Annotated in this window: 52 protein-coding genes and 1 pseudogene (2 of these 53 only partly in view); 31 read left to right on the forward strand and 22 right to left on the reverse strand. The window is 70.3% G+C overall.

All coding sequences use genetic code 11. The features are described 5' to 3' along the window. Positions 1–31: the 3' end of a type II 3-dehydroquinate dehydratase gene (gene aroQ, locus ACFYZ8_RS27895; protein WP_359029600.1), read on the forward strand. The gene continues 443 nt to the left of window position 1, outside the view; the window shows 31 of its 474 coding nt (coding positions 444–474); the start codon falls outside the window, past its left edge; the stop codon is at positions 29–31. Positions 32–135: 104 nt separating this feature from the next. On the opposite strand, the gene ACFYZ8_RS27900 is transcribed toward aroQ, so the two are convergent. From ACFYZ8_RS27900 to ACFYZ8_RS27920, 5 genes are all read right to left on the reverse strand, one after another. After that, entirely contained in the window at positions 136–894 is a 759-nt protein-coding gene (locus ACFYZ8_RS27900) for an amino acid ABC transporter ATP-binding protein (RefSeq protein ID WP_388537825.1), read from the reverse strand. Further along, positions 891–1781 carry an amino acid ABC transporter permease gene (locus tag ACFYZ8_RS27905; protein ID WP_388537827.1) on the reverse strand — a complete coding sequence of 297 codons (891 nt, stop codon included), beginning with the start codon at positions 1779–1781 and terminating at the stop codon, positions 891–893. The genes ACFYZ8_RS27900 and ACFYZ8_RS27905 overlap by 4 nt, the downstream gene beginning before the upstream one ends. Next, entirely contained in the window at positions 1778–2662 is an 885-nt protein-coding gene (locus ACFYZ8_RS27910; protein ID WP_388537829.1) for an ABC transporter substrate-binding protein, read from the reverse strand. Before ACFYZ8_RS27910 ends, ACFYZ8_RS27905 begins: the two co-directional genes overlap by 4 nt. Before the next feature lie 376 nt (positions 2663–3038). Further along, entirely contained in the window at positions 3039–3689 is a 651-nt protein-coding gene (locus ACFYZ8_RS27915) for an MBL fold metallo-hydrolase (RefSeq protein WP_359029604.1), read from the reverse strand. Between the two features lie 9 nt (positions 3690–3698). Next, entirely contained in the window at positions 3699–4385 is a 687-nt protein-coding gene (locus ACFYZ8_RS27920) for a maleylpyruvate isomerase family mycothiol-dependent enzyme (protein ID WP_388537831.1), read from the reverse strand. 223 nt (positions 4386–4608) lie between these two features. Between ACFYZ8_RS27920 and uvrA the strand changes: the two genes are divergently transcribed. Further along, complete coding sequence (gene uvrA / locus ACFYZ8_RS27925) at positions 4609–7647, forward strand: excinuclease ABC subunit UvrA (RefSeq protein WP_388537832.1); 3039 nt, start codon at positions 4609–4611, stop codon at positions 7645–7647. A gap of 68 nt (positions 7648–7715) precedes the next feature. Here uvrA and ACFYZ8_RS27930 read toward each other — a convergent pair whose 3' ends face one another. The 4 genes from ACFYZ8_RS27930 to ACFYZ8_RS27945 form a co-directional block, all read right to left on the reverse strand. Continuing rightward, positions 7716–8627, reverse strand: coding sequence for a carbohydrate kinase (locus ACFYZ8_RS27930; RefSeq protein ID WP_359029607.1), 912 nt, complete (start codon positions 8625–8627; stop codon positions 7716–7718). A gap of 92 nt (positions 8628–8719) precedes the next feature. Continuing rightward, on the reverse strand, positions 8720–9907 hold the full coding sequence (locus ACFYZ8_RS27935; protein ID WP_388537833.1) for a LacI family DNA-binding transcriptional regulator: 1188 nt from the start codon (positions 9905–9907) through the stop codon (positions 8720–8722). A 134-nt stretch (positions 9908–10041) separates the two neighbouring features. Beyond that, positions 10042–10998, reverse strand: a complete 957-nt coding sequence (locus ACFYZ8_RS27940; protein WP_359029609.1) for a hypothetical protein — start codon at positions 10996–10998, stop codon at positions 10042–10044. 212 nt (positions 10999–11210) lie between these two features. Beyond that, the gene (locus tag ACFYZ8_RS27945) at positions 11211–11510 is read right to left on the reverse strand and encodes a hypothetical protein (RefSeq protein ID WP_388537835.1); all 300 of its coding nucleotides are present in this window, start codon (positions 11508–11510) and stop codon (positions 11211–11213) included. 64 nt (positions 11511–11574) lie between these two features. Here ACFYZ8_RS27945 and ACFYZ8_RS27950 point away from each other — a divergent pair, with 64 nt between their 5' ends. Beyond that, positions 11575–11946, forward strand: coding sequence for a sensor histidine kinase (locus ACFYZ8_RS27950; RefSeq protein WP_388537836.1), 372 nt, complete (start codon positions 11575–11577; stop codon positions 11944–11946). Between the two features lie 109 nt (positions 11947–12055). Here the strand turns inward: ACFYZ8_RS27950 and ACFYZ8_RS27955 are convergent, their stop codons facing one another. After that, entirely contained in the window at positions 12056–12217 is a 162-nt protein-coding gene (locus ACFYZ8_RS27955) for a hypothetical protein (RefSeq protein WP_388537837.1), read from the reverse strand. A gap of 248 nt (positions 12218–12465) precedes the next feature. Here ACFYZ8_RS27955 and ACFYZ8_RS27960 point away from each other — a divergent pair. The 12 genes and pseudogenes from ACFYZ8_RS27960 to pgi form a co-directional block, all read left to right on the forward strand. Continuing rightward, positions 12466–13135, forward strand: a pseudogene (locus ACFYZ8_RS27960) (response regulator); the annotation flags it as partial. Positions 13136–13249: 114 nt separating this feature from the next. After that, positions 13250–15283, forward strand: coding sequence for an excinuclease ABC subunit UvrC (uvrC, locus tag ACFYZ8_RS27965; RefSeq protein WP_359029611.1), 2034 nt, complete (start codon positions 13250–13252; stop codon positions 15281–15283). Then, a complete protein-coding gene (rapZ, locus tag ACFYZ8_RS27970) occupies positions 15280–16239 on the forward strand; it encodes an RNase adapter RapZ (protein ID WP_359029612.1) in 960 nt (319 codons plus the stop codon). Before uvrC ends, rapZ begins: the two co-directional genes overlap by 4 nt. After that, positions 16236–17303, forward strand: coding sequence for a uridine diphosphate-N-acetylglucosamine-binding protein YvcK (gene yvcK, locus ACFYZ8_RS27975; RefSeq protein ID WP_359029613.1), 1068 nt, complete (start codon positions 16236–16238; stop codon positions 17301–17303). Before rapZ ends, yvcK begins: the two co-directional genes overlap by 4 nt. Beyond that, complete coding sequence (whiA, locus tag ACFYZ8_RS27980; RefSeq protein WP_359029614.1) at positions 17294–18283, forward strand: DNA-binding protein WhiA; 990 nt, start codon at positions 17294–17296, stop codon at positions 18281–18283. Before yvcK ends, whiA begins: the two co-directional genes overlap by 10 nt. A gap of 146 nt (positions 18284–18429) precedes the next feature. Continuing rightward, positions 18430–21381 carry a M14 family zinc carboxypeptidase gene (locus ACFYZ8_RS27985; protein ID WP_388537840.1) on the forward strand — a complete coding sequence of 984 codons (2952 nt, stop codon included), beginning with the start codon at positions 18430–18432 and terminating at the stop codon, positions 21379–21381. A 213-nt stretch (positions 21382–21594) separates the two neighbouring features. Continuing rightward, positions 21595–22605, forward strand: coding sequence for a type I glyceraldehyde-3-phosphate dehydrogenase (gene gap, locus ACFYZ8_RS27990; RefSeq protein ID WP_020120076.1), 1011 nt, complete (start codon positions 21595–21597; stop codon positions 22603–22605). Positions 22606–22730: 125 nt separating this feature from the next. Continuing rightward, positions 22731–23942: a phosphoglycerate kinase gene (locus ACFYZ8_RS27995; protein ID WP_388537841.1), complete on the forward strand. Its 1212-nt coding sequence runs from the start codon at positions 22731–22733 to the stop codon at positions 23940–23942. A 6-nt stretch (positions 23943–23948) separates the two neighbouring features. Continuing rightward, a complete protein-coding gene (gene tpiA / locus ACFYZ8_RS28000) occupies positions 23949–24725 on the forward strand; it encodes a triose-phosphate isomerase (protein WP_388537843.1) in 777 nt (258 codons plus the stop codon). 103 nt (positions 24726–24828) lie between these two features. After that, a complete protein-coding gene (secG, locus tag ACFYZ8_RS28005) occupies positions 24829–25059 on the forward strand; it encodes a preprotein translocase subunit SecG (protein WP_359029618.1) in 231 nt (76 codons plus the stop codon). A gap of 214 nt (positions 25060–25273) precedes the next feature. Next, the gene (locus ACFYZ8_RS28010; protein WP_003957010.1) at positions 25274–25609 is read left to right on the forward strand and encodes an RNA polymerase-binding protein RbpA; all 336 of its coding nucleotides are present in this window, start codon (positions 25274–25276) and stop codon (positions 25607–25609) included. A gap of 750 nt (positions 25610–26359) precedes the next feature. Beyond that, the gene (pgi, locus tag ACFYZ8_RS28015) at positions 26360–28015 is read left to right on the forward strand and encodes a glucose-6-phosphate isomerase (RefSeq protein WP_388537845.1); all 1656 of its coding nucleotides are present in this window, start codon (positions 26360–26362) and stop codon (positions 28013–28015) included. A gap of 288 nt (positions 28016–28303) precedes the next feature. Here pgi and pgl read toward each other — a convergent pair whose 3' ends face one another. Genes pgl through tkt form a run of 5 tightly spaced genes read right to left on the reverse strand, consistent with a single transcriptional unit; the run spans position 28304 to position 34995 of the window. Continuing rightward, positions 28304–29086 (reverse strand): 6-phosphogluconolactonase, encoded by a 783-nt coding sequence (gene pgl / locus ACFYZ8_RS28020; protein WP_388537847.1) that lies wholly within the window; start codon positions 29084–29086, stop codon positions 28304–28306. Further along, positions 29083–30231: a glucose-6-phosphate dehydrogenase assembly protein OpcA gene (opcA, locus tag ACFYZ8_RS28025; protein WP_359029621.1), complete on the reverse strand. Its 1149-nt coding sequence runs from the start codon at positions 30229–30231 to the stop codon at positions 29083–29085. Before opcA ends, pgl begins: the two co-directional genes overlap by 4 nt. Further along, on the reverse strand, positions 30228–31754 hold the full coding sequence (gene zwf, locus ACFYZ8_RS28030) for a glucose-6-phosphate dehydrogenase (RefSeq protein WP_388538088.1): 1527 nt from the start codon (positions 31752–31754) through the stop codon (positions 30228–30230). The genes opcA and zwf overlap by 4 nt, the downstream gene beginning before the upstream one ends. A gap of 1 nt (position 31755) precedes the next feature. Continuing rightward, on the reverse strand, positions 31756–32874 hold the full coding sequence (tal, locus tag ACFYZ8_RS28035; protein WP_388537849.1) for a transaldolase: 1119 nt from the start codon (positions 32872–32874) through the stop codon (positions 31756–31758). Positions 32875–32907: 33 nt separating this feature from the next. Further along, positions 32908–34995: a transketolase gene (tkt, locus tag ACFYZ8_RS28040; RefSeq protein ID WP_388537850.1), complete on the reverse strand. Its 2088-nt coding sequence runs from the start codon at positions 34993–34995 to the stop codon at positions 32908–32910. A gap of 354 nt (positions 34996–35349) precedes the next feature. Here tkt and ACFYZ8_RS28045 point away from each other — a divergent pair, with 354 nt between their 5' ends. The 3 genes from ACFYZ8_RS28045 to ACFYZ8_RS28055 all read left to right on the forward strand — a co-directional run bounded on the left by ACFYZ8_RS28045 (position 35350) and on the right by ACFYZ8_RS28055 (position 37890). Beyond that, positions 35350–36303, forward strand: a complete 954-nt coding sequence (locus ACFYZ8_RS28045; RefSeq protein ID WP_359029625.1) for a heme o synthase — start codon at positions 35350–35352, stop codon at positions 36301–36303. A 44-nt stretch (positions 36304–36347) separates the two neighbouring features. Further along, a complete protein-coding gene (locus tag ACFYZ8_RS28050; protein ID WP_359029626.1) occupies positions 36348–36680 on the forward strand; it encodes a hypothetical protein in 333 nt (110 codons plus the stop codon). 103 nt (positions 36681–36783) lie between these two features. After that, the gene (locus ACFYZ8_RS28055; RefSeq protein ID WP_388537852.1) at positions 36784–37890 is read left to right on the forward strand and encodes an amidohydrolase family protein; all 1107 of its coding nucleotides are present in this window, start codon (positions 36784–36786) and stop codon (positions 37888–37890) included. A 48-nt stretch (positions 37891–37938) separates the two neighbouring features. Here ACFYZ8_RS28055 and ACFYZ8_RS28060 read toward each other — a convergent pair whose 3' ends face one another. From ACFYZ8_RS28060 to ACFYZ8_RS28075, 4 genes are all read right to left on the reverse strand, one after another. Beyond that, positions 37939–38958: a heme A synthase gene (locus ACFYZ8_RS28060; RefSeq protein WP_388537854.1), complete on the reverse strand. Its 1020-nt coding sequence runs from the start codon at positions 38956–38958 to the stop codon at positions 37939–37941. Between the two features lie 37 nt (positions 38959–38995). Next, positions 38996–39766, reverse strand: coding sequence for an ABC transporter permease (locus ACFYZ8_RS28065; protein ID WP_388537856.1), 771 nt, complete (start codon positions 39764–39766; stop codon positions 38996–38998). Continuing rightward, the gene (locus ACFYZ8_RS28070; protein ID WP_388537858.1) at positions 39763–40686 is read right to left on the reverse strand and encodes an ABC transporter ATP-binding protein; all 924 of its coding nucleotides are present in this window, start codon (positions 40684–40686) and stop codon (positions 39763–39765) included. Before ACFYZ8_RS28070 ends, ACFYZ8_RS28065 begins: the two co-directional genes overlap by 4 nt. Before the next feature lie 147 nt (positions 40687–40833). After that, positions 40834–41688 (reverse strand): aminoglycoside N(3)-acetyltransferase, encoded by an 855-nt coding sequence (locus tag ACFYZ8_RS28075; protein ID WP_388537860.1) that lies wholly within the window; start codon positions 41686–41688, stop codon positions 40834–40836. Positions 41689–41849: 161 nt separating this feature from the next. Between ACFYZ8_RS28075 and ACFYZ8_RS28080 the strand changes: the two genes are divergently transcribed. The 8 genes from ACFYZ8_RS28080 to ACFYZ8_RS28115 are packed head-to-tail and all read left to right on the forward strand — an operon-like array spanning position 41850 to position 48415. After that, on the forward strand, positions 41850–42593 hold the full coding sequence (locus ACFYZ8_RS28080) for a metalloregulator ArsR/SmtB family transcription factor (protein ID WP_359029632.1): 744 nt from the start codon (positions 41850–41852) through the stop codon (positions 42591–42593). After that, the gene (sufB, locus tag ACFYZ8_RS28085) at positions 42590–44011 is read left to right on the forward strand and encodes a Fe-S cluster assembly protein SufB (protein WP_359029633.1); all 1422 of its coding nucleotides are present in this window, start codon (positions 42590–42592) and stop codon (positions 44009–44011) included. The genes ACFYZ8_RS28080 and sufB overlap by 4 nt, the downstream gene beginning before the upstream one ends. A 60-nt stretch (positions 44012–44071) precedes the next feature. Then, positions 44072–45253 carry a Fe-S cluster assembly protein SufD gene (gene sufD / locus ACFYZ8_RS28090; RefSeq protein WP_359029634.1) on the forward strand — a complete coding sequence of 394 codons (1182 nt, stop codon included), beginning with the start codon at positions 44072–44074 and terminating at the stop codon, positions 45251–45253. Further along, positions 45253–45573, forward strand: a complete 321-nt coding sequence (locus tag ACFYZ8_RS28095; RefSeq protein ID WP_307162653.1) for a non-heme iron oxygenase ferredoxin subunit — start codon at positions 45253–45255, stop codon at positions 45571–45573. Before sufD ends, ACFYZ8_RS28095 begins: the two co-directional genes overlap by 1 nt. A 7-nt stretch (positions 45574–45580) precedes the next feature. Next, positions 45581–46345 (forward strand): Fe-S cluster assembly ATPase SufC, encoded by a 765-nt coding sequence (gene sufC / locus ACFYZ8_RS28100; RefSeq protein ID WP_359029635.1) that lies wholly within the window; start codon positions 45581–45583, stop codon positions 46343–46345. Further along, a complete protein-coding gene (locus ACFYZ8_RS28105; protein WP_359029636.1) occupies positions 46342–47598 on the forward strand; it encodes a cysteine desulfurase in 1257 nt (418 codons plus the stop codon). The genes sufC and ACFYZ8_RS28105 overlap by 4 nt, the downstream gene beginning before the upstream one ends. A gap of 17 nt (positions 47599–47615) precedes the next feature. Next, complete coding sequence (gene sufU, locus ACFYZ8_RS28110) at positions 47616–48086, forward strand: Fe-S cluster assembly sulfur transfer protein SufU (RefSeq protein ID WP_359029637.1); 471 nt, start codon at positions 47616–47618, stop codon at positions 48084–48086. Next, entirely contained in the window at positions 48083–48415 is a 333-nt protein-coding gene (locus tag ACFYZ8_RS28115) for a metal-sulfur cluster assembly factor (RefSeq protein ID WP_037708299.1), read from the forward strand. The genes sufU and ACFYZ8_RS28115 overlap by 4 nt, the downstream gene beginning before the upstream one ends. Before the next feature lie 57 nt (positions 48416–48472). On the opposite strand, the gene ACFYZ8_RS28120 is transcribed toward ACFYZ8_RS28115, so the two are convergent. The 3 genes from ACFYZ8_RS28120 to ACFYZ8_RS28130 all read right to left on the reverse strand — a co-directional run bounded on the left by ACFYZ8_RS28120 (position 48473) and on the right by ACFYZ8_RS28130 (position 52471). Beyond that, positions 48473–48622, reverse strand: coding sequence for a hypothetical protein (locus ACFYZ8_RS28120; protein WP_359029638.1), 150 nt, complete (start codon positions 48620–48622; stop codon positions 48473–48475). Between the two features lie 140 nt (positions 48623–48762). Further along, positions 48763–51636, reverse strand: a complete 2874-nt coding sequence (locus tag ACFYZ8_RS28125) for a tetratricopeptide repeat protein (RefSeq protein ID WP_388537863.1) — start codon at positions 51634–51636, stop codon at positions 48763–48765. A gap of 16 nt (positions 51637–51652) precedes the next feature. Then, positions 51653–52471, reverse strand: a complete 819-nt coding sequence (locus tag ACFYZ8_RS28130; RefSeq protein WP_388537865.1) for an AbfB domain-containing protein — start codon at positions 52469–52471, stop codon at positions 51653–51655. Positions 52472–52727: 256 nt separating this feature from the next. Between ACFYZ8_RS28130 and ACFYZ8_RS28135 the strand changes: the two genes are divergently transcribed. From ACFYZ8_RS28135 to ACFYZ8_RS28155, 5 genes are all read left to right on the forward strand, one after another. Next, positions 52728–53048, forward strand: coding sequence for a DMT family transporter (locus ACFYZ8_RS28135; RefSeq protein ID WP_388537867.1), 321 nt, complete (start codon positions 52728–52730; stop codon positions 53046–53048). After that, complete coding sequence (locus ACFYZ8_RS28140; protein ID WP_359029642.1) at positions 53048–53599, forward strand: TetR family transcriptional regulator; 552 nt, start codon at positions 53048–53050, stop codon at positions 53597–53599. The genes ACFYZ8_RS28135 and ACFYZ8_RS28140 overlap by 1 nt, the downstream gene beginning before the upstream one ends. A gap of 598 nt (positions 53600–54197) precedes the next feature. After that, entirely contained in the window at positions 54198–55187 is a 990-nt protein-coding gene (gene dapD / locus ACFYZ8_RS28145) for a 2,3,4,5-tetrahydropyridine-2,6-dicarboxylate N-succinyltransferase (protein WP_359029643.1), read from the forward strand. A gap of 233 nt (positions 55188–55420) precedes the next feature. Beyond that, positions 55421–55990 carry a SigE family RNA polymerase sigma factor gene (locus tag ACFYZ8_RS28150; RefSeq protein WP_388537869.1) on the forward strand — a complete coding sequence of 190 codons (570 nt, stop codon included), beginning with the start codon at positions 55421–55423 and terminating at the stop codon, positions 55988–55990. Beyond that, positions 55987–57043: the 5' portion of a WD40 repeat domain-containing protein gene (locus ACFYZ8_RS28155; protein WP_388537871.1), read on the forward strand. 167 nt of this gene lie beyond the right edge of the window; only the first 1057 of its 1224 coding nucleotides appear in the window; the start codon lies at positions 55987–55989; the stop codon falls past the right edge of the window. Before ACFYZ8_RS28150 ends, ACFYZ8_RS28155 begins: the two co-directional genes overlap by 4 nt.

The raw sequence follows: 57043 nt of genomic DNA on the forward strand, positions 1-57043 counted from the left end.
GCTGGCGGGACCGGCCCGGGCCGAGGCATAGAGCTGTAAGGGTCGCTCGCAATGGCGGGCGCCCCTTACAACGCACCTCTTACAACGCACGTCTTACAACGCACGTCTTACAACGCACGTCTTACAACGCACGTCTTACAACCGCCCCGCCTCCACGATCCGCTTCAGGAACCGCTGCGTACGCTCCTGCCGCGGATCGCCGAAGATCTGCTCGGCGGTGCCGCGCTCAAGGACCACACCTCCGTCCAGAAAACAAACCTGGTCGGCGACCTCCCGCGCGAAGCCCATCTCGTGCGTGGCGAGCACCATGGTCATGCCGTCGCCCTTCAGGTCGCGGACGACGTTCAGGACCTCGCCCACCAGCTCCGGGTCGAGGGCCGCGGTGATCTCGTCGAGCAGCAGGAGACGGGGACGTACGGCGAGGGCCCGCACGATCGCCACCCGCTGCTGCTGACCGCCGCTCAGCCGGTCCGGGTACTCGCCCGCCTTGCCACCCAGCCCGAGCCGCTCCAGCAGCTCACGGGCGTGCTCCTCGGCCTCCGCGCGGGCCGCTCCGTGCACCCGGCGCGCGGCCAGCGTGATGTTCTCCAGCACCGTCATGTGCGGAAAGAGGTTGTACGCCTGGAAGACCACGCCGATACGGCGCCGTACCGCGTCCTGGTCGACGCGCGGATCGGTGATCTCCTCGCCGTCCAGCCAGATGGCGCCGTCGTCGATCTCCTCCAGGAGGTTGGCGCAGCGCAGCAGCGTCGACTTGCCGGAGCCGGAGGCGCCGATCAGCGCGGTCACCGTGTGCGGGGCGACCTCCAGGTCGACGTCCCGCAGCACGACCGAGCCGCCGAAGGTCTTGCGGACGGACTCCATCCGCAAGACCGGCGCGTCTGCCTCGCTCATGTGGTACCTCCCTGGGCCCGCTGACGGTCCATCCGTGCCGTCACCCAGTCCGTGAAGCGCGTCATGGGGATGGTCAGCGCCACGAACACCAGGCCCGCGACGATGTACGGCGTGTAGTTGAGGCTGCGTCCGACGATGATGTCCGCCGCGCGTACGGCGTCGATCGCGCCGCCGATGGACACCAGACCGGTGTCCTTCTGGAGGGACACCAGGTCGTTCAGCAGCGGCGGCACCTGGCGGCGCACCGCCTGCGGCAGCACCACGTACCGCAGCGCCTGCCGGTTGGAGAGCCCGAGCGAACGGGCCGCGGCGCGCTGTGAGGGGTGCACGGACTCGATGCCGGCGCGGAACACCTCGGCCACGTACGCCGAATACGTGAGCGTCAGAGCCGTGCCGCCCAGCCACACCGGGTCGACCGTCACGCCCTGGAGCCGCAGCGCCGGCACGCCCAGGACGACGATCATGAGGTTGATGATGAGCGGCAGGCCGCGGAAGAAGTCCGTGTAGGCGGCGGCGAGGAAGCGCAGCGGGAAGAACACCGGGCCGCGCAGCGTGCGGGCGATGGCGATCAGCATGCCGAGCACCAGTACGGCGGCCCCGCAGATCAGCAGCAGCCGGACGTTCAGCCACAGCCCTTCGAGGACCCTCGGGAACGCCTCGCGCGCGTACTGCCCGTTGAAGAACGTCTCCTTGGTGCGCGGCCAGCCGGGCGCGTTGACGACGACCAGGTAGAGGACGAGGGCGGTGACCAGGGTCGAGACCGCGGCGATGGCCGTCGCGCGGCGGGCGCGGGCGCGCTTGAGACGCTCCCGCTCGATCCGCCGCTGCGACGGCGTGTAGGAGTCGCCGATGTCTTCCTGGCCGGCCTCGTCCTTCGTGAGCGTCACTTGAGCACCGGGGCGTCGACGGCGTCCGACAGCCACGTCTGCTCCAGCTTGGCGAGCGTGCCGTCCTTGCGCAGGGCGTCCACGGCGCCGGTCACGCAGGAGGTGAGCGCACTGCCCTTGTCGAGCACGAGCCCGAACTGCTCGGGAGTGCCGCCCTGGTTCTCGAACTGCCCCACGATCGTGCCGTCCGTGACCTCGGCCGCGGTGATGTAGAAGGCGGTGGGCAGGTCGACGACGATGGCGTCCACCTGCCTGTTCTCCAGCGCGGACTTGGCCTGGTCGTTCTTCGCGTACGCGGCGGCCTCCCGCGTCGGCTTCACCACGTCCTGGATGTAGTTCAGGCTGGTCGTGCCGACCTGGGCGCCCAGCTTGAGTCCCTTGAGGTCCGCGATGCTCGTCGCCTTGGCGGCCTTGGTGCCCTTGAGCGCGACGACGGCCTGGCGCACGTCGTAGTAGCCGGACGAGAAGTCCACGGCCTTCTTGCGCTCGGCGCTGATCGACACCTGGTTGATGTCGAAGTCGAAGGTCTTCTCCCCGGGCGCGAAGGCCTTGTTGAAGGGCACGCTCTGCCAGACGACGGCGCTCTTGTCGTAGCCGAGCTGCTTCGCCACGGCGTACGCGACCGCCGACTCGAAGCCCTTGCCGTTCGCGGGCTTGTCGTCCTTGAACCACGGCTCGTACGCCGGCTCGTCGGTCGCGATCGTCAGCTTGCCGGAGGCCTTGGTGGCCAACTTGCCCTGGGCGCAGCTGGTTCCGGTCGACCCCGAGGCCTTGGCGCCCGTGTCCTCGTCGGGCTGCGGAGCACAGCCGACGGCGGTGGCGAGGAGGGCTACGGTTGCCGCGGCGACGGCGCGGCGCAGGGCGCGAGGGGCAGAATGCATGGCGGGAGAGTGACAGTCCACTGTCTCGTTTGTCGAGGTCACGACGGCAAAAGTCCGCATATTGGGAACGCGTGTTGCATTCCTGTGAACAGTTTTCGGACAGCTTGCCTGGGCCGCCGGCCGAGGGCGGGGATTGGAAAGACCGGCGGCCCTTACCGCGCAGGAGCCGTCATCCTGTGCGGGGCTGCCCCCAGTTGACTGCGCAACCACCTGCGCGGGGAGCGCGTGTGTGACACCGGCGCGTGTGAAGAGTTCACACGGGGCGCGCGCAAAGGGGCATGCGCGGGGCGCATGCCCCGAAGTTCATTGGCCCGGATACACCCAGGTCTCGTCGGCCTCGCGAACGATGGACCACCAGGGCGGCGATGCCGCCGACCTACCAGCCCCGCTTGTGCCACTCCCCGAGGTGAGGCCGCTCGGCACCGAGCGTGGTGTCGTTGCCGTGGCCTGGGTAGATCCAGGTCTCGTCCGGGAGTACGAAGACCTTCGCCTCCAGGCCCGACATCAACGACTCGAAGTCAGCGGGACGTGTTGTCCGCCCAGGCCCTCCCGGGAACAGGCAGTCCCCGGTGAACACATGGGGATGCCCGTGCGGGTCGTCGTAGACGAGGGCGATCGAGCCCGGCGTGTGGCCGACCAGGTGGCGCGCGGTCAGCTCGACCTGACCCACGCGGATGACGTCGCCGTCGTCGACCAGGACGTCGGTGGGGACGGGGATGCCGTCGGCGTCGTCCCGGCCGGCGTACGTACGCGCGTGCGTGGCCGCGACGACCGCTTCGAGTGCCTGCCAGTGGTCGCCGTGCTGATGCGTGGTGACGACCGACGCGATGCCGTCGTCACCGATCATGCCCAGCAGGGTCTCCGCCTCGTTGGCGGCGTCGATCAGCAGTTGCTCGTCGGTGGCCCGGCAGCGCAGCAGATAGGCGTTGTTCTCCATCGGGCCGACCGCGATCTTGGTGATCATCAGGTCCTTGAGCTCGTGCACGTCGGCGGGGCCGCCGACGGTCACCTGTCCGCTGTACGTCATGACGGCAGCCTATAGCGGGGGCAGCGGGGGGAGGGGGCCGCCGTGGACCGTCAGCGCCGAGCCGTCGCGGCGGCCGGCGAGCCAGCCGAGGAGGTCGGCCTGGGGACCGGTGACCACGAGCGCGGGCTCTCCGTCGGCGCCCGTCGGGAGCCGGCGGCCGTCGTCCTCCTCGACGAGCAGCGCGGGTACGTCGGGATGGCCCCGGAACCGCTCCGTCAGGAAGTTGATCTCGCGCTGCGTGAACTCCTCCGAGAGGTCCTCCAGCTCGTACCCGATGCCGAGATCCACATGGTGCAGCTCCACCTCGACCCACCGCCGGAACGGGATCCGGGAGGCCGAGTCGGTGACTCCGTTGCGCAGCTCGACCGTGCGCGACCAGTCGGCCGGTGCGGCCCCGGCCTCCTGGAAGCGGGCGGCGCTCTCGCGAAGGTCGGTCAGCTGGACGTCGAGGGAGCGCGGGGCGTCCCGCTCGATGTCGGCGTCGCGCGCTTCCGCGGACGCGTACATGGGCAGGCCCCGCAGAACGTTCACGAGGGCGTCGGCGTTGCGGGCGAGATGCGCGAGGACATGACCGCGGCTCCAGCCCGGCAGCCGTGACGACTCCGTCACGGCCGCGTTGTCCATCTTGGCGGCTGCGGTCAGCAGCCGCTCGGTCGCACCACGTACAGACTCCAGGTCATGAGCGTGATCAATCATGCTGCTGACCCTAGCCCCGCCACACCTTTGGGTGAAGGTGGTGAAGCAGTGCCGTAAATCGAAAGCACGTGCTATATGGTCGGGTGCGGCGTCGGGCATGCTGGAAGGCCGGGGATTGTTATGCATCCGGGAATCCGACCGGCGTTGTCAGTGGCTCCCCCTAGTCTGAGAAAGCACGGGGGCCCCGCCCCTGTCACTTCTCTCAAGAAAGGTGCGGACCGGCGTGGCCGACCGTCTCATCGTCCGTGGCGCGCGCGAGCACAACCTGAAGAACGTCTCGCTCGACCTGCCTCGCGACTCGCTCATCGTCTTCACGGGCCTGTCCGGGTCGGGCAAGTCCTCCCTGGCCTTCGACACCATCTTCGCCGAGGGCCAGCGGCGCTACGTGGAGTCGCTCTCCTCGTACGCCCGCCAGTTCCTCGGCCAGATGGACAAGCCCGACGTCGACTTCATCGAGGGCCTCTCGCCCGCGGTCTCCATCGACCAGAAGTCGACCTCGCGCAACCCGCGCTCCACGGTCGGCACCATCACCGAGGTCTACGACTACCTGCGTCTGCTCTTCGCGCGCATCGGCAAGCCGCACTGCCCCGAGTGCGGCCGGCCGATCTCGCGCCAGTCGCCGCAGGCCATCGTCGACCGGGTCCTGGAGCTGCCGGAGGGGAGCCGCTTCCAGGTGCTCTCGCCGCTGGTGCGCGAGCGCAAGGGAGAGTTCGTCGACCTCTTCGCGGACCTCCAGACCAAGGGGTACAGCCGCGCGCGGGTGGACGGCGAGACCGTCCAGCTCTCCAACCCGCCCACGCTGAAGAAGCAGGAGAAGCACACCATCGAGGTGGTCGTCGACCGCCTCACGGTGAAGGACTCCGCCAAGCGCCGTCTCACCGACTCCGTGGAGACCGCCCTCGGGCTGTCCGGCGGCATGGTCGTGCTCGACTTCGTCGACCTGCCCGAGGACGACCCCGAGCGCGAGCGGATGTTCTCGGAGCACCTGTACTGCCCGTACGACGACCTGTCCTTCGAGGAGCTGGAGCCCCGCTCCTTCTCCTTCAACTCGCCCTTCGGCGCCTGCCCCGAGTGCACCGGCATCGGCACGCGCATGGAAGTCGACCCGGAGCTGATCGTCCCGGACGAGGACAAGTCCCTCGACGAGGGCGCCATCCACCCCTGGTCGCACGGGCACACCAAGGACTACTTCGGCCGTCTGATCGGCGCCCTCGCGGATGCCCTCGGGTTCCGGACCGACATCCCCTTCGCCGGACTGCCGCAGCGCGCCAAGAAGGCCCTGCTGTACGGCCACAAGACGCAGATCGAGGTCCGCTACCGCAACCGGTACGGCCGCGAGCGGGTCTACACGACCCCGTTCGAAGGGGCCGTCCCCTTCGTCAAGCGCAGGCACAGCGAGTCCGAGAGCGACGCCAGCCGTGAGCGCTTCGAGGGCTACATGCGCGAGGTGCCCTGTCCCACCTGTGAGGGCACCCGGCTGAAGCCGCTCGTCCTCGCGGTCACGGTCATGGGCAAGTCGATCGCCGAGGTCTCCGGCATGTCCATCAGCGACTGCGCGGACTTCCTGGGCGAGCTGAAGCTCAGCGCCCGCGACAAGAAGATCGCCGAGCGGGTCCTCAAGGAGGTCAACGAACGGCTGAAGTTCCTGGTCGACGTCGGCCTGGACTACCTCTCGCTGAACCGCGCGGCCGGCACCCTCTCCGGCGGCGAGGCCCAGCGCATCCGCCTGGCCACCCAGATCGGCTCCGGACTCGTCGGCGTCCTGTACGTCCTCGACGAGCCCTCCATCGGCCTGCACCAGCGTGACAACCACCGGCTGATCGAGACCCTGGTCCGGCTGCGCGACATGGGCAACACGCTCATCGTCGTCGAGCACGACGAGGACACCATCAAGGTCGCCGACTGGATCGTCGACATCGGCCCCGGTGCGGGCGAGCACGGCGGCAAGGTCGTGCACAGCGGCTCCCTGAAGGAACTGCTCGCCAACACCGAGTCGGAGACCGGCCAGTACCTGTCGGGCAAGAAGGCCATCCCGCTGCCCGACATCCGGCGCCCGCTCGACCCGTCCCGGCAGCTCACGGTGCACGGGGCCCGTGAGAACAACCTCCAGGACATCGACGTGTCCTTCCCGCTGGGTGTGTTCACCGCGGTCACCGGTGTCTCGGGCTCCGGCAAGTCGACCCTGGTCAACGACATCCTGTACACCCACCTGGCGCGCGAGCTCAACGGCGCGAGGAGTGTCCCGGGCCGGCACACGCGCGTGGACGGCGACGACCTCGTCGACAAGGTCGTGCACGTCGACCAGTCGCCCATCGGCCGCACCCCGCGATCGAACCCGGCGACGTACACCGGCGTCTTCGACCACGTCCGCAAGCTGTTCGCCGAGACCACCGAGGCGAAGGTCCGCGGCTACATGCCCGGCCGCTTCTCCTTCAACGTCAAGGGCGGCCGCTGCGAGAACTGCGCGGGCGACGGCACCATCAAGATCGAGATGAACTTCCTCCCGGACGTCTACGTCCCGTGCGAGGTCTGCCACGGCGCCCGCTACAACCGGGAGACCCTGGAGGTCCACTACAAGGGCAAGTCCATCGCCGACGTCCTGAACATGCCGATCGAGGAGGCGACGGAGTTCTTCGAGGCCGTCCCCGCGATCGCCCGCCACCTCAACACCCTCAAGGACGTCGGTCTCGGCTACGTCCGGCTCGGCCAGGCCGCGACCACCCTCTCCGGCGGTGAGGCCCAGCGTGTGAAGCTCGCCAGCGAGCTCCAGAAGCGGTCCACCGGCCGTACGGTCTACGTCCTGGACGAGCCGACCACCGGTCTGCACTTCGAGGACATCAGCAAGCTGCTGAAGGTCCTGTCCGGCCTGGTCGACAAGGGCAACACCGTCATCGTCATCGAGCACAACCTCGATGTGATCAAGACGGCCGACTGGATCGTCGACATGGGCCCCGAGGGCGGCGCCGGCGGTGGACTCGTGGTCGCCGAGGGCACCCCGGAGGAGGTGGCCGGAGTCCCGGCCAGCCACACCGGCAAGTTCCTCAGGGAGGTCCTCGGCGCCGACCGGATCAGCGACGGGACCTCGGTGAAGGCCCCGCGCAAGGCACCGGCCAGGAAGACGACCGCGGCGAAGAAGACGGTCGCCGCCGGCTCGACGGCGAAGAAGACGGCGACGGCCAGGACCACGGCGACCAAGAAGGCCGCCGAAGCCACCAAGAAGGCCACGCCCGCCAAGAAGACCACCCGGGCCCGCAAAGCCTGATCCGGAACCACTGAGCGAGCGGTGCCCCGCAGGGAACTCCCCGCGGGGCACCGCTCGTTCAGCATCCTTTACAGCTCGCCCAGCTCCGACGCGTACGGCGGCTGCGCCCCGGCTCGTGAGCAGGTGATCGCCGCCGCGCGGGCCGCGAACCGCAGCAGCCGGGTCCACTCGTCGACGCCGAGGCCGGCGAGCGCCTCCGGGGACAGCGCGCCGAGGCCGGCCAGGCCGTGCAGCAGGGCCGCGTTCACCGTGTCGCCCGCGCCGATCGTGTCCACGACGTCGACCTTCTCGCCCGGCACGGGAAGCACCCCCCCGTCCCGGGTGAACACGGTCAGCCCGTCACCGCCCTGGGTGATCACGACGGCCGAGGGGCCCGCGGCCAGCCACTCACCCGGAGTGCCGCCCAGCCACAGAGCGTCCTCCTCGGAGAGCTTGAGCAGCGACACCGACGGCAGCCAGCTCTTGAACCGGGCACGGTAGGCGTCCGCGTCGGGGATCAGCCCGGTGCGGATGTTCGGGTCGAGCGCGGTGAACACACCCTGCGCGGCCGCGGTCCGCAGCAGTTCCTCGTAGGCGCTCGCCCCTGGCTCCAGGACCAGCGAGCAGGTGCCGAAGGACACCGCGCGCGTGCCCGCGGGGAGTCCGGCGGGGGCGGCGAACAGGCGGTCGGCGGTGCCGTCGACGTAGAAGGAGTAGGCGGCCGAGCCGTTGGTGTCGATCGTGGCGACGGCGAGCGTGGTGGGTTCCGGGCCGCGCTGCACGGCGGACACGTCCACCCCCGCCGCCCGCAGGCCGTCGAGCAGGGCCTCGCCGAAGGCGTCGAGCGAGGTGCGGGAGCAGAAGGCGGTGGGGGAGCCGAGCCGGCCGAGAGCCACGGCGGTGTTGTAGGGGCCGCCGCCGAGTGCCGGTTGGAGACCCGCGAGGGCACCTGGGCCCTGCGGTACCAGGTCGATCAGGGCCTCACCGGCGACGACGATCACGAGACGGTTCCTTTCTCGAACTGCGAGGACTGCGGGGGCTGCGAGGACTGCGGGGGCTGCGAGGGGTGTGAGGGGTGCGAGGGCTGCTGGGGTTACGAAGACTGCGGGGACTGCGGGGACTGCGCCTGCGGAGCCTGCTGGGCCTGTCGGACCTGCGCCTGTGAGGCCTCTCGGACCTGCGCCTGCGGGACCGGCGGCGCCTGCGGGACCTGTGACGACCGCGGGGCCTGCGAAGGCCGTACAGAGCGCCCCGGCCCCGCCTCGGCGTCACCGCACCCGCACGACGTGCGATGGACGAACGCGCAGTCCAGGCGCACGGTCCGCGCGGGCCGGTCCGGGGCGTCGAGGCGTTCCAGGAGCACCCGGACCGCCTGGGCGCCGATTTCCCTGCTGGGCTGCGCTATCGCGGTCAGCCGGGGCGAGAACAGGTCGGCCCAGGCGAAGTCGTCGAAGCAGCACAGGGCGAGGTCGTCCGGTACCGACAGGCCGTGCTCGCGCAGGGCACGCAGGGTGCCGATGGTCATCGCGTTGTTGGCGGTGACGAGGGCGGTGGGCGGGGAGGCGAGGGAGAGCAGGGCGGCGGTGGCGCGCTCGGCTCCGGCGGACTCGGAGTCGCCGTGGACGACGAGATCGTCGTCGTAGGGGAGACCGGCGGCCGTGAGGCCCTGTCGGTATCCGGCGATCCGTTCGGCGGTGGTGCTGAACCCGGTCAGGCCGGCCACCAGCCCGATGCGCCGGTGGCCGACTCCGGCGAGGTGGGTGACCAGCTGTGCCGTGGGCTCGGTGTTCTCGGCGCAGACCTGGTCGAAGGGGGGCGGGCCGTCCCCGGGGACGGTGACCAGCCGGTCGAGGAAGACCGTCGGAACCTGGTGGCGCCCGAGGTAGGAGACGAGCTCGCGCGGATCCGCCGAGGGCGCGACGATCATGCCGTCCACCCGCCTCTCGTGCAGCAGCTGGACGACCTTGCGCTCGTGGTCGGGGTCGTCGTGCGGGTCGGCGATGAGCAGGCTGTAGCCGTGTTCCAGTGCGCCCGCCTCGACGCCCTGGAGGATCTCCGTGAAGTACGGGTTGCTGATCGCCGACACCGCGAGCCCGATGGAGCGGGTGCGGGAGGTGACCAGGGAGCGGGCCAGGGTGTTGGGGGTGTAGCCGAGTTCGTCGACGGCGTCCAGCACGGCCTGGCGGGTGTGGGGCAGGACCGGCCGGGTGTCGTTGAGGACGTGCGAGACGGTCGCCACGGACACCCCCGCGCTGCGGGCCACGTCGGCCATGGTCGGCATCGGGTTCCCCTCCCGGAACGGCGCCACGGGGCACCGGAACGGCGGCCCACGGCCGGAAGGTATCCCATTCAGCGGCCCACGTAAACGCTTGCGCAAGCGTTTACGTCATGTCACCGACCCTGACGCCACACCGCTCACTCCCACTCCCACCCGATCCCCACCACCCCCGACCGCACCCGCGGCTCGACCAGGTGCACCGAGTGGTGGTGGCCGGTGAGGGCGAGTTCCTGGCGGCCGCTGCGGGGCGCCGCGGGGGAGTGCTGGGCGAAGCGGTGGCAGCGCAGCGGCAGGGCGTTCTCGTCGAACCGGACCTGGAGCGCGTACTGCCCGCCGGGCGTGCCGAAGCCGCGGACGTACTCGCCGGACACGCCGGCCGTGCCGTCCTCGACGCAGTAGCGGAACAGGAACGTGTCACCCGCCCGCAGCCGGGCGTCGAGCAGCAGCTCGGCCACGAGCACCCCGGTGTCGTGGTGCGAACGGACGCGTCCGGTACGGCAGTTCTCCAGGGCGTGCACGGTCATGAGCTCGGGCACGCACCCCGGGTCGCCGTGGTGGACGGCGAGGAAACGGTCGACGCCCTCGCGGTGGGCGCGCACGATGTGGTGCGACTCGCGGCCGCGCAGTTCGCGGCGCGCCCCGATGTCTATCCGCTCGTGGTGGCCGAGGGTGTGCAGCCCGTCGTCGGGCGGCGAGTCCAGCTCGCCCAGCAGTTGTTCGAGGACGTCCGAGGCCGCGAGGAGGGAGCGGTAGGAACGGGTCGCGGGCCGTCCGGCGGCCGACCGGTCCTCGTCCTCGGCGAGCAGCCGGATCAGTGACTCCTCGGGCAGTTGAAGGATCTCCTCCAGGGCCCGTACGGCCCGCAGCGACTCGGGACGCTGCGGGCGCCGCGCACCCTGCTGCCAGTAACTCAGGCTGGTGACACCGACCTTGACCCCGTAGCGCGACAGATGGTGCTGGACGCGCTGCAGCGGCAGCCCCCGGGCGGCGATTGCGGCGCGCAGCGCGACATGGAAGGGGCCGCCGCGCAGGGCCGAGTCCAGGTCCGCGTCGGCGAGGCTCGCGACGTCCGCGTGCTGTGTGGCGTGCGGCATGCAGGGGCCTTTCTGTACAGGTCCGGGCGGCTGGTCAGGCCGGGCGTGAGGGCGCCTCGGGGCCGTCCGTGGCTGTGCCGGGAAAGGCTTCACATCCGTACGCCGTCGTTCCCGGCCCCGAGTTCCCCCGCATTGAAGCGTGTTGACCAAGTCCCGACAACACTTGTCGCCGAACGGCGGCATACTCCCGGCCGCTTCGCGGCACCGCCCGCTCAGGTGGCCGGGGCCTCCCCGCCGCCGTCCAGCAACTCCCTGATCGCCCGCCCCGACAGCGCCGACTTGGGCAGGAACCCGCGCGCCGGGTTGGCGGCGATCAGTTCCTCGAAGTCCTCCAGCGCGACGGGATACCGGTCGTCGGCGTCGCACTGTCGGGTTCCGAGGCTCTCGTACGGGCCAGGGAACTGACCCCGGACGTCGTTCTGGTCGATCTCGACCTCAGGCAGGCCGGTCGCGAGGCTCGCCTGCCGTCGGCCGCGGCGGTCGAGGCCACCGGCGACAACCTCGCCGCCCACGACGGTTACCCGGAGAACCAGCCGTGACCCGGCCCCGTGCAGGCCCTTTGCGACCCGCCGGCGCATGGACGGCGGCCGAGTTCGCGGGCATGCTGCCGTACCCGTCGAGCTCGACCTGCGGCTGCCCTCTGAGCGGGTGCCGGAGCGACTGGAGGTCGCCGCCTACTACGTGACCTCCGAGTGCCTCACCAACGCGGCGAAGCACGCCCACGCGCGCGTGGTGCAGGTGGCGGCGCGGGTCCGGGACGACGTCCTGGAACTGACGGTCCGCGACGACGGCGTCGGTGGCGCCGACCCTGGCCGCGGGTCCGGCCTGATCGGGCTCATCGACCGGGTCGAGGCGATCGGCGGAAAGCTGGCCGTCGGCAGCCCGCCCGGCGAGGGCACGACCGTGGACGTGCGGCTGCCCCTGGCCGGGTCCTCGCCGGGCTTGTGACCGCCCGGGGCGCACGCCGGGGAGTTCGTCCAGGTGGGGGAGCCTGAACGTGGTGACGTCGCCTACGCTCCGGGCGGTCCTGTCGGACGGAGAGGCAATCCGTCCGGCTTCAGAGGCGGTGGGTGCCGCAGTTCCGTGCGTTCTGCAGGCGCTTGGCGCGCACGATGTCCGGGTCCCTGGGGTCCAGGACATCGGTCGGGCCGTACGTCTCCTCCGGGTACCGACGGGCACGGACCGGCCGCCGCTGCTTCTCGATCCGCGTCCGCCGCATGTCCCGCACCCTTCGGCCGTGCGACCGGCCGTCCCTCGCCCGGGGCGGCCGGTCGGACTGCATCCGCACTGCTTCGAGAATGGCCCGCACCTGTCCGCCCGTCGTCACGGCAGGCGGCCGATCCCGCTTCCGGCTAGCCGTAACCCCATGGGTGGGGCAGGCTGTTGGGACGCAGGCAGCGGGCGGGGCCGGCGGCGCTCCGACCGCGGACGACGGACCGCGCGGGCCGCGCAAGGGGGACCGGGGTCATGGACGAGGCAGCGCAGCAGCCGGCACGGGGGCGGGTCGTCCTCGCCGACGACGACATCCTGCTCAGGGAGGGCCTGGCCGGCCTGTGCGAGCGCGTCGGGTACCAGGTCGCGGGCCAGGCCGGTGACGCGGCCCGGCTCCTGGAACTGGTCGACGAGGAACGGCCCGAACTGGCGATCGTCGACATAAGGATGCCCCGGACCACTCCACCGAGGGCCTCAAGGCGGCCCGCACGATCCGTGAGCGCCACCCCGACACCGGCATCCTCGTCCTGTCGGCGTTCGTCGAGGTCGAGGACGCCCTGGAACTGCTGGCCGGCGGCCGCGAGGTCGGCTACCTCCTCAAGAGTCGGGTCACGGTCGTCGACGAGTTCGCCGAGGCCCTGGAGCGCATCCACCGGGGCGGCTCGGTCGTGGACCCCTCCCTGGTGCAGGAGCTGTTCGCCGCCCAGCGCCGCGACGACCCCCTCGCCCGGCTGAGCGCCCGCGAGCGCGAGGTCCTCGCCCTGATGGCCGAGGGCCGCTCCAACGCCGGCATCGGCCGCCGCCTGTGGGTCACCGAGGGCACCGTCGAGAAACACGTCCGCAGCATCCTCGGCAAACTCGGCCTCACGGAGGACACCGAGGACCACCGCAGGTGCTGGCGGTGCTGACGTTCCTGGAGTCGCGTCAGCGGAGAACACCCCCGAGCCTTGCCGGGCCCCGCCCAGGATCCGTCGGACAGGTCCCGGCCGTTGTCCACAGGCTCACCGGACTGTCAGCCCTCGCCAGTAGGGTGTGAGACATGGCCGACCCCTCCAGCTACCGCCCCAAACCAGGGGAGATCCCGGACACTCCCGGGGTGTACAGGTTCCGTGACGAGCACCGCCGGGTGATCTACGTCGGAAAGGCGAAGAGCCTGCGCCAGCGCCTGGCGAACTACTTCCAGGACCTGGCGAGCCTGCACCCCCGCACCCGCACGATGGTGACCACGGCCGCGTCCGTGGAGTGGACGGTGGTGTCCACGGAGGTCGAGGCCCTGCAGCTGGAGTACTCCTGGATCAAGGAGTACGACCCCCGGTTCAACGTCAAGTACCGCGACGACAAGAGCTACCCGTACCTCGCGGTGACGATGAACGAGGAGTTCCCCCGCGTGCAGGTGATGCGCGGCCACAAGCGCAAGGGCGTGCGGTACTTCGGGCCGTACGGGCACGCCTGGGCGATCCGCGACACCGTCGACCTCCTGCTGCGCGTCTTCCCCGTCCGCACCTGCTCCGCCGGCGTCTTCAAGAACGCCACCCGCACCGGGCGCCCCTGCCTCCTCGGCTACATCGGCAAGTGCTCGGCGCCCTGCGTCGACCGCGTCTCCGCGGACGAACACCGCGATCTGGCCGAGGAGTTCTGCGACTTCATGGCCGGCCGCACCGGCACCTACATCCGCCGTCTGGAGAAGCAGATGACGGACGCGGCCGAGGAGATGGAGTACGAGCGGGCGGCCCGTCTGCGCGACGACATCGGGGCCCTGAAGAAGGCCATGGAGAAGAGCGCCGTCGTGCTCGCCGACGCGACCGACGCCGACCTGATCGCGGTCGCCGAGGACGAGCTGGAGGCCGCCGTCCAGATCTTCCACGTCCGCGGCGGACGCGTGCGCGGACAGCGCGGCTGGGTCACCGACAAGGTCGAGGAGATCACCACCGGCGCCCTCGTCGAGCACGCCCTCCAGCAGCTCTACGGCGAGGAGACGGGGGACTCCGTTCCCAAGGAGGTCCTCGTCCCCGCGCTGCCCGAGCCGGTCGAACCCGTCCAGGAGTGGCTGACCGCGCGGCGCGGCTCCCACGTCTCCCTGCGCATCCCGCAGCGCGGCGACAAGAAGGCCCTCATGGAGACCGTGCAGCGCAACGCCCTCCAGGCGCTCGCCCTGCACAAGACCAAGCGCGCCTCCGACCTGACCACGCGCTCGCGTGCCCTGGAGGAGATCGCCGAGGCCCTCGACCTGGACAGCGCCCCGCTCCGGATCGAGTGCTACGACATCTCCCACCTCCAGGGCGACGACGTGGTCGCGTCCATGGTCGTCTTCGAGGACGGGCTCCAGCGCAAGAGCGAGTACCGCCGCTTCCAGATCAAGGGCTTCGCCGGTCAGGACGACGTCCGGTCCATGCACGAGGTGATCTCCCGCCGGTTCAGGCGGTACCTCGCCGACAAGGAGAAGACCGGCGAGTGGACCGACGGTGAGGACGCTCTCACCGAGGACGACGGCCGCCCCAAGAAGTTCGCCTACCCGCCCCAGCTCGTCGTCGTCGACGGCGGACAGCCCCAGGTGGCCGCCGCGAAGAGGGCGCTGGACGAGCTCGGTATCGACGACATCGCCGTCTGCGGCCTCGCCAAGCGCCTGGAGGAGGTCTGGCTGCCGGGCGATGACGACCCGGTCGTGCTGCCCCGCACCAGCGAAGGCCTGTACCTTCTCCAGCGGGTCCGTGACGAGGCCCACCGCTTCGCGATCACCTACCAGCGCACCAAGCGGGCCCAGCGCTTCCGGTCGAGCCCGCTCGACGACGTCCCCGGGCTCGGGGACACACGCAAGCAGGCCCTGCTGAAACATTTCGGGTCCTTGAAGAAACTACGATCCGCCACCATCGACCAGATCTGCGAGGTCCCCGGCATAGGCCGCAAGACGGCGGAGACGATCGCCGTGGCCCTCGCCCAGGCGGCCCCGGCCGCGCCCGCCGTGAACACGGCGACTGGAGAGATCATGGATGAGGAGGAACCCGGCACCACGGGTTCCGGTGGGGACCCCGTGACGGCGGGTGCCCCGGACGAACGACGGGGGCAGGAGACATGAATGTGAACGAGCACGAAGAACCACAGGACCAGGGCGGAGACGACGCAGAGGTGAGTACGGGCACGACCCTCGACGCGGGCGGAGTCCCGGAGGCGGCCATCCCCGAGCTGGTGATCATCTCCGGCATGTCCGGCGCCGGCCGCTCCACGGCCGCGAAGTGCCTGGAGGACCTCGGCTGGTTCGTCGTCGACAACCTCCCGCCCGCGCTGATCCCCACCATGGTGGAGCTCGGCGCCCGCTCCCAGGGCAATGTCGCCCGGATCGCGGTGGTCGTCGACGTCCGCGGCCGGCGCTTCTTCGACAACCTCCGCGAGTCCCTCGCCGACCTGGAGGCCAAGCACGTCACGCGGCGGATCGTCTTCCTGGAGTCCTCCGACGAGGCCCTGGTGCGCCGCTTCGAGTCCGTGCGCCGCCCGCACCCCCTCCAGGGCGACGGCCGCATCGTCGACGGCATCGACGCCGAGCGCGAGCTCCTGCGCGAGCTGCGCGGTGACGCCGACCTGGTCATCGACACCTCCAGCCTCAACGTCCACGAGCTGCGCGCCAAGATGGACGCCCAGTTCGCCGGCGAGGAGGAGCCCGAGCTCAGGGCCACCGTCATGTCCTTCGGCTTCAAGTACGGCCTGCCGGTCGACGCCGACCTGGTCGCGGACATGCGGTTCCTGCCCAACCCGCACTGGGTTCCGGAGCTGCGGCCCTTCACCGGCCTCAACGAGGAGGTGTCGGCGTACGTCTTCAACCAGCCCGGCGCCAAGGAGTTCCTCGACCGCTACGCCGAGCTGCTGCGCCTCATCGCGGCCGGCTACCGCCGCGAGGGCAAGCGGTACGTGACCATCGCCATCGGCTGCACCGGCGGCAAGCACCGCTCGGTCGCCACGTCGGAGAAGCTCGCCGCGCGCCTCGCGGCCGAGGGTGTGGAGACGGTGGTCGTACACCGGGACATGGGACGGGAATGACCGCACGTAGTCCGCGGCTGAGCAGGCTGCGACGGGCCGTCCCCGAAGGGCGGGCGGCCCGGCCCGCCGAGGCCCGCGGGGCCCGGCCCCGCCGGCGCGGCGCCCAGCCCAAGGTGGTCGCGCTCGGCGGCGGCATGGGTCTGTCCGCCTCGCTCGCCGCCCTGCGCCGGATCACCGGCGACCTCACCGCCGTCGTCACCGTGGCCGACGACGGCGGCTCCAGCGGGCGCCTGCGCGACGAGCTGGGCGTGCTGCCGCCCGGCGACCTGCGCAAGGCGCTGGCCGCGCTGTGCGGCGACGACGACTGGGGCCAGACCTGGGCCCGGGTCATCCAGCACCGCTTCCAGTCCAAGGGCGACCTGCACGAACACGCGGTCGGCAACCTGCTGATCGTCGCCCTGTGGGAGCAGCTCGGCGACCATGTCCAGGCCCTCGACCTGGTCGGCAGACTCCTCGGCGCACACGGGCGGGTGCTGCCCATGTCCGCCGTACCCCTGGAGCTCCAGGCCCTGGTCAAGGGGCACGACCCGGAGCGGCCCGAGGACGTGGACACCGTACGGGGACAGGCGACCGTGGCCCTGACCCCGGGCGAGGTGCAGTCGGTGCACGTGGTGCCGCACGACCCGCCGGCGGTCCCCGAGGCGGTCGAGGCCGTGCGGGACGCGGACTGGGTGGTCCTCGGCCCCGGCTCGTGGTTCTCCTCGGTCATCCCGCACCTGCTCGTGCCCGAACTGCTGGACGCGCTCACGCAGACGAAGGCGCGCCGGGTACTCTCCCTGAACCTCGCACCGCAGCCGGGAGAAACCGATGGCTTCTCCCCGCAGCGTCATTTGGAGGTTTTGGGACGACACGCCCCTAAACTCGCCCTGGACGTGGTGCTGGCCGACCAGGCCGCCGTGCCCGACCGCGATTCGCTGACCGATGCCGCCAAGCGGTTCGGCGCCGCGGTCGAGCTGGCGCCGGTGGCCCGGCCCGACGGCACCCCGAGGCACGACCCGGAGCTGTTGGCCGCCGCGTACGACCGTATTTTTCGGATGCATGGAAGGATCGGCCCATGGCGATGACGGCAGCGGTGAAGGACGAGATCTCCCGGCTCCCCGTCACCCGTACCTGCTGCAGAAAGGCGGAGGTCTCCGCCATTCTGCGGTTCGCCGGCGGCCTTCACCTGGTGAGCGGGCGCATTGTGATCGAGGCGGAGCTGGACACCGCGATGGCGGCCCGCCGCCTCAAGCGGGACGTTCTGGAGATCTTCGGACACAGCTCCGAACTGATCGTGATGGCTCCGGGCGGGCTGCGCCGCGGTTCGCGTTACGTGGTCCGGGTCGTCGCCGGCGGTGACCAGCTGGCCCGGCAGACCGGCCTGGTCGACGGCCGGGGCCGGCCGATCCGGGGACTCCCCCCGCAGGTCGTCTCCGGTGCCACCTGTGACGCCGAGGCCGCCTGGCGTGGAGCGTTCCTGGCGCACGGCTCGCTCACCGAGCCCGGCCGCTCCTCCTCCCTGGAGGTGACCTGCCCGGGACCCGAGGCCGCGCTCGCCCTGGTCGGCGCCGCCCGGCGCCTGTCGATCCCCGCCAAGGCCCGTGAGGTCCGCAGCGTGGACCGGGTGGTCGTGCGCGACGGTGACGCGATCGGCGCGCTGCTCACCCGTCTGGGTGCCCACGAGTCGGTGCTCGCCTGGGAGGAGCGCCGGATGCGCCGCGAGGTGCGGGCCACGGCGAACCGGCTCGCCAACTTCGACGACGCCAACCTCCGCCGCTCCGCCCGCGCGGCCGTCGCCGCCGGAGCCCGGGTCCAGCGGGCCCTCGAGATCCTCGCCGACGACGTGCCCGAGCATCTCGCCGCCGCGGGCCGGCTGCGCATGGAGCACAAGCAGGCCTCCCTGGAGGAGCTGGGCGCGCTCGCCGACCCGCCGCTGACCAAGGACGCCGTCGCCGGCCGTATCCGCCGACTCCTCGCGATGGCCGACAAGCGCGCCTCCGACCTGGGCATCCCGGGCACGGAGTCCAGCATCACCGAGGAGATGGCCGACAACCTGGTCGGCTGACCGCTCATCACCACGCCGGCGCCGACGCCCACTTGGGTGGTCGGCGCCGGCGTTTGCGTGTTCGTGAGGCGCTCTTGACTGGATCATGGAGTGTCATGAGCCTGGCATCTGTTCGCTGCTGTGGCGGACCACCGCAAGGGGGGCTCATGAGACGAAGAGCGAGACCGATCCTCGCTGTTGGCGCGCTTCTGCTCGGCGGCGCGGGCATCGCACCCGTAGCCCATGCCGCGCAGAGCGCAGGTTCTCCTGATCCGAACGAAGTCAAGGTCTTCCGCGCCCAGGTCACCAACCAGCAGGTACCCCTGCTGCTGGCGGCCGGGCAGGACGGCCACGAGCTGAGCGAGCAGGTGCCCGCGAAGGGCACCGCGACCGTGGAGGTCTATCTGACCGACCGGGAGGCCCACGAGCTCCAGGACAAGGGCGTCAAGCTCACCGAGCACACCCTGACCGCCAAGGCCGAGGCCCGGGTCGACAAGGCGGCCGAGGGGGTCTTCCGGCCGTACAGCGGAAGCGGCGGCCTCAAGGAGGAGATCCTCGCGACCGCCCGCGCCAACCCCGGCCTCACCAAGGTCGTCTCCATCGGCAAGACCGTGAACGGCCAGGACATCCTCGCGCTCAAACTGACCAAGAACGCGAAGAAGTCCAAGGACGGCGCCAAACCCTCCGTTCTCTACATGTCCAACCAGCACGCACGCGAGTGGATCACTCCGGAGATGACCCGCCGGCTGCTCCACCACTACGTCGACAACTACCAGCGCGACAAGCGCGTCAAGAAGATCGTCGACTCCACCGAGCTGTGGTTCGTCCTGTCGGCCAACCCCGACGGCTACGACTACACCTTCCAGAACACCGACAACCGCCTGTGGCGCAAGAACCTGCGCGACAACAACGGCGACGGCGCCATCGGCGTGGGCGACGGCGTCGATCTCAACCGCAACTTCTCCTACAAGTGGGGCTACGACAACGAGGGTTCGTCCCCCAACCCCACCAGCGAGACCTACCGCGGCCCGGGACCGGCCTCGGAGCCCGAGACCAAGGCCCTGGACGCCTTCGAGAAGCGGATCGGCTTCACGTACGGCATCAACTACCACTCCGCCGCCGAACTCCTCCTCTACGGCGTCGGCTGGCAGGTGGCCACCGACACGCCCGACGACGTCATGTACAAGGCGCTCGCCGGCACCCCGGACAACTCCGCGATCCCCGGCTACCGTCCGCAGGTCTCCTCGGAGCTGTACACCACCAACGGCGAGGCGGACGGCCACGCGTCGAACGTCAACGGCCTGGCGATGTTCACCCCCGAGATGTCGACCTGCCAGACCGCCTCGGACCTCGACCCGAACGACCAGTGGAACGCCGCCGACTGCCAGTCGGTGTTCAACTTCCCCGACGACGAGAAGCTGATCCAGCAGGAGTTCGCGAAGAACCTTCCCTTCGCGCTCTCCGTCGCCGAGTCCGCGGCCAGGCCCGACCAGCCGAAGTCCTCGCTCGGCCTCAAGGCCGCCGACTTCACCCCGAAGCCCTTCGCCACCTCCTACGCGCGCGGCGCCGACCAGGAGGTGTCCGTCGTCGTACGCAAGGCGGTGCGCGACAAGGAGCTCAAGTACCGCGTCAACGGCGGCCGTACGCACGACCGGGACCTCAGGGCCTGGAAGGGCGGCGAGACCTACGGCGGTGACGACAACCTCTACTTCGACGAGTACCGGGCCAAGGTCGAGGACGCCGGTCCCGGCGACAAGGTCGAGGTCTGGTTCACCGGCCGGACGCAGAGCGGAAAGCCCACCTCCAGCGCGCACTTCACGTACACCGTGGCCGAACGGCCGCGCGCCGACGTGCTCGTGGTCGCCGAGGAGGGCGCGAGCGCCGCACAGGCGCAGACGTACGTCGACGCGCTGAAGGCGGCCGGCCGCAAGGCGATCGTCTGGAACGTGGCCACCCAGGGCGCGCCCGACGCGCTCGGGGTCCTGGACCACTTCAAGTCGGTCGTCCACTACACGGGCGCGGCCGTCCCGGGCAACCCCACCCAGCTCCAGCTGCGCGCCTTCCTCAACGAGGGCGGCAAGCTGATCGAGGCGGGTGAGCGGGCCGGCGGCAGCGTCGACCTGGGCGGCGGCACCCTGTCGAACGACTTCAGCCAGTACTACCTGGGCGCCTACACCCGTACGACCCTGCCGGGCGCCACCGCCTTCCAGGGCACCGGCAGGCTCGCCGGGACCTCCGGGACCCTCGGCGCCGCGCCCGGCAACCCGCTGGACGCGGCCGGCTCCTTCAGCGTCACCTCGGACAACCTGCCCGCGGCGGCCTTCCCGCAGTTCGCGAGCGCGGGAGCCGGCACGTACCCCGGCACGCCCAACCCGTACGGGCCGTACGAAGGCTCGTACATGGCGGCCGTCACGCACAGCGACTACGCCTGGAACCGCCTCACCCGCACCATCGACCTCACCCAGGTCACCGCGGCGCAGGCGCCCGCCCTGCGCACCCGGTTGCTGTGGGACACGGAGGAGGGTTACGACCACGCCGTCCTGGAGGCGCACACCGCAGGGGCCGAGGACTGGACCACCCTCCCGGAGAAGAACGGCGCGACCACCAACGCCGTGCCCGCCGAGTGCGAGGCCGGGTTCTTCATCGCGGCCCACCCCGCGCTCAAGCGGTATCTGACGCAGGGCCCCGGCGGCTGCACGGCCTCCGGCACCAGCGGCCAGTGGAACAGCCTCACCGGGGCGTCGGCCGGCTGGCAGGAGGTCTCCTTCGATCTCTCCGCGTACGCGGGCAAGAAGGTCGAGGTCTCCCTCAGCTACATCACCGACCCCGGCTCCGGCGGTCGCGGAGTCCTCGCCGACAACGCCTCCGTGGTCATCGGCGGCCAGGCCACCGAGACCGAGGGCTTCGAGACCTCGCTCGGCGCCTGGAGCGTGCCCGGGCCGCCCGCGGGCAGCCCCGCGGTCGTGAAGGACTGGGGGCGCGCCGGCGAGCTGTTCAAGACGTACGGCGCGGTCACCACGGACGACACCGTGCTGCTGGGCTTCGGCCTGGAGCACGTCACCGCGGCGGCCGACCGCGCGGCCCTCGTCGGAAAGGCACTCGCGGCCATCGGCGGGTGAACCCGGCATGACCCGGCATGGTCATTCCGGGTGACCGGAGCTTTCGGTCCGGGGCGGTCCGTACCCCTACTGGCGGGTACGGACCGCCCTGCCGTGTATGGGGCATCTCGATGTCACTCCGAAAGCCTCAGGGAGGTAGGGTCGGGGGTGGTCGGGGACATCCCATACAGCTCGCCGGTCTCACAACCGGCGTACCAACGAGGAGATCGGTTCGTGACGATCCGCGTAGGCATCAACGGCTTTGGCCGCATCGGTCGTAACTACTTCCGCGCGCTGCTGGAGCAGGGTGCTGACATCGAGATCGTGGCTGTCAACGACCTGGGTGACACCGCGACCACCGCGCACCTGCTCAAGTACGACACCATCCTGGGCCGTCTCAAGGCCGAGGTGTCGCACACCGCCGACACGATCACCGTCGACGGCCACACCATCAAGGTGCTGTCCGAGCGCAACCCGGCCGACATCCCGTGGGGTGAGCTGGGCGTCGACATCGTCATCGAGTCGACCGGCATCTTCACGAAGAAGGCCGACGCCGAGAAGCACATCGCCGGCGGCGCCAAGAAGGTCCTCATCTCGGCTCCGGCCAAGGACGAGGACATCACCATCGTGATGGGCGTCAACCAGGACAAGTACGACGCGGCCAACCACCACGTCATCTCCAACGCCTCCTGCACCACCAACTGTGTGGCGCCGATGGCCAAGGTCCTCGACGAGAACTTCGGCATCGTCAAGGGCCTGATGACGACGGTCCACGCGTACACGAACGACCAGCGGATCCTGGACTTCCCGCACTCGGACCTGCGCCGCGCCCGCGCCGCCGCCGAGAACATCATCCCGACCACGACCGGTGCCGCGAAGGCCACCGCGCTGGTGCTCCCGCAGCTCAAGGGCAAGCTCGACGGCATCGCGATGCGCGTCCCGGTCCCGACCGGCTCGGCCACCGACCTGGTCGTGACGCTGCAGCGCGAGGTCACCAAGGACGAGGTCAACGCCGCGTTCAAGAAGGCCTCCGACGACGGCGACCTCAAGGGCTTCCTGACCTACACCGAGGACCCGATCGTCTCCTCGGACATCGTCGGCGACCCGTCGTCCTGCACCTTCGACTCCTCCCTGACCATGGTCCAGGAGGGCAACACGGTGAAGATCCTCGGCTGGTACGACAACGAGTGGGGCTACTCCAACCGCCTCGTCGACCTCACGGTCTTCGTCGGCAACCAGCTCTGATCCACAGAGCAGGCACTTCGATGTGAGAGCAGGGCCCGGGTGGCGCAGGGACGCGCCGCCCGGGCCCTGACTCACGTGCAGATCAGCTCTCGTACGATCAGAGCACCCTCACCAGGAGTTCCCTCATGAAGACGATCGACGAACTTCTCGCCGAAGGCGTGGACGGCAAGCGGGTCTTCGTCCGCGCCGACCTCAACGTGCCGCTCGCCGACGGCCGCATCACCGACGACGGCCGCATCCGCGCCGTCCTGCCCACCGTCAAGGCCCTCGCGGACGCGGGCGCCAAGGTGGTCGTGGCCTCGCACCTGGGCCGCCCCAAGGGCGCCCCGGACCCGGCCTTCTCCCTGCTCCCGGCCGCCGAGCGGCTCGGCGAACTGCTGGACGCCCCCGTGGCGTTCGCCCAGGACACCGTCGGCCCCGCCGCCCACGACGCGGTGAACGGTCTGCAGCCCGGCCAGGTCGCGGTCATCGAGAACCTGCGCTTCAACGCCGGCGAGACCTCCAAGGACGACACCGAGCGCGGCGAGTTCGCGGACCAGCTCGCCGCCCTCGCGGACGTCTACGTCGGCGACGGCTTCGGTGCGGTGCACCGCAAGCACGCCTCGGTGTTCGACCTCCCGGCCCGGCTGCCGCACTACGCCGGCTACCTCATCGCCACCGAGGTCGGCGTCCTGAAGAAGCTCACCGACGAGGTCCAGCGGCCCTACGTCGTCGTACTCGGCGGCGCCAAGGTCTCCGACAAGCTCGCCGTCATCGACCAGCTGCTCGGCAAGGCCGACCGCATCCTCATCGGCGGCGGCATGGCCTTCACCTTCCTCAAGGCCAAGGGCCACGAGGTCGGCGCCTCCCTCCTCCAGGAGGACCAGATCCCGGCGGTCCTGGAGTACATCGAGCGCGCCGAGAAGACCGGCGTCGAGCTGATCCTGCCGGTCGACGCCGTGGTCGCCCCCGCGTTCCCGGACCTGAAGAGCAAGGGCCCGGCGGACTCCACCACCGTCGCCGCGGACGCCATCCCGGCCGACCGGATGGGCCTGGACATCGGCCCGGCGTCCGGCAAGCTGTACGCCTCGAAGATCACCGACGCCGCCACCGTCTTCTGGAACGGCCCGATGGGCGTCTTCGAGCACCCCGAGTTCGCCGAGGGCACCAAGGCGGTCGCCCAGGCTCTCCTCGACTCCTCGGCCTTCACGGTCGTCGGCGGTGGCGACTCCGCCGCGGCCGTCCGCATCCTGGGCTTCGACGAGAACGCGTTCGGACACATCTCGACCGGTGGCGGCGCCTCCCTCGAATACCTCGAGGGCAAGACGCTCCCCGGCCTCGCCGCACTGGAGGACTGACCCCGCATGACCACTCGCACGCCGATCATGGCGGGCAACTGGAAGATGAACCTCAACCACCTCGAGGCCATCGCACACGTCCAGAAGCTCGCCTTCGCCCTCGCGGACAAGGACTACGAGGCCGTCGAGGTCGCCGTCCTGCCGCCCTTCACCGACCTGCGCTCCGTGCAGACCCTGGTCGACGGCGACAAGCTCAAGATCAAGTACGGCGCCCAGGACCTCTCGGCGCACGACTCCGGCGCCTACACCGGCGAGATCTCCGGCTCGATGCTGGCCAAGCTGAAGTGCACGTACGTGGCGATCGGCCACTCCGAGCGCCGCCAGTACCACGCCGAGACCGACGACATCGTCAACGCCAAGGTCAAGGCCGCCTACAAGCACGGCCTCACCCCGATCCTGTGCGTCGGCGAGGAGCTGGAGGTCCGCGAGGCGGGCAACCACGTCACCCACACCCTCACCCAGGTCGAGGGCGGCCTGAAGGACATCCCGGCCGAGCAGGCCGAGTCCGTCGTCATCGCCTACGAGCCCGTGTGGGCCATCGGCACCGGCAAGGTCTGCGGCGCCGAGGACGCGCAGGAGGTCTGCGCCGCGATCCGCGCCAAGATCGCCGAGCTGTACTCGCAGGAGCTGGCCGACCAGGTCCGCATCCAGTACGGCGGCTCCGTCAAGGCCGGCAACGTCGCCGAGATCATGGCGCAGGCCGACATCGACGGCGCGCTGGTCGGCGGTGCCTCTCTGGACGCCGAAGAGTTCGTCAAGATCGTGCGCTTCCGGGACCAGTAAGTAGGCCCTGGCGGCGATCCGTCGTACCCTTGCGGGGGCATGGCCCTGATGGCCGTGCCCCCGTCGTTCATCCGAATCCGAGAGAGTTGGTCCAGCCGTGGTTATGGGGTTCTCGATCGCCCTGATCATCTTCAGCGGCCTGATGATGCTGCTGGTGCTCATGCACAAGGGCAAGGGCGGCGGCCTCTCCGACATGTTCGGTGGCGGCATGCAGTCGTCCGTCGGTGGTTCCTCGGTCGCCGAGCGCAACCTCGACCGGATCACCATCGTGGTCGGTCTGCTGTGGTTCGCGTGCATTGTCGTGCTCGGTCTTCTCATGAAGACGAACAGCTGAGCGGCCACGCCCCACACAGCACGTACATTCCGCACGTAAGGCCCCATGTTCGGTACGCGCACCTGAGCGCGGCCTATCATGGGGCTTGCGTCTAGGTGTGGGGGCTGTAACTCCAACCACTGGACGCGCGTTGGGCCTTACGTAGACTGAGGCGCTCGCAACGAAGCGACACGTCGACTCGCTTCGCGGCACCATCACGCAGGGAGTTACGACCGTGGCAAGTGGCAACGCGATCCGTGGTAGCCGGGTCGGGGCGGGGCCGATGGGCGAAGCCGAGCGGGGCGAGTCCGCGCCCCGTCTGCGCATCTCCTTCTGGTGCTCCAACGGGCACGAGACGCAGCCCAGCTTCGCCAGCGACGCGCAGGTCCCCGATACCTGGGACTGCCCGCGCTGCGGCTTTCCCGCCGGACAGGACCGGGACAACCCGCCGGACCCGCCGCGCACCGAGCCGTACAAGACGCACCTCGCGTACGTACGGGAGCGGCGCAGCGACGCGGACGGCGAGGCGATCCTCGCCGAGGCGCTCGCCAAACTGCGGGGCGAGATCTAGGAGTCGAGAACCGGCCGGGTATCGAGGGGTGCCTGGCCGGAGCCGTTTCCCGGCCGTGGGCCGCCGCGGTGCTCTGCGTCCCGGTGACGCGCGTCGGGGGTCCGCGTTGCCGTCGTCGCCGGACCGTCTGCGAGCTGCTTGATGCGGCGGTCACCGACAGGGGGACCGGCGGCGCGCCCGGGCTCGGCGCGGATGGGCTACGAGGCTGGTGGCCGCGACGCGATGCCCGCCGCGACCAGTCTGCGGACGGTGCTCGCGCTGCCCCTTGGCGCCGGCGTCCCGAGCGGCCGGTTCGGGGGTGTCCCGGGCACTGCGCGACTGAGCCGCGCGAGGCGGGCGCACGCAGGCGCGGCGCTCCCTTGGCCCTGGCCGCATCGCGGCTTGCGGACCGCGACCACCAGCCAACCGGGCCGCGCGAGTCCGCCTGAGCGCGAGCGCGATCGCGTTTCGCGCAGGCGCCGGCGGCCCGGGCGGACGGTTGGGGGCGTCCGTGGCCCGCGCAGCCGTTCGCTCCGGCCTCCACCACCGCTTGCGGACCGCGACCACCGACCAACCGGGCCGCGCGAGTCCGCCCGAGCGGGGGGCGCCGCCGCCGGTTCTTCGTGCTGTTGGTCGTCGCGCTGATACCCGCGCTCCACACGGACGTACCTGTGGGTGCGACGGGCGCCGACGCCACCACGGATCGCGCCCCGCGTTGATCAACTAGGTTGGAACAGCTGGCACAGGCACGAAAGAAGGCTGAAGTCGGACATGAACGCAGACGGCCGCACCAGGCTCAACCGGACGCCCGAGTGGACGGCGCTGGCCGAGCACCGCGAGGAGCTCGGCGAGGTGCACCTGAGGGAGCTGTTCGCCGCCGATCCCGGGCGCGGCACCGGGTACACACTGCGGGTCGGTGACCTGTACGTCGACTACTCCAAGCACCTCGTCACCGACGAGACACTGCGGCTGCTGCGCGAACTCGCCGCCGCGACCGACGTGTTCGGGCTCAGGGACGCCATGTTCCGCGGCGAGAAGATCAACACGACCGAGGACCGGGCCGTGCTGCACACCGCGCTCCGCGCCCCGCGCGACGCGGTGATCGAGGTCGACGGCGAGAACGTCGTCCCGGGCGTGCACGCGGCCCTCGACAAGATGAGCGACTTCGCGGGACGGGTCCGTTCGGGAGAGTGGACCGGGCACACCGGCAAGCGGATCAAGAACGTCGTCAACATCGGCATCGGCGGCTCCGACCTCGGCCCCGCGATGGCGTACGAGGTGCTGCGCGGCTTCACCGACCGCGACCTCACCGTCCGCTTCGTGTCGAACGTCGACGGCGCCGACCTGCACGAGGCCCTCCGGGACCTGGACCCGGCGGAGACGCTGTTCATCATCGCGTCCAAGACCTTCACCACCATCGAGACGATCACCAACGCCACCTCGGCGCGCGCATGGCTGCTCACCGAGCTGAAGGCCGGTCAGGAAGCCGTCGCCCGGCACTTCGTGGCCCTGTCGACGAACGCCGAGAAGGTCTCGGACTTCGGCATCGACACGGCGAACATGTTCGAGTTCTGGGACTGGGTCGGCGGCCGCTACTCCTACGACTCGGCGATCGGCCTCTCCCTGATGATCGCCATCGGCCCGGACCGCTTCCGGGAGATGCTCGACGGCTTCCGTCTCGTCGACGAGCACTTCAGGACCGCGCCCGCCGAGGCCAACGTGCCGTTGCTTCTTGGCCTGTTGGGCGTCTGGTACGGCAACTTCCACGACGCCCAGTCGCACGCGGTGCTGCCGTACAGCCACTACCTGTCGAAGTTCACCGCCTACCTCCAGCAGCTGGACATGGAGTCCAACGGCAAGTCGGTGGACCGTGACGGCAACCCGGTGGAGTGGCAGACCGGACCGGTGGTGTGGGGCACGCCCGGCACCAACGGGCAGCACGCCTACTACCAGTTGATCCACCAGGGCACCAAGCTGATCCCGGCGGACTTCATCGGCTTCGCCGAGCCGGTCGCCGAGCTCTCCGACGGGCTCAAGGCCCAGCACGACCTGCTCATGGCGAACTTCTTCGCCCAGACCCAGGCGCTGGCTTTCGGCAAGACGCCGGACGAAGTGCGGGCGGAGGGGGTGGCCGAGGACCTGGTCCCGCACAAGACGTTCCGGGGCAACCACCCGACGACGACGATCCTGGCCCGCGAGCTGACCCCGTCCGTCCTCGGCCAGCTCATCGCCCTCTACGAGCACAAGGTGTTCGTCCAGGGCGCCGTCTGGAACATCGACTCCTTCGACCAGTGGGGCGTCGAACTCGGCAAGGTCCTCGCCAAGCGCGTCGAACCGGCGCTCACCGAGGGCGCGGAGGTGCCCGGCCTGGACGCGTCCACGAAGGCCCTGGTGAGGACATACCGGGAGCTGCGCGGGCGGGAGTGACAGGGCCCCTCAGACACCTGTGTGAGGGGGACGGGTCGCCGTGGCACTCACGGCGGCCCTTCTGGGGGTGGTGCTCGCGGGCGCGGTCGGGCCGGCGTTCCCGACGACGCCTGCAGCGACCTGGAGGCACCTCTACGAGGACCCGGGGTGCCCGGTCCCCGAGGAGTTCGAGTCCACCGGCGGCGGCCCGGAGCCGAGGGACGCGAGAGCTACGTCTTCCCTGAAGTCGCGACGACGCCGGGCCCCTTCTGAGGGACCCGGCGTCGACTGCCGTGCGCGGAGCGGGGGTTACGGCGAGGCGGGCGGGTACAGTGACCGCGGCAGCTGGGAGGCCGCCGCCGAGTCCAGCAGCCACAGGGTGCGGGCCCGGCCGCGCGCCCCCGCCGCCGGGGCCTGGATCTCGCCCGCGCCGGACAGGGCGATCGCCGCGGCCTGCGCCTTGTCCTCACCGGCCGCGAGCAGCCACACCTCGCGGGCCGCGCGGATCGCGGGCAGGGTCAGCGTCACCCGGGTCGGCGGGGGCTTCGGCGCGCCGTGCACACCGACGACCGTGCGCTCGGTCTCCCGGACCGCCGGGAGTTCCGGGAACAGCGACGCCACATGCGTGTCCGGGCCGACGCCCAGCATCAGGACGTCGAAGGTCGGGACCGCGCCATGGTTCTCGGGACCGGCCGCACGGGCCAGCTCCTCGGCGTAGGCCTCGGCCGCGGCCTCGACGTCGTCGCCGTGCGGACCGTCCGACGCGGGCATGGCGTGCACGCGCTTCGGGTCCAGTGGTACGGCGTCCAGCAGGGCCTCGCGGGCCTGCGTGACATTGCGCTCCGGGTCGCCCTCGGGCAGGAAGCGCTCGTCGCCCCACCACAGGTCCAGGCGGCCCCAGTCGACGGCGTCCCGGGCGGGCGCCGCGGCCAGGGCGGCCAGCAGGCCGTTGCCGTTGCGGCCGCCCGTGAGGACCACCGACGCCGAGCCGCGGGAGGTCTGCGCGTCGACGATCCTGGTGATCAGACGGGCCGCGGCGGCCTGGGCCATCAGCTCCTTGTCGTGGTGCACGACCAGCTGCGGGGTGCTCACTTCGCCGCCTTCCCGGACAGCCCGGAAGGGACCGGCTTCAGCGATGCCGACGGCGCCGCTTCCTCCCCGGGAGCTTCCGCAGGGCCCTCGACAGGGGCTTTGACGGCGAGCTCGGTGGAGGCTGCGGCTGGTTCTCCCGCGACGGAGACGGGTTCTCCTTTGGCGGCGGCTCCTTTGGTGCCGGCCCCCTCAACGCTTCCCGGCTCCGGAAAGGGTGCCGACGGGTTCAGCCGCTCCACCCCGAACCGCAGCGCGGAGGCGTAGGTGTCGTCCGGGTCCAGCCGGCGCAGCTCCTCCGCGATCAGCTCGGCCGTGTCCCGGCGCTTGAGCGCCACCGCACGGTCGGGCTGCCCCTGGATGGAGAGTGTGGCGAGCGAGCCGTCCGCCCGGTCCAGGACGATCGGACCGCTGTCCGTGTGCAGCCGTACGGCCGTCAGGCCCGGACCGCCGGACAGCGAGCGCTTCACCGGCACGTCCAGCCGGTCCGCCAGCCACATCGCCAGCAGCTCGCAGCTCGGGTTGAACTCCTCGCCCTCCACCTCGACGGCCTCCACCTTGCAGGTGACCTGGTCGAGCGCGGCGGCCAGCATCGAGCGCCACGGGGTGATCCGGGTCCAGGAGAGGTCGGTGTCGCCCGGGGTGTACGTCTCGGCGCGCGCCGACAGCTCGCGCACCGGCTGCTCGGAGGAGTACGTGTCGGTGACCCGCCGCTGGGCGAGCGCCCCGAGCGGATCCCCGGCCGGGTCGAGCGGCGCGTCCACCGGCCACCAGACGACGACCGGCGCGTCCGGCAGCAGCAGCGGAAGGACGACCGACTGGGCGTGGTCGGCGACCTCGCCGTACAGCCGCAGCACCACCGTCTCGCCGGTGCCCGCGTCCGCGCCCACCCGCACCTCGGCGTCGAGGCGGGACTGGGTGCGGTCGCGAGGGCTGCGCGACACCCGCTTGATGACCACCAGCGTGCGCGAGGGGTGCTCGCGGGACGCGTCGCCCGCGGCCTTCAGGGCGTCGTAGGCGTTCTCCTCGTCCGTGACGATGACCAGGGTGAGCACCATGCCGACGGCCGGTGTGCCGATGGCCCGGCGGGCCTTGACCAGCGCCTTGTTGATCTTGCTGGCCGTGGTGTCCGTGAGGTCTGTCTTCATGGCCGGCGCCAGCTCCGTCCCTCTCGTGCGAGCATCTCGTCGGCCTCGACCGGGCCCCAGGTACCGGAGGGGTACTGGGCGGGCCTGCCGTGCGTGTCCCAGTACTCCTCGATCGGGTCGAGGATCTTCCAGGACAGCTCGACCTCCTCCGTGCGCGGGAAGAGGTTCGAGTCGCCGAGCAGCACGTCGAGGATCAGGCGCTCGTACGCCTCGGGCGAGGACTCCGTGAACGACTCGCCGTAGGCGAAGTCCATGGACACGTCCCGGATCTCCATCGAGGTGCCCGGCACCTTGGAGCCGAAGCGGACGGTGACGCCCTCGTCGGGCTGGACGCGGATGACGATCGCGTTGGAGCCGAGCTCCTCGGTGGCCGTCGTGTCGAAGGGGGAGTGCGGCGCCCGCTGGAAGACCACCGCGATCTCGGTGACCCGGCGGCCGAGCCGCTTGCCGGTGCGCAGGTAGAAGGGGACGCCCGCCCAGCGGCGGTTGTCGATCTCCACCTTGATGGCCGCGTAGGTGTCGGTCTTGGACTGGGGGTCGATGCCCTCCTCCTGGAGGTAGCCGACCGCCTTCTCACCGCCCTGCCAGCCCTCCGCGTACTGCCCGCGCACGGTGTCCCGGCCCAGGTCCTTCGGCAGCCTCACCGCGCCGAGCACCTTGGTCTTCTCCGCGGCCAGCGCGTCCGCGTCGAAGGAGGCGGGCTCCTCCATGGCGGTGAGGGCCATGAGCTGGAGCAGGTGGTTCTGGATGACGTCACGGGCGGCGCCGATGCCGTCGTAGTAGCCCGCGCGGCCGCCGATGCCGATGTCCTCGGCCATGGTGATCTGCACGTGGTCCACGAAGGACCGGTTCCAGATCGGCTCGAACATCGTGTTGGCGAAGCGCAGCGCCAGGATGTTCTGGACGGTCTCCTTGCCCAGGTAGTGGTCGATGCGGAAGACCTGGTCCGGGGCGAAGACCTCCTCGACGGTCGCGTTGAGCTCCTCGGCCGACTTCAGGTCGTGACCGAAGGGCTTCTCGATGACCGCGCGCCGCCAGGAGCCGCTCGACTGGTCGGCCAGCCGGTGCTTCTTCAGCTGCTGGATGACCACGGGGAACGCGGACGGCGGCACGGACAGGTAGAAGGCGAAGTTGCCGCCGGTGCCCTGTGCCTTGTCGAGTTCGTCGATGGTGTCGCGCAGCCGCTCGAACGAGTCGTCGTCGTCGAAGGTGCCCTGGACGAAGCGCATCCCCTGGATGAGCTGCTGCCAGACCTCCTCGCGGAACGGCGTCCGCGCGTGCTCCTTGACGGCGTCGTGGACGACCTCCGCGAAGTCCTCGTTCTCCCAGTCCCGCCGGGCGAAGCCGACCAGTGAGAAGCCCGGCGGCAGCAGACCCCGGTTCGCGAGGTCGTACACGGCGGGCATGAGCTTCTTTCGTGACAAATCGCCCGTGACGCCGAAGATGACCAGGCCCGACGGCCCCGCGATACGCGGGAGCCGTCGGTCGGCAGGGTCACGCAGCGGGTTGCTGCTCGACAAGATCTCAGCCCTCCGAGGGGGCGAGGCGCTGAAGCTCCGCCTCGGTCGACTTGAGCAGGTCGTTCCAGGACGCCTCGAACTTCTCGACGCCCTCGTCCTCCAGGAGCTGCACGACCTCGTCGTACGAGATCCCGAGCTTCTCGACCGCGTCGAGGTCGGCGCGGGCCTGCTCGTAGGTGCCGGCGACCGCGTTGCCGCGGATCTGGCCGTGGTCCTCGGTGGCCAACAGGGTCGCCTCCGGCATGGTGTTCACCGTGTTCGGCGCCACCAGCTCGTCGACGTAGAGCGTGTCCTTGTAGGCCTTGTCCTTGACGCCGGTCGAGGCCCACAGCGGGCGCTGCTTGTTCGCGCCGGCGTTCTCCAGCTTCGCCCAGCGCTCGCCCGAGAAGACCTCCTCGTACGCCTGGTAGGCGAGGCGGGCGTTGGCCACGCCGGCCTTGCCTCGGGCGGCCTTGGCCTCGTCGGTGCCGAGAGCGTCGATGCGCTTGTCGATCTCGGTGTCCACGCGGGACACGAAGAAGGACGCCACGGAGTGGATCTTCGACAGGTCCAGGCCCCGCTCCTTGGCCTTCTCCAGGCCGGCCAGGAAGGCCTCCATGACCTCGCGGTAGCGCTCGAGCGAGAAGATCAGCGTGACGTTGACGCTGATCCCGAGGCCGATGACGTCGGTGATCGCCGGGATGCCCGCGCGGGTGGCCGGGATCTTGATGAGCGTGTTGGGGCGGTCGACGAGCCAGGCGAGCTGCTTGGCCTCGGCGACGGTCGCCTTCTCGTTGTGCGCCAGGCGCGGGTCGACCTCGATCGACACGCGGCCGTCCTGGCCGCCCGTCGCGTCGAAGACCGGGCGCAGGATGTCGGCGGCGTCGCGGACGTCCGCCGTGGTGATCATGCGGATGGCCTCTTCGACCGTGACCTTGCGGGCGGCGAGGTCGGACAGCTGCTGGTCGTAGCCGTCGCCCTCGGAGATCGCCTTCTGGAAGATCGACGGGTTGGTGGTGACGCCCACGACGTGCTGCTGGTCGATCAGCTCGGCGAGGTTGCCGGACGTGATCCGCTTGCGCGACAGGTCGTCCAGCCAGATCGCCACGCCTTCCTCGGAGAGGCGCTTGAGTGCGTCTGTCATGGAATTACATCTCCTACGTGTCGTATGTGAGCGTCAGCGCTGGGCGGCGGCGAGAGATTCCCGCGCCTTCGCGGCCACGTTCTCGGCAGTGAAGCCGAACTCCTGGAAGAGGACCTTGCCGTCCGCGGAAGCGCCGAAGTGCTCCAGGGAAACGATGCGGCCGGCGTCCCCGACGTACTTGTGCCAGGTGAGACCGATCCCGGCCTCGACCGCGACACGAGCCCTCACGGCCGGGGGCAGGACGCTGTCCCGGTACCCCTGGTCCTGCTCCTCGAACCACTCCACGCACGGCATGGAGACGACGCGCGTGGGCACACCGTCGGCTTCGAGCCGCTCGCGCGCGTCGACGGCGACGTGGACCTCGGAACCGGTGGCGATGAGGAGGACCTCAGGGGTCCCGGTGGAGGCCTCGAACAGGACGTAACCGCCCTTGACCGCGTCCTCGTTGCCCTCGTACGTCGGCACGCCCTGACGGGTCAGCGCCAGGCCGTGCGGGGCGCCCTTGCCGAACTCCTTCGTCCAGCGCGTGAGGATCTCACGCCAGGCGATCGCGGTCTCGTTGGCGTCCGCGGGGCGGACCACGTTCAGGCCCGGGATCGCGCGCAGCGAGGCGAGGTGCTCGACCGGCTGGTGGGTCGGGCCGTCCTCGCCGAGGCCGATGGAGTCGTGCGTCCACACGTACGTCACCGGCAGGTGCATCAACGCCGAGAGCCGGACGGCGTTGCGCATGTAGTCGGAGAAGACGAGGAACGTACCGCCGTAGATGCGGGTGTTGCCGTGCAGCGCGATGCCGTTCATCTCCGCGGCCATGGAGTGCTCGCGGATACCGAAGTGGATCGTGCGGCCGTACGGGTCGGCCTCCGGCAGCGGGTTGTCCGCCGGGAGGAACGAGGAGTTCTTGTCGATCGTCGTGTTGTTCGAGCCCGCGAGGTCGGCGGAGCCGCCCCACAGCTCGGGGATCACGGCGCCGAGGGCCTGGAGGACCTTGCCGGACGCGGCACGCGTCGCGACACCCTTGCCGGGCTCGAAGACCGGGATCGCCGACTCCCAGTCCTTGGGCAGCTCACCCGCGGCGACACGCTCGAACTCGGCCGCGCGCTCGGGGTTGTTGTTGCGCCACTCCTGGAAGGACTTCTCCCACTCGGCGCGGGCCTGCCGGCCGCGCTCCAGCGCCTGCCGGGTGTGGCCGATGACCTCGTCGGAGACCTCGAAGGACTGCTCCGGGTCGAAGCCGAGGACCCGCTTGGTCGCGGCGACCTCGTCGTCGCCGAGCGCCGAGCCGTGCGCGGCCTCGGTGTTCTGGGCGTTCGGGGCGGGCCAGGCGATGATCGAGCGCATCGCGATGAAGGACGGCTTGTCGGTGACCGCCTTGGCCTTCTCGATCGCCTCGAAGATCGCGACCGGGTCGAGGTCGCCGTTGGCCTGCGGCTCGACACGCTGCACGTGCCAGCCGTACGCCTCGTAGCGCTTGACGGTGTCCTCGGAGACGGCCGTCTCGGTGTCGCCCTCGATCGAGATGTGGTTGTCGTCCCACAGCAGGATCAGGTTGCCGAGCTTCTGGTGGCCGGCCATCGAGGACGCCTCGGCGGAGATGCCCTCCTGGAGGCAGCCGTCACCGGCGATGGCGAAGACGAAGTGGTCGAAGGGCGAGGTGCCCTCCGGGGCCTCCGGGTCGAACAGACCGCGCTCGTAACGGGCGGCCATCGCCATGCCCACGGCGTTGGCGACACCCTGGCCGAGGGGACCGGTGGTGGTCTCCACGCCCTTGGTGTGGCCGTACTCCGGGTGACCGGGGGTCTTCGAACCCCACGTCCGGAACGCCTTCAGGTCGTCCAGCTCCAGGCCGAAACCGGCCAGGTACAGCTGGGTGTAGAGGGTCAGGGACGAATGGCCGGCGGACAGCACGAAGCGGTCGCGCCCGACCCAGTCGGGGTCGGCCGGGTCGTGCCGCATCACCTTCTGGAAGAGGGTGTACGCGGCGGGAGCCAGGCTCATCGCCGTACCGGGATGGCCGTTACCGACCTTCTGTACGGCGTCGGCGGCCAGGACGCGGGCGGTGTCGACGGCCCGCTGGTCCAACTCGGTCCACTCGAGGTCTGTGGTGGTCGGCTTGGTGCTCACCCTGGGTCAGGGCTCCTCTCCACATGTCACGCATGTCGAAATGCCGGTGCACGGGACGCCCGGCCGTTGTCGAGCCTACCCCCGCAAGTACGTGCGTTTTTTCGAGTCATTCCAGACTGCCGGGCCCCGCGGGGATCCGCCTCCCGACTGGGCCGTATCGCATTCGGCAAGTGAATACGCAGCCGCTCGTACGAGTGCTCAACCGAGTGCTGACGAGCTCTTCCGGGGGCGTCCTCGGACACGACCCGACCCCCGCGAATGTCGGGGTATGGGCAACGTCTACAGTGGCGTGGTACGCGCGAGCCTTTACCGGTACTTCACACGGGTGAGGCTCGCTGGGATGTCTCTGTAGGGGTGTGCGTGACGGCCGTCGAATCCCGTCCAGCGGGGGTGCTCGGTGCGAGCCAGAGCCCGAGCCACCGGCCGTTCGGGGCCCGTGTCAAGGCGTTCGTAGCTCTGACCAAGCCTCGGATCATCGAGCTGCTGCTCATCACCACCGTTCCGGTGATGTTCCTGGCGCAGCAGGGCGTGCCGGACCTGAAGCTGGTCCTGCTCACCTGCGTCGGCGGCTACCTCTCCGCGGGCGGCGCCAACGCGCTCAACATGTACATCGACCGCGACATCGACGCGCTCATGGACCGCACCTCGCAGCGTCCGCTGGTCACCGGCATGGTGTCGCCGCGCGAGTGCCTGGCCTTCGGCATCACGCTGGCGGTCGTCTCGACGCTCCTGTTCGGTCTCACCGTCAACTGGCTGTCCGCCTGGCTGTCGCTCGGAGCGCTGCTCTTCTACGTCGTCGTCTACACGATGATCCTCAAGCGCCGTACCTCGCAGAACATCGTGTGGGGCGGCATCGCCGGCTGCCTGCCGGTCCTCATCGGCTGGTCGTCGGTCACGAACTCCATGGCGTGGGCGCCGGTCGTCCTCTTCCTCGTCATGTTCTTCTGGACGCCGCCGCACTACTGGCCGCTGTCCATGAAGGTGAAGGAGGACTACGCGCGCGTGGGCGTGCCGATGCTGCCGGTCGTGGCCTCCAACAAGGTGGTCGCCAAGCAGATCGTCCTCTACAGCTGGGTGATGGTCGGCGTGTCGCTGCTGCTGCAGCCGCTCGGCTACACCGGCTGGTTCTACACGGCGGTCGCGCTGCTCGCGGGCGGCTTCTGGCTGTGGGAGGCGCACGGCCTCCAGAACCGGGCCAAGGCCGAGGTGACGGGCGCCAAGCTCAAGGAGATGCGGCTGTTCCACTGGTCGATCACCTATGTGTCGATCCTCTTCCTCGCGGTCGCGGTGGACCCCTTCTTGAGGTAAGGGTCACGTCGCCGTCGGCTCTACCCGTCGGTAGCATCCTGGTCATGGCAGACACGCAGCAGGTTGACGCGAAGGCCGAGCGCAAGGCCGCCCGGCTCGCCAAGCAGATCAGCGCCTTCTCCAAGGGGCACGGCGGCGCCGAGGGCCAGCTGGCCCACATCGGCGAGCGCGGCACCCGGATCGTCCTCGTCGGCGAGGACGGCGGCTGGGGCGACCTGGTGGCCCCCTCGTACGAGATCGCCGAGAAGGCCGTGGAGAAGTCCGGCATCACGGTTCACGAGGAGTTCGACGGCGAGTTCGCCGCCAAGGTGAAGACGGGGCCGTACGAGTGGAGCCGGATGGCGGGCATCCAGGTGGGCGGTCCCTCGAACGGCTGAGAGCCGTCGGCCTTTCGTACGGGGTGTGTGAGAGCAACACCTGACGCCCGGTTCACCCGTTAGGACCTGTAGCAAGAGCACAGTCCTGCCACGGGGAGTCCGGATGATCGAAACGCCGTCCCTCGTGGACCAGTACTGCCACGGCGTACTGAGGACGGAGCTGGGTCTCGGCACCTTCGAGGCCCAGCTGGCCCGCACCGAGGGCCCGCCCGCCCCGGGCACCACCCTGTTCGACACCCAGACCGGTTTCGCCGTACGACGCTGGTGCCCGCCCCTGCTCGGCCTGGAAGCGCACTGCCCGCCCGCCCGCTATCTGGCCCGGCGCCGTGAGCTGGGCGTGCTGGAAGCGGGCCGCAGGCTGCTGCGCGGCAGCGGAATCACGACCTACCTGGTCGACACCGGGCTCCCCGGCGATCTCACCGGACCCACCGAGCTGGCCTCCGCCGCGGCCGCAGAGGCCCGCGAGATCGTGCGCCTGGAGCTCCTCGCCGAACAGGTCGCCGACACCTCCGGCACCGTCGAGTCCTTCCTCGCCAACCTCGCCGAGTCGGTGCACGGAGCCGCCGCGAGCGCGGTCGCCTTCACCTCGGTGGCGGGCGTACGGCACGGACTCGCGCTCGCGCCCGAGCCGCCGGGGCCCGGAGAGGTGCGGGGCGCGGCGGGGCGGTGGCTGGCGGGCCGCCGGGTGGGCGGTGCGCTGACCGACCCCGTTCTGCTACGGCATCTGCTGTGGATCGCGGCCGCCTCCGGCCTGCCCCTCCAGCTGCACGCCGGGCTCGGTGAACCGGGCCTGCGCATCGACCGCACGGACCCCGTCCTGCTCACCGACTTCGTCCGGGCCACCGCGGGACTCGGCACCGACCTCGTCCTGCTGCACAGCTACCCGTACCACCGGCACGCCGCCCATCTCGCCGGTGTCTTCCCGCACGTCTACGCCGACGCCGGCGCCGCCCTCGTGCGCACCGGCGCCCGCGCGGCGACCGTGCTCGCGGAGATCCTGGAACTGGCCCCCTTCGGCAAGATCGTCTTCTCCAGCGGGGCCCACAGCCTGCCCGAACTGCATGTGGTGGGCGCCCGTCTGTTCCGCGAGGCGCTGGCCCGGGTGCTGGGCGGCTGGGTCACCGAGGGCGCCTGGTCGCTGGCGGACGCGCAGCGGGTGGCGGGGATGGTCGCGGCGGGGAACGCGCGCAGGGTGTACGGGCTGGAGTGAGCCGTACGGGATGGGACCGTGAGACCGGCGCACGGTGCCGACCCGGAGCTACCTGGGTCCGGCGATCGACGAACCGGTGGCGGCGTACTGAGCCGGCATGTCGGGCAGCTCGCCCTCGGGCCGCTCCCGCAGGGCCAGCAGGACGCGCAGCACGCCGATCCACACCAGGGCCGAGCCCAGCATGTGCAGACCGACCAGGAACTCGGGGAGGTCGGTGAAGTACTGGACGTAGCCGATGAGGCCCTGGGACAGCAGGACCAGGAAGAGGTCGCGGGTCCGGTCCAGGGGGTTCTTGGGGGCGTCGACCGCCTTGAGGATGAACCACAGGGCGAAGGTCAGCGACACCACGATCCAGGCGAGGACCGCGTGCGCCTTGGCCACCGTCTCCCAGTCCAGCGGCATCCGCTCGACCTCGCTGGAGTCACCGGCGTGCGGCCCGGCGCCGGTCACCACGGTGCCGACGAGGATCAGCAGGGCGGCGGCCGCGACCATGAACCACACCAGCTGCTGAACCGGCTTGCCGACCAGCGGGCGGGGTGCCGTGTCGCCCTCGCGGGTGCGCTGCCACATCACGGCGGCGACGGTGATCAGGGCGGTGGTCGCGACGAAGTGGGCGGCGACGGTGTACGGGTTGAGCCCGACCAGCACCACGATGCCGCCCAGGATCGCGTTGCTCATCACGATCCAGAACTGCGCCCAGCCCAGCCGGGTGAGGCTGCGGCGGCGGGGCTTCTCGCTGCGGGCCGCGATGATCGCCCACCCGACGGCGGCGCACAGCACGTACGTCAGCATCCGGTTGCCGAACTCGATGGCACCGTGGAAGCCCATCGCGCTGGTCGCCGTCAGCGAGTCGTCCGTGCACTTCGGCCAGGTCGGACACCCGAGCCCGGACCCGGTCAGCCGCACCGCCCCGCCGGTGACCACGATGACCACCGCCATGACGAGCGCGGCGAGAGCGGCACGCTGGACCGTGCGGGGGGCGGGGGTCCAGCGGGCGGCGATGAAGGCGAGGGGGTTGCGGACGGCCGCTACGGCGTCGGCGCGGGTCACGTTTGGCACGCCCTCCATCGTAGGGGGCCGCTTGTGCACGCGTTCACGAGGCCCCCTACTCCCAGCGGAAGAAGCGCCCCGCCAAGGCCAGCCCCGCCACGGCCCACACCGCCAGGATCCCGAGGTCGCCCCACGGCATCCCGGCGCCGTGCTGCAGCACGTCCCGCAGGCCGTCCGAGAGGGCCGTGATCGGCAGCAGGCTCAGCGCGTCCTGAGTGCCCTGGGAGAACCGGTCCAGGGGGATCATGACTCCACCGCCGACCAGGAGGAGCAGGAAGACCAGGTTGGCCGCGGCCAGGGTGGCTTCCGCCTTCAGCGCGCCGGCCATGAGGAGGCCGAGGCCCGAGAAGGCCGCCGTGCCGAGGAGCAGGAGCAGGAGGACGGCGAAGGGGTTGCCGTGCGGGGACCAGCCCAGCGCGAAGGCGATCACCGTCAGGAGGATCACCTGGAGGACCTCCGTCGCCAGGACCGACGCGGTCTTCGCCGTCATCAGGCCCCAGCGGGGGAGCGGGGAGGAGGCCAGGCGCTTCAGGACGCCGTAGCGGCGCTCGAAGCCGGTCGCGATCGCCTGGCCGGTGAAGGCCGTCGACATGACCGCGAGGGCCAGGACGCCGGGGGTGAGGAAGTCCACCGCCTTGCCCTCGTCCGTGTCGATGATGTCCACCGAGCTGAACAACACCAGCACGACGGTCGGGATCACCACCGTCAGCAGCAGTTGCTCACCGTTGCGCAGGAGCATCTTCGTCTCCAGCACCGCCTGGGCCGCGATCATGCGACCGAGGGGCGCCGCGCCCGGCTTCGGGGTGTACATGCCGGTGGCCGTCACGCGCGGAGCTCCTTGCCCGTCAGTTCGAGGAACACGTCTTCCAGGGTGTGCCGTTCCACCGAGATCTTCTCCGGCATCACGCCGTGCTGGGCGCACCAGGACGTCACCGTCGCCAGCAGCTGTGGGTTCACCTTGCCGACCACCCGGTAGGAGCCGGGGGTCAGCTCGGCGGCTGTGCAGTCGGCGGGAAGGGCCTTCAGGAGGGAGCCCACGTCGAGCCCGGGGCGGCCCGTGAAGCGCAGGGTGTTCTCGGCGCCGCCCCGGCACAGCTCCTCCGGGGTGCCCTGCGCGATGACCCGGCCGCCGTCGATGATCGCCACGTCGTCGGCGAGCTGCTCGGCCTCGTCCATGTAGTGCGTGGTGAGGATCACCGAGACGCCGTCCGCGCGCAGGTCACGGACCAGGTCCCAGGTGGCGCGGCGGGCCTGGGGGTCGAGGCCGGCGGTCGGCTCGTCCAGGAACACCAGTTCCGGGCGGCCCACGACCGCCATGGCCAGCGCCAGGCGCTGCTGCTGGCCGCCCGACAGCCTGCGGTACGTCGTCCTGCCGCAGCTCTCCAGGCCCAGGCGCTCGATCAGCGCGTCCACGTCGAGCGGGTCCGCGTGCAGCCTGGCCATGTGCCGCAGCATCTCGTCGGCCCGGGCGCCCGAGTACACGCCCCCGGACTGGAGCATCACACCGATCCTCGGGTGCAGCTCACGGGCCTGCCGTACCGGGTCGAGGCCCAGGACCCGTACCGTGCCGGAGTCCGGCTCGCGGTAGCCCTCGCAGGTCTCGACCGTCGTCGTCTTGCCGGCGCCGTTGGGCCCGAGTACGGCGGTCACGCCCGCCTGGGCCACCAGATCGAGGCCGTCCACGGCGGTCTTCGTGCCGTACCGCTTCACCAGGGCGTGGACCTGGACCACGGGCTCACTTCGCATGGGCCCGAGTCTAGGTTCGCGGCTCGTGCCGCAGTCGGCCGGGTTCGAGATCTCCACCGGCAGGAGGATTTCCGGGGCCGTTGTGGGTGGGGTATTCCGAACCGGTTCGGGGCTCTTTGAGACCAACCCAGGGACGTCGACACCCGCTCAGCCGGTTCCGAGGCCGTCCCGGGGGCGCCCGGCCGCCTCCCGCGCCGCGAGCGGGATCTCCTCCTCGCGTGAGCGGTGCAGCGGCAACCAGCGCTCGGCGTACGCCACCGCGTCCGCGACGGGGAACAGCCGTACGTCGGCCGCGCCCGCCTTCCCCCGTACGACGACGCCGCTGTCCCGCTCGAAGTCGTACCCCAGTTCGTCGAAGCGGTCCGAGGTGATCGACACCTCCGTCACCACCTCCCAGCCGTCCGGTCCCGGGCGGCCGACCTTCACCAGGGGGGTCGGGACGCGGTACTCGGCGAGGTGGAAGCTCGTACAGGTGTCGTAGCCGGCGCCGAGGAGCAGCACGCGCGCGTGGAGGGCCTCCAAGCGGGCCAGCGGGCTGTGCTCGCCGAGGCGGCAGTCGGGCGCGTGATCGTCCAGGACCGCACGCGCGCGTGGGCCTATCGCGGCGAAGGACGTCTGCGGGTGCGCGCTGCGCAGGGCGCCGGGCCAGGTGCGGACGGTCTCCGGGATCACGCCGACCCCGCGCGAGGGCGTGACGAGGGGGTCGTAGGCGGGCATGGTCGCCCGGATGGTCGGCCACCAGTCCTCGGGCACCGGCGGGCTGCTCCACACCGCGGGGTCGGAGAGGTCGCCGGTCTGGGTGGGGACCACGAGGGTGCCGTCCGGGCCGAGGGCGTCCAGGAGGCCCTGGACCACTGCGACCGGGCCGCCGCAGACCCAGCCGAGGGAGCTGAGCGAGGAGTGCACGAGCAGGATCTCGCCGCTTCTGACACCCAGCTCGCGCAGGTGCCCGGCGAGGGTGTCGCGAGTGACAAGTGGGCCGGTGGGAGGTGGTGTCGGCATGGTTCGGGAGTGTCCCTGACAGGGCCGCCGAATGCCACCGGTTTGATCGATCAAAGATCGTTCTCCCTGGTCAGGTTAGGTGGACCTAAGTGATGCAGGGCACCGTCCGCTGGGCGGGACGCGGCTTGCCCGGTCCTGAGGAATTACGCAACAATGGCGTTGTGAAAAACGTCGGCGAGGTTCGGGAGACCCCCACGGGGGCCCCTCAGGAGGAGCTCGCGACCGGTGAGCGGTCCACCCGCAACCGCGTCGCGCGATCCATCCTGGACCACGGCCCGTCGACCGTCACCGAGCTGGCCGGACGGCTGGGGCTCACCCCCGCGGCCGTAAGGCGTCATCTGGACGCGCTGGTGGCCGACGACGTGGTGGAGGCGCGGGAGCAGCGCGTGTACGGCGCGCGGACGCGCGGCCGTCCCGCCAAGGTCTTCGCGCTCACCGACTGCGGCCGGGACGCCTTCGACCAGTCCTACGACAAGCTCGCCGCGGACGCGCTGAACTTCATCCGGGAGCGCTTCGGCGGGGACGAGGCGGTCGTCGCCTTCGCGCGCGCGAGGATCGCCGCGCAGGCCGAGCAGTACCGCAAGGCCGTCGAGTCCGCCGCCCCCGAGGAGCGCACCGAAGCCCTGGCGAAGGCCCTGAGCGCGGACGGGTACGCTGCTACGGCGCGCAGCGCACCGGTCGGCGAGCAGCTCTGCCAGCACCACTGCCCGGTGGCCCATGTCGCGGAGAAGTTCCCGCAGCTGTGCGACGCCGAGACGGAGATCTTCTCCCAGCTGCTCGGCACGCATGTCCAGCGACTGGCGACCATCGCGCACGGCGACGGCGTCTGCACGACGTTCATCCCCAAGATTTCCCACATGTCTGATCACGCATCTGCAAGCACGGCCGGGAGGAACCCCGCATGACTCTCCCCACGGAGACTGCCCACCCCGAGCTCGAGGGCCTGGGCAAGTACGAATACGGCTGGGCCGACTCCGACACGGCCGGCGCTTCAGCGCGGCGCGGTATCAACGAGGACGTCGTCCGCGACATCTCCGCGAAGAAGAACGAGCCGGAGTGGATGACCAAGCTCCGCCTCAAGGGTCTGCGGCTGTTCGACAAGAAGCCCATGCCCAACTGGGGCTCGGACCTCTCCGGCATCGACTTCGACAACATCAAGTACTTCGTGCGGTCCACGGAGAAGCAGGCGGAGTCCTGGGAGGACCTGCCCGAGGACATCAAGAACACGTACGACAAGCTCGGCATCCCCGAGGCGGAGAAGCAGCGCCTCGTCGCCGGTGTCGCGGCCCAGTACGAGTCCGAGGTCGTCTACCACCAGATCCGCGAGGACCTGGAGGAGCAGGGCGTCATCTTCCTGGACACCGACACCGCTCTCAAGGAGCACCCGGAGCTCTTCAAGGAGTACTTCGGCACCGTCATCCCGGTCGGCGACAACAAGTTCGCGTCGCTGAACACCGCGGTGTGGTCCGGCGGCTCCTTCATCTACGTGCCGAAGGGCGTGCACGTGGAGATCCCGCTCCAGGCCTACTTCCGTATCAACACGGAGAACATGGGCCAGTTCGAGCGGACGCTGATCATCGTCGACGAGGACGCCTACGTCCACTACGTCGAGGGCTGTACGGCGCCGATCTACAAGTCGGACTCCCTGCACTCCGCGGTCGTCGAGATCATCGTGAAGAAGGGCGCCCGCTGCCGTTACACGACCATCCAGAACTGGTCGAACAACGTCTACAACCTGGTCACCAAGCGCGCCGTGGCGTACGAGGGCGCGACCATGGAGTGGATCGACGGCAACATCGGCTCCAAGGTGACGATGAAGTACCCGGCCGTCTACCTGATGGGCGAGCACGCCAAGGGCGAGACCCTGTCCATCGCCTTCGCGGGCGAGGGCCAGCACCAGGACGCCGGCTCCAAGATGGTCCACATGGCGCCGAACACCTCCTCCAACATCGTCTCCAAGTCGGTGGCGCGCGGTGGCGGTCGTACGTCCTACCGCGGTCTCGTGGAGATCGGCGAGGGCGCCCACGGCTCCAAGTCGAACGTGCTGTGCGACGCGCTGCTGGTCGACACCATCTCCCGCTCCGACACGTACCCCTACGTGGACGTCCGCGAGGACGACGTGTCCATGGGCCACGAGGCGACCGTCTCCAAGGTCTCCGAGGACCAGCTCTTCTACCTGATGAGCCGTGGTCTGACCGAGTTCGAGGCGATGGCGATGATCGTGCGCGGCTTCGTCGAGCCCATCGCGAAGGAGCTGCCCATGGAGTACGCCCTCGAGCTCAACCGGCTGATCGAGCTGCAGATGGAAGGCGCGGTCGGTTAAGACCGCCCTTCGAGAAGCAGCTAGCGAAATCTGACGTAGGAAGAGAGCAGACCGACAGCCATGGCTGAGGCTCAGAACATCCCGGTGGGGTCCACCACCGCCGGCCAGATCGCGGTGGCCGCCGAGTCGACCGTCGCCACGCGCATGAGCGCGCCCCCGTCCTTCGACGTCGCGGACTTCCCGGTCCCGCACGGCCGCGAGGAGGAGTGGCGGTTCACCCCGCTGGAGCGCCTGCGCGGGCTGCACGACGGCACCGCCGTCGCGACCGGCGACGGCGTGAAGGTCGACGTGCAGGCCCCCGAGGGCGTCACCGTCGAGACCGTCGACCGCGACGACCCGCGCCTCGGCAGGGCGGGCACCCCGGTGGACCGCATCGCCGCCCAGGCGTACTCGGCGTTCGAGAAGGCCGGCGTGGTCACCGTCCCCAAGGAGACGGTGCTCACCGAGCCGATCCGCATCGCCGTGCACGGCGAGGGCGGGGTCCGCTTCGGCCACCAGGTGATCGAGCTGGGAGCCTTCGCCGAGGCCGTCGTCGTCATCGACCACACCGGTGACGCGGTGCTCGCCGCCAACGTCGACTACATCCTGGGCGACGGCGCCAAGCTGACCGTCGTCTCCGTCCAGGACTGGGACGACAAGGCCGTGCACGTGGCCCAGCACAACGCGCTGATCGGCCGGGACGCCACCTTCAAGTCGTTCGTGGTCACCTTCGGCGGCGACCTCGTCCGTCTGCACCCGCGCGTCGCCTACGCCGGCACCGGCGGCGAGGCCGAGCTGTTCGGCCTGTACTTCACCGATGCCGGCCAGCACCAGGAGCACCGCCTCCTCGTCGACCACAACACCCCGCACTGCAAGTCGAACGTCGCCTACAAGGGCGCGCTCCAGGGCGAGGGCGCCCACGCGGTGTGGATCGGTGACGTGCTCATCGAGGCCAAGGCCGAGGGCACCGACACCTACGAGATGAACCGCAACCTCGTCCTCACCGACGGTGCCCGGGTCGACTCCGTGCCGAACCTGGAGATCGAGACCGGCGAGATCGTCGGAGCGGGTCACGCCTCGGCGACCGGCCGCTTCGACGACGAGCAGCTCTTCTACCTCATGGCCCGCGGCATCCCGGCCGACGAGGCCCGTCGCCTGGTGGTCCGCGGCTTCTTCGCCGAGCTGGTCCAGCAGATCGGTGTCGACGACATCGAGGAGCGCCTGCTCGTGAAGATCGACGAGGAGCTGGAGGCCACCGTCTGATGGCCGCCTTCGTACGCGCCTGCGGACTGAGCGAGCTGGAGGAGGACACCCCGAAGCGGGTGGAACTCGACGGCACGCCGGTCTCGGTCGTGCAGACCGAGGGGGAGGTGTTCGCCATCCACGACATCTGCTCGCACGCGAACGTCTCGCTCTCCGAGGGCGAGGTGGAGGACTGCCAGATCGAGTGCTGGCTGCACGGCTCCAGCTTCGACCTGCGCACCGGCAAGCCGTCCGGCCTTCCCGCGACCCGCCCCGTCCCCGTATACCCCGTAAAGATCGAAGGGGACGACGTGCTCGTCTCCCTCACCCAGGAGTCCTGAGGCACCCATGGCAACGCTTGAAATCCGAGACCTGCACGTCACCGTCGAGGCCGACAACGCCACGAAGGAGATCCTCAAGGGTGTCGACCTGACCGTGAAGCAGGGCGAGACGCACGCCATCATGGGCCCCAACGGCTCCGGCAAGTCGACGCTCGCCTACTCCCTCGCGGGTCACCCGAAGTACACCATCACCGGCGGCACCGTCACCCTCGACGGTGAGGACGTCCTGGAGATGGAGGTCGACGAGCGCGCTCGCGCGGGCCTGTTCCTGGCCATGCAGTACCCGGTCGAGGTCCCCGGCGTCTCCGTCTCCAACTTCCTGCGCACCTCCGCCACCGCCATCCGCGGCGAGGCCCCCAAGCTGCGCACCTGGGTGAAGGAGGTCAAGGAGGCCATGGAGCGCCTCCACATGGACTCCTCCTTCGCCGAGCGCAACGTCAACGAGGGCTTCTCCGGCGGTGAGAAGAAGCGCCACGAGATCCTCCAGCTCGAACTGCTCAAGCCCAAGATCGCGATCCTCGACGAGACCGACTCCGGCCTCGACGTCGACGCGCTGCGGGTGGTCTCCGAGGGCGTCAACCGCGTCCGTGAGACCGGCGAGGTCGGCACCCTGCTGATCACGCACTACACGCGCATCCTGCGCTACATCAAGCCCGACTTCGTCCATGTCTTCTCCGGTGGCCGGATCGTCGAGTCCGGCGGCGCCGAGCTCGCCGACAAGCTGGAGAACGAGGGCTACGAGGCATACACGAAGGGTGGCGTATCAGCGTGACGCAGTTGCCGGGCCTCCTCGACACCGAGGCGATCCGCAAGGACTTCCCGATCCTGGACCGCCTGGTCCACGACGACCGGAAGCTCGTCTACCTGGACAACGCGGCGACCTCGCAGAAGCCGCGCCAGGTACTGGACGCCCTGAGCGAGTACTACGAGCGCTACAACGCCAACGTCCACCGCGGTGTGCATGTGCTCGCCGAGGAGGCCACGGCGCTGTACGAGGGCGCGCGCGACAAGGTCGCCGAGTTCATCAACGCGCCCTCGCGCAACGAGGTGATCTTCACCAAGAACGCCTCCGAGTCGCTCAACCTCGTGGCGAACATGCTGGGCTGGGCCGACGAGCCCTACCGCGTGGACTCCGAGACCGAGATCGTCATCACGGAGATGGAGCACCACTCCAACATCGTGCCGTGGCAGCTGCTCGCGCAGCGCACCGGCGCGAAGCTGAAGTGGTTCGGGCTGACCGACGACGGCCGCCTCGACCTCTCCAACATCGACGAGATCATCACCGAGAAGACGAAGATCGTCTCCTTCGTGCTGGTCTCCAACATCCTCGGCACGGTCAACCCGGTCGAGGCGATCGTCCGCCGCGCGCAGGAAGTCGGCGCGCTGGTCTGCATCGACGCCTCCCAGGCCGCCCCGCACATGCCAGTGGACGTGCAGGCGCTCCAGGCCGACTTCGTGGCCTTCACCGGCCACAAGATGTGCGGCCCGACCGGCATCGGCGTGCTGTGGGGACGGCAGGAGCTCCTGGAGGACCTGCCCCCGTTCCTCGGCGGCGGCGAGATGATCGAGACCGTGTCGATGCACTCGTCGACGTACGCCCCGGCGCCGCACAAGTTCGAGGCGGGCACGCCGCCGGTCGCGCAGGCCGTCGGACTGGGCGCCGCGATCGACTATCTGAACTCGATCGGCATGGACAAGGTCCTCGCCCACGAGCACGCGCTGACCGAGTACGCGGTCCAGCGCCTCGCGGAGGTCCCCGGCCTCAGGATCATCGGCCCGACCACGGCCGAGGACCGGGGCGCGGCGATCTCCTTCACGCTCGGCGACATCCACCCGCACGACGTGGGCCAGGTCCTCGACGAGCAGGGCATAGCGGTCCGGGTCGGTCACCACTGCGCACGGCCGGTCTGCCTGCGCTACGGAATTCCCGCGACCACGCGAGCGTCGTTCTATCTGTACTCCACTCCGGCCGAGATCGACGCATTGGTCGAGGGCCTGGAGCACGTACGGAACTTCTTCGGCTGACGGGAACGGGCTATCGCATGAAGCTGGACTCGATGTACCAGGAAGTCATCCTGGACCACTACAAGCACCCGCACGGGCGCGGTCTCAGGGATGGCGACGCCGAGGTGCACCACGTGAACCCGACGTGCGGCGACGAGATCACCCTCCGTGTGAAGTACGACGGCACGAGGATCGAGGACGTCTCCTACGAGGGCCAGGGCTGCTCGATCAGCCAGGCCAGCGCGTCCGTCCTGAACGATCTGCTGGTGGGCAAGGACCTGGCGGACGCGCAGCGGGTCCAGGAGACCTTCCTGGAGCTGATGCAGTCGAAGGGCAGGATCGAGCCCGACGACGCGATGGAGGAGGTGCTGGAGGACGCGGTCGCGTTCGCCGGCGTCTCCAAGTACCCGGCCCGGGTCAAGTGCGCCCTCCTCAGCTGGATGGCGTGGAAGGACGCGACGGCCCAGGCGCTGGGCGCCGGAGCCGACGCCGAAAGGAAGACGGCATGAGCGAGACCGTTGAGATGAAGCCGGCCTCGGAGGAAGAGATCCGCGAGGCGCTGTACGACGTCGTCGACCCCGAACTGGGCATCGACGTCGTCAACCTCGGCCTGATCTACGGCATCCACATCGACGACGCGAACATCGCGACCCTCGACATGACCCTGACCTCGGCGGCCTGTCCGCTGACGGACGTCATCGAGGACCAGGCCAAGTCCGCCACGGACGGCCTCGTCAGCGAGCTCCGCATCAACTGGGTGTGGATGCCGCCGTGGGGCCCCGACAAGATCACGGACGACGGACGCGAGCAGCTTCGGGCACTCGGGTTCAACGTCTGAGCAGCCGAGCGACCCCGTCGAGGCCCCCGGAGAGGTTCCGGGGGCCTCGCTCCGTTTTCAGCGGCGCAGTGCACGGACGAACGTCCGAAAGGCGCTGAGCCGCTGATTCCCGTGCAGCCCACGGAGCGCGGCGAGGAAGGCCACGAGCAGGGAGAGCACGCAGACCAGGGGGAGGACCAGCAGGAGGAGCACCTCGGGCAGGGACACGGTGTGCCTTTCGACGGAACCGGATGTGCGGACCGGGTGATCGAATCTCCACGAGGTGCCGTCCCGCCTGCGCCGACCGCGCTCGGACCACGGTCCTCGCAGGTCACCAAGGGTGGACGGGATATCCGGACCGGTCCGGTTCAGTACCGGGAATCCCGGTCGGGATCGCGGGCGTCCTGGCTCCGGAACGGTGTGAACCAGTCATCGGGATGGAGGTTCGCCATGCGCATGTGCTGGTTCACGCTGTTCTCGGGGTTCTCGATCCCCTCCATCCACGGCTCGTACAGCATCAGCACGTCGTGGTCCTCGAACAGAAGTTCCTTGCAGGCGAACCAGTCGTAGTCGCCGGGTTGTCCGGGGAGCCCTTCGGTGAACTCCTCGGCCAGGTCGGGGCTGTCCTCTGTGATCGCCGCGGCGCGTTCCAGCGCGAGATGCAGTGCCATCTCCTCGCCTGTGCTGCGCGGACGGGGCGGACGGCCCTCCCTGATGTCCTGGGCGAGGTCGTCGAAAGCCCGGATCATCTGCTGCCGCCAGACCAGGCTCTGGTTCCAGGTCTGCGCCGGCAGAACGTCGAAGCAGCCGATGACCCAGTCCGAGGTCGTGATCGGCCGGTCCTGGAGCTCCTTCAAGCCCTCGGCAGCCATGTCCGCCTCGATTTCCAGGGCCGCCTCAAGAACGCGAAGCGTGCGTGGACTCGGCCGCCAGGGGGTCGTCTCGTCCCGCTCGTCCTCTTCGTCGAAGGGGGCGTGGTACTTCCGGGCATGGGCGAGAACGGGCTGGTTGAACCAGGCGGCGGACACGGGGTCACCCAGCTTGGCGGCACGGCGGTAGCACTTGTGAGCCTTCCCGTACCTGGCACGCCGTTGATAGAGATTTCCGAGGAGCCGCAGGGACATCAGGTCACCATGGTCGAAGGCCCGCTGGTACCACTCCTTGGCGCTCCTGGCCGCCCCGTTCCACTTCCCTTCCCGTTCGGCCTCGTGGAAGAGATTCCGCAGGGACTCAGCGATCCGCCGACTGCGCTCCTCGGGGGCCTCGTCCCCAGGATGGATTCGACCGCGCCACTCATTGAGGAATCCGAGGGCACGCATGGCCACGCAGTCCCCTGCCTCTGCGGCGATGAGGTAGAGCTTCTCCGCCTCCTCGTAGTCCTCCCGAGCGAGGAACACCTGGGCCAGGTTGGTGGTGCACTCGCGGTGGCCTCTTCGTGCCCCCTCCAGATAGAGCCGTTCCGCTTCCTCGTGCTCGTTTCGCTGATAGGCGAGGAGACCGAAGCGGAAGCAGGCGTCCGGGACCTCCGCGTCGAGCGCGAGGCGCCACAGCCTCTCGGCTTCCTCGTACTCACCGCGGTCCTCATGGACATTGGCCAGCCTGGGCGCGGCCTCGGGCAACCCCGCCTCGAAGGCCCGGCGCCACCACTTCTCCGCTTTCTTGCGCTGCCCCTTGCGGTGGGACCGGACTCCCAGGTTGAGCATGCCTCGGGCGTTGCCCGCCTTCGCCAGCCGACGCCACCAGGTTTCTGCCTCTGCCTCCCGGTTCTGGTCCAGGAAGATGGAGCCGACGTACAGCATGGAGTCCACATGACCCGTTTCGGCGGACGGCAGGAAGGCGCGCAACGCCAGATCGATCCGCTCGGCCCGGTAACAGGAGACACCCACGCTGTAGCGCTCCTGAACAGAGCTCGCGTGCTCCACGGCGGCCTCGCGGACGGCATCGGGAACGGGAGGCGCGTCGGGCAGCTGGGACAGCGTGTCGACCAGGTAGTCGAAGGGCCGCCACAGGTCCTGTCCGGCGGGCATCAGAAGTCGGCTCGCCCCGAGCGGGTCCTGGCAGGCCCATGCCATGGCCGCTTCCAGCGGCTCCGGCGAGAGCATCGCGCTCTCCTCGTCCGCGAGGTAGCCGGAGTGCAGCGAGGTGATCAGCTCGGTGGACACCGGGCCCAGCCCGGAGCGGGCCAGGTCGACTGCCGTGGCCACCAGGGCGTGGCCGCGCGGATTTCCGCCCAGATAGCGGGCGTTGTGCCAGCGGTCCCACAGGGGCGGGCCCGCGGAGACGTATTCGGCGATGCCGTATCGTTGGTGGTGGCGCAGTGCTTCGAGCAGCCGCGGGTCGGTCTGGGTCTCGGTGCGCGCGAGTTCGGCCTCGCTCCATCTGCGTCGCAGGTCGATGATGTCGGCGGCCTTGAGCACCGGGTCGCTGAGATCGATCCGGGCATAGGCGTCGTCCCCCTTCGCCGTTCCCGTCTGCCGGGGCGCGCGACGGTCGTACTCCGAGAGCCGCATGGTGGCGAGCAGCACGGCTCGCAGACCGACCAGCTCGCGCAGGACGACTTGATCGAGCAGGGACGGGCCCAGGTAGTGCTCGAGATCGTCCAACCACACCACGCACTGACGACCCCGGCGGGACAGGGCGCGGGCCTCTTCGACGCAGGAGTCCAGCGCGATGCCGCGACCGGGGATCAGCAACGGCAGGTCGGACAGCGCACGGGACATCGCTTCGAATGCCGCACGGGACTTGCCGGCGGTCGAATCCCCTCTGATCAGGACCAGACCGCCGCCGGCCGTTGCCGCTTCGAGGGCCGCATCGATCTCGTGGTCGGCGTCTCTTTCGACGTAGGGCGGCACCGGACCGTGCTCCGCCGACTTACGGGCCTGGCGTACGCCCAGCAGGACGGGATCGGCATCACGCACGAGGGGGTGTGAGGGGCCGGCCTTGGCGGCCGGTGACGCGGGCATGGACGGCTCTGCCGTGGTGCCCCTGTAGAGACCCTGCCATCTCTTGCGGTCCCAAGGGAGGCCGGACTGCTCGGCGATGAGGGTCAGGAGGCTTTCCAGCGCGGCCCAACTCTGCGGCCGGCTCCGCCCGTTCTGCCAGCTGCTCAGCGTGGTCCGGGTCAGGCGTATGCGCCGGGACTTCCGCGACGCCTCGTCGATACGGTCGAGGGTGAGCCCCGAGCCGGAGATGTGGCTCCGCACCGCCGCACCGAACTCTGGGTACTTCACTTCCTTCGGCATGCGCTCCCCGATGGCTTCAGTCCAATGCCGCCACCAGTCTGAACGACGAGTCCGACAGGTACTGCGAGCTGTACTCGAAGCGCTCCAGACGGACCACGAAGTTCTTGTGACGGAGGAAGTAGCCGGGGTAGTTGACCGACTCCAGCATCACGGCGCCCGGGTAGTACGAGGAGTCGCGGGGGCAGAAGGTGGCGTCCTCCTCGAAGAGGGACGAGCCGTCGTCGCGGGCGGCACGCAGGACGAAGTTGCTGTGGCGCAGGTACTTGCCGTCGTGTGTGGTGAAGGAGTAACACGAGGCGTTCGCGAGGCCCTTGACCTGCTTGAAGGTCGAGTCCTCGCGGGATTCCGAGCCGCGGACCGGATCCAGGGCCACGTAGTACTCGGTCACATGCCAGTAGCGGTCGGGATAGTTGACCGCGCGGACCGAACGGTAGGTCACGGCGGGCTTCGGCTTCGCCGAACTGCCCTTGGAAGCCGTGGACTTGGGCGGCTTCGGGGTGGCCGTGACCGTGACGGTCGGTTCGGCGCCCTGCTGCCGGGGGCCGCGGGGGCTGGGGGACACCGAGGAGAGTCCGCTGTCGCCCTGCGGTGCAGTGGTCGTCGCGGGCTGCGAGGAGAAGGAGATCAGACCGGATCCCTCGTCCCGCGCGGTTTTTGACGGTTTGTCGCCTTCGTTGTGCGTGGCGGCTATCGCCGTCACACAGGCGACGATCGTGGCCACCGCCAACACCCCGGCGAGATAGAGCCGTCTGGTGCCGGGCGTGCGGGAGGTGTCCAACGTCCAGCCGTTCTCCCAGGGGCGGTCCTGGGGCGGCCGGGACTTGTCTACGGGCATGCGCTGTTCCTCCGGCGCGGCGGGGAGTGATGTGCCGCTGCTGTGGTGGCGCGGTATGTGAATGGTGAACCACGAGTGGTTCCGGGGGAACACTAGTGGTTGCCGGCGGTCCCGAGCAGCCCTTTGAAGCGGCTGGTTTCCACATTTCCTCTCGGAGGGTGACGGCAGTGTGGCGGTGTGGTCACCTCTGCGCCGCTTGTCCTGGCCCCTGGTCGGCGGCGACAGCCCGGGCCAGTCGTTATGTACGCTCGTACACATGGGATACCTGCTGCTCGCCGGAGCCATCGCCGCCGAGGTCGGAGCGACCACGGCCATGAAGTACACCGAGGGCTTCAGCCGGCTCGGGCCCTCGCTGCTGACCGTGCTCGGCTACGTCCTCTCCTTCGCGCTGCTCGCCCAGACGCTGAAGACGGTGTCGGTCGGCACCGCCTACGCGATCTGGGCCGGGGTCGGCACCGCCGCCATCGCCGCGCTCGGGATGGTCTTCCTCGGAGAGGGCATGACGGTCACCAAGGCCGCCGGGATCGCGCTGATCATCGTGGGGGTCGTGGTCCTGAACCTGGGCGGGGCGCACTGATGGCCCGCCGGCACGACCCCGAACGCCGGCAGCGGATCATCGACGCGGCCATCCGGGTCGTGGGGAAGAAGGGGCTCGCGGGGCTCACCCACCGCAGCGCCGCCGCCGAGGCCGACGTACCCCTCGGGTCGACGACGTACCACTTCAAGAGCCTCGACGAGCTGATGGTCGCCGCGCTGCGCCAGGCCAGCGAGGGCTTCGCCAAGGCGGTCGCCGCGCACGGCGCCCTGGACGGCCCCGGCGGGGACCTGGCCGCCGGTCTCGCCCGCGTCCTCGGTGACTGGCTCGGCGGCGAACGTACCGGCGTGGAGCTGGAGTACGAGCTCTACCTCGCCGCCCTCCGCCGCCCCGCCCTGCGCCCCGTCGCCGCCGAATGGGCCGACGACCTCGCCGAACGCCTGGCCCACCGCACGGACCCGGTCACGGCACGGGCACTGGTCGCGCTGATGGACGGGATCTGCCTCCAGGTACTGCTGACGGGGGCGCCGTATGACGAGGAGTACGCGCGGGAGGTGCTGGGACGGGTGATCCCGGGGGAGCACCGCGGATGATGTGCGGAGGTGCTGGGACGGCCTTGGGGCGGGGCGGGCGGGCGCGCTGCAGGGAGGGCGGGGCGTTCGCCGTCGGGGGTGTGCCGCGCGGGGGGTTCGCGTGCGTGCCGCGGGGTGTTGGGGCGGCCTTGGGGCGGGGCGGGCGCGCTGCGGGGAGGGCGGGGCGTTCGCCGTCGGGGGTGTGCCGCGCGGGGGGTTCGCGTGCGTGCCGCGGGGTGTTGGGACGGCCTTGGGGCGGGGCGGGCGCGCTGCGGGGAGGGCCGGGGCGTTCGCCGTCGGGGGTGTGCCGCGTGGGGGGTTCGCGTGCGTGCCGCGGGGTGTTGGGGCGGCCTTGGGGCGGGGCGGGCGGGTGCGTTGCGGGGAGGGTGGGGCGTTCGCCGTCGGGGGTGTGCCGCGCGGGGGTTCGCGTCCGTGCCGCGGGGAGTCGGAGGTGGCTGCCACCCGAGAGGTTCACGCGTGTGTTCGCGGCCGCGCTCCGGTGAGGGCGAGCCGCCCACCGCCTGAGAGCGAGCGTGGGGCGCCCGCCGCCCGGCCCACCACCCGAGACGTCCCGCGCACGGGTTCGCGTCCCGTGCCCCGTGGCGGTTAGGTTTCCCTCATGACCGACACGACTGCTCCGCGCACCACCGGCGCCATCGCCGCAGGCCTTGCCACCGTCGCCGCCGACGGCACCGTTCTCGACACCTGGTTCCCCGCTCCCGAGCTCTCCGCCGAACCCGGTCCGGCCGGCACCGAGCGGCTGTCCGCCGACAGGGCCGTGGAACTGCTCGGCGACGGCGCCGCGAAGGCGATCGGCCCGGACGCCCGCCGTGGTGTCGAGGTGATCGCGGTCCGCACGGTCATCGCCTCCCTCGACGACAAGCCGCTCGACACGCACGACACCTACCTGCGGCTGCACCTGCTCTCGCACCGTCTGGTCCAGCCGCACGGCCTGAGCCTGGACGGCATCTTCGGCTTCCTGCCCAACGTCGCCTGGACCTCGCTCGGCCCGGTCGCCGTCGACGACATCGAGAAGGTGCGCCTCAACGCCCGCGCCGAGGGCCTGCACCTCGCCGTGACGAGCGTCGACAAGTTCCCGCGCATGACGGACTACGTCGCCCCCAAGGGCGTCCGGATCGCCGACGCCGACCGGGTCCGCCTCGGCGCGCACCTCGCCGCGGGCACCACCGTGATGCACGAGGGCTTCGTCAACTTCAACGCGGGCACGCTCGGCACATCGATGGTCGAGGGCCGTATCTCCGCCGGTGTCGTGGTCGGCGACGGTTCGGACATCGGCGGCGGCGCCTCCACCATGGGCACGCTCTCCGGCGGCGGCAACGTCCGCATCACCATCGGCGAGCGCTGCCTGATCGGCGCCGAGGCGGGCGTCGGCATCGCGCTCGGCGACGAGTGCGTGGTCGAGGCCGGGCTGTACGTCACCGCGGGCACCCGCGTGACCATGCCCGACGGGCAGATCGTCAAGGCCCGTGAGCTGTCCGGCGCCTCGAACATCCTCTTCCGCCGCAACTCGGTCACCGGCACCGTCGAGGCCCGCCCGAACAACGCGGTCTGGGGCGGCCTCAACGACGTCCTGCACAGCCACAACTGAGCCGCTCCGGCCCGGACGAAGATCACTTCCGGACCGACACCGGCTCACACAAACGGCCCCAGCATCGGCCTGGCCGACGACGGGACCCGCGAGCTCGTGGGGAAGTCGCCGTAGAGGATCGCATTCCTCTGCGGCGACTTTTTTCGTGCCGGTGGCATAGCGGCGGGCGGCCGCACGCGTCACAGGGGGCGGAGGGACGGCGCACAGGCGTCGCCGGGGAAGAGAAGGTGACGATGAATGCCGAAGGGCTGGAGAGTTTCCGGGACTTCGTGGACAGCAGGTCGTCCGCCCTGCTGAGGACCGCGGTGCTGCTGTGCGGGGGAGACCGGCATGCCGGTGAGGACCTGTTGCAGAACGCCCTGGTGAAGGCGGCCGGGCGGTGGCAGAAGATCGACGAGCCGGAGGCCTACGTACGGCAGGTCCTCTACCGGCAGCAGGTCAGCCGCTGGCGGCTGAAGTGGCCCCGGCGCGAGGTCAGTGTCGCCGAGCCGCCCGAGCCCCCCGGCACCGGTGAGCCCGCGGCCGACACGGCCGCCGCGGCCGACCTGCGCCTGGTGATGCGCCAGGCCCTGTCCCGGCTCACCGCCCGTCAGCGCACCGTCCTCGTGCTGCGCTACTTCGAGGACCTGCCCGAGGCCGACGTGGCCCGACTGCTGGGCTGCTCGGTCGGCACGGTCCGTTCCACCACCCACCGTTCGCTGGCCCGGCTGCGTCAGCTCGCTCCCGAACTGGCCGCCCTCGGGCCCGCGGAGGCCGAGCGGCCCGACGCCCGTGACTACTCGCCCATGGAGGTGCGTCCGTGAACGTCGACGACATCGTGCGCGACGCCCTGCGCGATCAGGCCGCCGAACAGCCCCCGGTGGAGGCGGGGTTCACCGACCACGTGCTCGCCGTCCGGCGCCGCCGCCGGACCCGTAGGGCGGTTGCCGTCGCCGTGGCCGCCGTGGTGGCGGTCGCCGTGGGGGTGGGCGTGCCGCTGCTGGACTCCGGCAAGGAGGACGCACGGCCCTCCGGTGGCATCGTGACCCCGAAGAAGGTCGAGTCCCACCCCGACCAGTCGCCGCCGCGCGACAGGATCTCCGTCGGGGGCACGACCCTGGCCGGTTACTCCATCGCCGAGACGGTCAAGAAGAGCGCGGACAGCGCGGCCTACCAGCGCACCTACTATCTGCTGAACCCGAAGACCGGCAAGTACGCCAAGGCCGCGGACTGGTCCTGGGTCGCGGTCGCCCCCGGCGGGAGGACCGCCGCCGTCCTCGAACGGGATCTGCCCGCCTCGCGGATCGGCCTGCTCGACCTGACCACCGGCAAGGTCCGGCGGTGGATCCAGGTGGACCACGGCGTCGGCGGCGTCACCTTCTCCCGCGACGGCCGCAAGCTGATCGCGACGACGTACAGCCAGAACCCCGACCGGCTGGTCAAGGTGCAGGGCAACGTCGAGTGGGGCCGGCCGTGGACGTCGAGCCGCACCGGCTTCTTCGTCCTCGACGTGGCCTCCGGGGACGGAGACTGGACCGAGATCAAGCTCGCGGGCGACCCCGACGACCCCCTGCGCGGCACCATGCTCAACAGCCGCCAGGACTTCGCCCTGTCCGACGACGGCCGGTACGTCTGGGAGGGCCGCCCCATGGAGCCCGGCTACGCGTTCTACGACCTCACGGGCAAGGAGGTCCCCGTGCCGGCGGGCTACAAGTACCTGTCGTGGTCCGTCGACGCGGGCATGTCACCCGACGGCAAGCTCGTCGTCGGTGACTTCGCGGGCAAGAGGTGGAAGACGTCCTCGTACGTCGTCGACGCGACGACCGGTGAGAAGACCGAGGTGCGCGGGCAGCAGCTGCTCGCCTGGGTGGGCAACA

This window comes from Streptomyces sp. NPDC001668 (assembly GCF_042893155.1).
In the GTDB taxonomy this organism is placed as follows: domain Bacteria; phylum Actinomycetota; class Actinomycetes; order Streptomycetales; family Streptomycetaceae; genus Streptomyces.

Coding starts and splice junctions, on each gene's coding strand:
- ACFYZ8_RS27910 (WP_388537829.1), bottom strand. CDS start 2,662: ATGCATTCTGCCCCTCGCGCCCTGCGCCGCGCCGTCGCCGCGGCAACC.
- sufD (WP_359029634.1), top strand. CDS start 44,072: ATGGCTGAGGCTCAGAACATCCCGGTGGGGTCCACCACCGCCGGCCAG.
- ACFYZ8_RS28050 (WP_359029626.1), top strand. CDS start 36,348: ATGGCAGACACGCAGCAGGTTGACGCGAAGGCCGAGCGCAAGGCCGCC.
- opcA (WP_359029621.1), bottom strand. CDS start 30,231: ATGAAGACAGACCTCACGGACACCACGGCCAGCAAGATCAACAAGGCG.
- ACFYZ8_RS28070 (WP_388537858.1), bottom strand. CDS start 40,686: ATGCGAAGTGAGCCCGTGGTCCAGGTCCACGCCCTGGTGAAGCGGTAC.
- sufB (WP_359029633.1), top strand. CDS start 42,590: ATGACTCTCCCCACGGAGACTGCCCACCCCGAGCTCGAGGGCCTGGGC.
- ACFYZ8_RS28135 (WP_388537867.1), top strand. CDS start 52,728: ATGGGATACCTGCTGCTCGCCGGAGCCATCGCCGCCGAGGTCGGAGCG.
- dapD (WP_359029643.1), top strand. CDS start 54,198: ATGACCGACACGACTGCTCCGCGCACCACCGGCGCCATCGCCGCAGGC.
- ACFYZ8_RS28075 (WP_388537860.1), bottom strand. CDS start 41,688: ATGCCGACACCACCTCCCACCGGCCCACTTGTCACTCGCGACACCCTC.
- pgi (WP_388537845.1), top strand. CDS start 26,360: ATGAACGCAGACGGCCGCACCAGGCTCAACCGGACGCCCGAGTGGACG.
- ACFYZ8_RS27950 (WP_388537836.1), top strand. CDS start 11,575: ATGGACGGCGGCCGAGTTCGCGGGCATGCTGCCGTACCCGTCGAGCTC.
- ACFYZ8_RS27995 (WP_388537841.1), top strand. CDS start 22,731: ATGAAGACGATCGACGAACTTCTCGCCGAAGGCGTGGACGGCAAGCGG.
- ACFYZ8_RS28055 (WP_388537852.1), top strand. CDS start 36,784: ATGATCGAAACGCCGTCCCTCGTGGACCAGTACTGCCACGGCGTACTG.
- yvcK (WP_359029613.1), top strand. CDS start 16,236: ATGACCGCACGTAGTCCGCGGCTGAGCAGGCTGCGACGGGCCGTCCCC.
- tpiA (WP_388537843.1), top strand. CDS start 23,949: ATGACCACTCGCACGCCGATCATGGCGGGCAACTGGAAGATGAACCTC.
- whiA (WP_359029614.1), top strand. CDS start 17,294: ATGGCGATGACGGCAGCGGTGAAGGACGAGATCTCCCGGCTCCCCGTC.
- ACFYZ8_RS27955 (WP_388537837.1), bottom strand. CDS start 12,217: ATGCGGCGGACGCGGATCGAGAAGCAGCGGCGGCCGGTCCGTGCCCGT.
- ACFYZ8_RS28095 (WP_307162653.1), top strand. CDS start 45,253: ATGGCCGCCTTCGTACGCGCCTGCGGACTGAGCGAGCTGGAGGAGGAC.
- ACFYZ8_RS28130 (WP_388537865.1), bottom strand. CDS start 52,471: ATGCCCGTAGACAAGTCCCGGCCGCCCCAGGACCGCCCCTGGGAGAAC.
- uvrC (WP_359029611.1), top strand. CDS start 13,250: ATGGCCGACCCCTCCAGCTACCGCCCCAAACCAGGGGAGATCCCGGAC.
- ACFYZ8_RS27940 (WP_359029609.1), bottom strand. CDS start 10,998: ATGCCGCACGCCACACAGCACGCGGACGTCGCGAGCCTCGCCGACGCG.
- ACFYZ8_RS27935 (WP_388537833.1), bottom strand. CDS start 9,907: ATGCCGACCATGGCCGACGTGGCCCGCAGCGCGGGGGTGTCCGTGGCG.
- ACFYZ8_RS28150 (WP_388537869.1), top strand. CDS start 55,421: ATGAATGCCGAAGGGCTGGAGAGTTTCCGGGACTTCGTGGACAGCAGG.
- sufC (WP_359029635.1), top strand. CDS start 45,581: ATGGCAACGCTTGAAATCCGAGACCTGCACGTCACCGTCGAGGCCGAC.
- ACFYZ8_RS27920 (WP_388537831.1), bottom strand. CDS start 4,385: ATGATTGATCACGCTCATGACCTGGAGTCTGTACGTGGTGCGACCGAG.
- ACFYZ8_RS28115 (WP_037708299.1), top strand. CDS start 48,083: ATGAGCGAGACCGTTGAGATGAAGCCGGCCTCGGAGGAAGAGATCCGC.
- rapZ (WP_359029612.1), top strand. CDS start 15,280: ATGAATGTGAACGAGCACGAAGAACCACAGGACCAGGGCGGAGACGAC.
- tal (WP_388537849.1), bottom strand. CDS start 32,874: ATGACAGACGCACTCAAGCGCCTCTCCGAGGAAGGCGTGGCGATCTGG.
- ACFYZ8_RS28125 (WP_388537863.1), bottom strand. CDS start 51,636: ATGCCGAAGGAAGTGAAGTACCCAGAGTTCGGTGCGGCGGTGCGGAGC.
- ACFYZ8_RS27915 (WP_359029604.1), bottom strand. CDS start 3,689: ATGACGTACAGCGGACAGGTGACCGTCGGCGGCCCCGCCGACGTGCAC.
- ACFYZ8_RS28140 (WP_359029642.1), top strand. CDS start 53,048: ATGGCCCGCCGGCACGACCCCGAACGCCGGCAGCGGATCATCGACGCG.
- sufU (WP_359029637.1), top strand. CDS start 47,616: ATGAAGCTGGACTCGATGTACCAGGAAGTCATCCTGGACCACTACAAG.
- ACFYZ8_RS28060 (WP_388537854.1), bottom strand. CDS start 38,958: ATGGAGGGCGTGCCAAACGTGACCCGCGCCGACGCCGTAGCGGCCGTC.
- secG (WP_359029618.1), top strand. CDS start 24,829: ATGGGGTTCTCGATCGCCCTGATCATCTTCAGCGGCCTGATGATGCTG.
- ACFYZ8_RS27985 (WP_388537840.1), top strand. CDS start 18,430: ATGAGACGAAGAGCGAGACCGATCCTCGCTGTTGGCGCGCTTCTGCTC.
- ACFYZ8_RS27900 (WP_388537825.1), bottom strand. CDS start 894: ATGAGCGAGGCAGACGCGCCGGTCTTGCGGATGGAGTCCGTCCGCAAG.